General features: G+C 58.5%; 68 protein-coding genes (1 of these 68 cut by a window edge). 52 read left to right on the top strand and 16 right to left on the bottom strand.

Annotated elements, in window-relative coordinates; all coding sequences use genetic code 11:
* The 30 genes from ACW9UQ_RS03295 to ACW9UQ_RS03150 form a co-directional block, all read left to right on the top strand.
* Positions 1–102 carry the 3' end of a DUF2213 domain-containing protein gene (locus tag ACW9UQ_RS03295; RefSeq protein WP_458929571.1) on the top strand. Its footprint begins 1,038 nt before the window's first position, so 102 of the gene's 1,140 nt are visible here — the last part of the coding sequence; its start codon lies off the left edge, out of view; it ends in the stop codon at positions 100–102.
* 3 nt (positions 103–105) lie between these two features.
* Complete coding sequence (locus tag ACW9UQ_RS03290; RefSeq protein ID WP_458929570.1) at positions 106–537, top strand: structural cement protein Gp24; 432 nt, start codon at positions 106–108, stop codon at positions 535–537.
* Between the two features lie 14 nt (positions 538–551).
* Entirely contained in the window at positions 552–1,451 is a 900-nt protein-coding gene (locus tag ACW9UQ_RS03285; protein ID WP_458929569.1) for a DUF2184 domain-containing protein, read from the top strand.
* A complete protein-coding gene (locus ACW9UQ_RS03280) occupies positions 1,451–1,627 on the top strand; it encodes a hypothetical protein (protein ID WP_458929568.1) in 177 nt (58 codons plus the stop codon). Before ACW9UQ_RS03285 ends, ACW9UQ_RS03280 begins: the two co-directional genes overlap by 1 nt.
* 50 nt (positions 1,628–1,677) lie before the next feature.
* On the top strand, positions 1,678–2,082 hold the full coding sequence (locus tag ACW9UQ_RS03275; RefSeq protein ID WP_458929567.1) for a hypothetical protein: 405 nt from the start codon (positions 1,678–1,680) through the stop codon (positions 2,080–2,082).
* Positions 2,079–2,483: a hypothetical protein gene (locus ACW9UQ_RS03270; RefSeq protein WP_458929566.1), complete on the top strand. Its 405-nt coding sequence runs from the start codon at positions 2,079–2,081 to the stop codon at positions 2,481–2,483. Before ACW9UQ_RS03275 ends, ACW9UQ_RS03270 begins: the two co-directional genes overlap by 4 nt.
* Positions 2,473–2,631, top strand: coding sequence for a hypothetical protein (locus ACW9UQ_RS03265; protein ID WP_458929565.1), 159 nt, complete (start codon positions 2,473–2,475; stop codon positions 2,629–2,631). The genes ACW9UQ_RS03270 and ACW9UQ_RS03265 overlap by 11 nt, the downstream gene beginning before the upstream one ends.
* A gap of 3 nt (positions 2,632–2,634) precedes the next feature.
* Positions 2,635–3,627: a phage minor head protein gene (locus ACW9UQ_RS03260; RefSeq protein ID WP_458929564.1), complete on the top strand. Its 993-nt coding sequence runs from the start codon at positions 2,635–2,637 to the stop codon at positions 3,625–3,627.
* Positions 3,624–4,067, top strand: coding sequence for a hypothetical protein (locus tag ACW9UQ_RS03255; RefSeq protein ID WP_458929563.1), 444 nt, complete (start codon positions 3,624–3,626; stop codon positions 4,065–4,067). The genes ACW9UQ_RS03260 and ACW9UQ_RS03255 overlap by 4 nt, the downstream gene beginning before the upstream one ends.
* Positions 4,067–4,459 (top strand): phage tail terminator-like protein, encoded by a 393-nt coding sequence (locus tag ACW9UQ_RS03250; protein WP_458929562.1) that lies wholly within the window; start codon positions 4,067–4,069, stop codon positions 4,457–4,459. The genes ACW9UQ_RS03255 and ACW9UQ_RS03250 overlap by 1 nt, the downstream gene beginning before the upstream one ends.
* Positions 4,460–4,470: 11 nt before the next feature.
* On the top strand, positions 4,471–4,608 hold the full coding sequence (locus tag ACW9UQ_RS03245) for a hypothetical protein (protein WP_458929561.1): 138 nt from the start codon (positions 4,471–4,473) through the stop codon (positions 4,606–4,608).
* Positions 4,605–5,054, top strand: a complete 450-nt coding sequence (locus ACW9UQ_RS03240) for a hypothetical protein (RefSeq protein ID WP_458929560.1) — start codon at positions 4,605–4,607, stop codon at positions 5,052–5,054. Before ACW9UQ_RS03245 ends, ACW9UQ_RS03240 begins: the two co-directional genes overlap by 4 nt.
* A gap of 83 nt (positions 5,055–5,137) precedes the next feature.
* Complete coding sequence (locus ACW9UQ_RS03235) at positions 5,138–5,593, top strand: hypothetical protein (protein WP_458929559.1); 456 nt, start codon at positions 5,138–5,140, stop codon at positions 5,591–5,593.
* Positions 5,594–5,748: 155 nt separating this feature from the next.
* Entirely contained in the window at positions 5,749–5,952 is a 204-nt protein-coding gene (locus ACW9UQ_RS03230; protein ID WP_458929558.1) for a hypothetical protein, read from the top strand.
* The gene (locus tag ACW9UQ_RS03225) at positions 5,945–7,867 is read left to right on the top strand and encodes a hypothetical protein (RefSeq protein WP_458929557.1); all 1,923 of its coding nucleotides are present in this window, start codon (positions 5,945–5,947) and stop codon (positions 7,865–7,867) included. The genes ACW9UQ_RS03230 and ACW9UQ_RS03225 overlap by 8 nt, the downstream gene beginning before the upstream one ends.
* Entirely contained in the window at positions 7,867–9,009 is a 1,143-nt protein-coding gene (locus tag ACW9UQ_RS03220; RefSeq protein WP_458929556.1) for a hypothetical protein, read from the top strand. Before ACW9UQ_RS03225 ends, ACW9UQ_RS03220 begins: the two co-directional genes overlap by 1 nt.
* Complete coding sequence (locus tag ACW9UQ_RS03215) at positions 9,006–9,875, top strand: hypothetical protein (RefSeq protein WP_458929555.1); 870 nt, start codon at positions 9,006–9,008, stop codon at positions 9,873–9,875. Before ACW9UQ_RS03220 ends, ACW9UQ_RS03215 begins: the two co-directional genes overlap by 4 nt.
* Positions 9,875–10,114, top strand: a complete 240-nt coding sequence (locus ACW9UQ_RS03210) for a hypothetical protein (protein WP_458929554.1) — start codon at positions 9,875–9,877, stop codon at positions 10,112–10,114. Before ACW9UQ_RS03215 ends, ACW9UQ_RS03210 begins: the two co-directional genes overlap by 1 nt.
* The gene (locus ACW9UQ_RS03205) at positions 10,111–10,314 is read left to right on the top strand and encodes a thioredoxin domain-containing protein (protein ID WP_458929553.1); all 204 of its coding nucleotides are present in this window, start codon (positions 10,111–10,113) and stop codon (positions 10,312–10,314) included. Before ACW9UQ_RS03210 ends, ACW9UQ_RS03205 begins: the two co-directional genes overlap by 4 nt.
* Positions 10,301–13,258 carry a VWA domain-containing protein gene (locus ACW9UQ_RS03200; protein ID WP_458929552.1) on the top strand — a complete coding sequence of 986 codons (2,958 nt, stop codon included), beginning with the start codon at positions 10,301–10,303 and terminating at the stop codon, positions 13,256–13,258. The genes ACW9UQ_RS03205 and ACW9UQ_RS03200 overlap by 14 nt, the downstream gene beginning before the upstream one ends.
* Positions 13,258–13,809 (top strand): hypothetical protein, encoded by a 552-nt coding sequence (locus ACW9UQ_RS03195; RefSeq protein ID WP_458929551.1) that lies wholly within the window; start codon positions 13,258–13,260, stop codon positions 13,807–13,809. The genes ACW9UQ_RS03200 and ACW9UQ_RS03195 overlap by 1 nt, the downstream gene beginning before the upstream one ends.
* A gap of 98 nt (positions 13,810–13,907) precedes the next feature.
* Positions 13,908–14,654 (top strand): LamG-like jellyroll fold domain-containing protein, encoded by a 747-nt coding sequence (locus ACW9UQ_RS03190; RefSeq protein WP_458929550.1) that lies wholly within the window; start codon positions 13,908–13,910, stop codon positions 14,652–14,654.
* A gap of 44 nt (positions 14,655–14,698) precedes the next feature.
* On the top strand, positions 14,699–14,929 hold the full coding sequence (locus ACW9UQ_RS03185) for a hypothetical protein (protein ID WP_458929549.1): 231 nt from the start codon (positions 14,699–14,701) through the stop codon (positions 14,927–14,929).
* Positions 14,929–15,309, top strand: coding sequence for a hypothetical protein (locus ACW9UQ_RS03180; RefSeq protein ID WP_458929548.1), 381 nt, complete (start codon positions 14,929–14,931; stop codon positions 15,307–15,309). The genes ACW9UQ_RS03185 and ACW9UQ_RS03180 overlap by 1 nt, the downstream gene beginning before the upstream one ends.
* 65 nt (positions 15,310–15,374) lie before the next feature.
* Positions 15,375–15,920: a lysozyme gene (locus ACW9UQ_RS03175; RefSeq protein ID WP_458929547.1), complete on the top strand. Its 546-nt coding sequence runs from the start codon at positions 15,375–15,377 to the stop codon at positions 15,918–15,920.
* A 43-nt stretch (positions 15,921–15,963) separates the two neighbouring features.
* A complete protein-coding gene (locus ACW9UQ_RS03170; RefSeq protein ID WP_458929546.1) occupies positions 15,964–16,161 on the top strand; it encodes a hypothetical protein in 198 nt (65 codons plus the stop codon).
* Complete coding sequence (locus ACW9UQ_RS03165) at positions 16,158–16,433, top strand: hypothetical protein (protein ID WP_458929545.1); 276 nt, start codon at positions 16,158–16,160, stop codon at positions 16,431–16,433. Before ACW9UQ_RS03170 ends, ACW9UQ_RS03165 begins: the two co-directional genes overlap by 4 nt.
* 203 nt (positions 16,434–16,636) lie before the next feature.
* On the top strand, positions 16,637–16,891 hold the full coding sequence (locus tag ACW9UQ_RS03160) for a hypothetical protein (protein ID WP_458929544.1): 255 nt from the start codon (positions 16,637–16,639) through the stop codon (positions 16,889–16,891).
* A gap of 41 nt (positions 16,892–16,932) precedes the next feature.
* Positions 16,933–17,940, top strand: a complete 1,008-nt coding sequence (locus tag ACW9UQ_RS03155; protein WP_458929543.1) for a hypothetical protein — start codon at positions 16,933–16,935, stop codon at positions 17,938–17,940.
* Positions 17,941–17,957: 17 nt separating this feature from the next.
* Positions 17,958–18,206: a hypothetical protein gene (locus ACW9UQ_RS03150; protein ID WP_458929542.1), complete on the top strand. Its 249-nt coding sequence runs from the start codon at positions 17,958–17,960 to the stop codon at positions 18,204–18,206.
* A gap of 350 nt (positions 18,207–18,556) precedes the next feature.
* On the opposite strand, the gene ACW9UQ_RS03145 is transcribed toward ACW9UQ_RS03150, so the two are convergent.
* Entirely contained in the window at positions 18,557–18,739 is a 183-nt protein-coding gene (locus ACW9UQ_RS03145) for a hypothetical protein (protein ID WP_458929541.1), read from the bottom strand.
* Positions 18,740–18,952: 213 nt separating this feature from the next.
* On the opposite strand from ACW9UQ_RS03145, the gene ACW9UQ_RS03140 reads away from it, so the two are divergent.
* From ACW9UQ_RS03140 to ACW9UQ_RS03130, 3 genes are all read left to right on the top strand, one after another.
* A complete protein-coding gene (locus tag ACW9UQ_RS03140) occupies positions 18,953–19,129 on the top strand; it encodes a hypothetical protein (protein WP_458929540.1) in 177 nt (58 codons plus the stop codon).
* A 168-nt stretch (positions 19,130–19,297) separates the two neighbouring features.
* The gene (locus tag ACW9UQ_RS03135; RefSeq protein WP_458929539.1) at positions 19,298–19,807 is read left to right on the top strand and encodes a hypothetical protein; all 510 of its coding nucleotides are present in this window, start codon (positions 19,298–19,300) and stop codon (positions 19,805–19,807) included.
* Positions 19,808–19,867: 60 nt separating this feature from the next.
* Entirely contained in the window at positions 19,868–20,347 is a 480-nt protein-coding gene (locus ACW9UQ_RS03130; protein ID WP_458929538.1) for a hypothetical protein, read from the top strand.
* Between the two features lie 6 nt (positions 20,348–20,353).
* Here ACW9UQ_RS03130 and ACW9UQ_RS03125 read toward each other — a convergent pair whose 3' ends face one another.
* Positions 20,354–21,457, bottom strand: coding sequence for a tyrosine-type recombinase/integrase (locus ACW9UQ_RS03125; RefSeq protein WP_458929537.1), 1,104 nt, complete (start codon positions 21,455–21,457; stop codon positions 20,354–20,356).
* Positions 21,458–21,570: 113 nt separating this feature from the next.
* On the opposite strand from ACW9UQ_RS03125, the gene dusA reads away from it, so the two are divergent.
* Entirely contained in the window at positions 21,571–22,575 is a 1,005-nt protein-coding gene (gene dusA / locus ACW9UQ_RS03120; protein ID WP_458929536.1) for a tRNA dihydrouridine(20/20a) synthase DusA, read from the top strand.
* A gap of 74 nt (positions 22,576–22,649) precedes the next feature.
* Here dusA and ACW9UQ_RS03115 read toward each other — a convergent pair whose 3' ends face one another.
* Genes ACW9UQ_RS03115 through ccmI form a run of 3 tightly spaced genes read right to left on the bottom strand, consistent with a single transcriptional unit; the run spans position 22,650 to position 24,525 of the window.
* Entirely contained in the window at positions 22,650–22,865 is a 216-nt protein-coding gene (locus ACW9UQ_RS03115; protein ID WP_458929535.1) for a DUF1289 domain-containing protein, read from the bottom strand.
* On the bottom strand, positions 22,862–23,329 hold the full coding sequence (gene ruvX / locus ACW9UQ_RS03110) for a Holliday junction resolvase RuvX (protein WP_458929534.1): 468 nt from the start codon (positions 23,327–23,329) through the stop codon (positions 22,862–22,864). Before ruvX ends, ACW9UQ_RS03115 begins: the two co-directional genes overlap by 4 nt.
* Complete coding sequence (gene ccmI / locus ACW9UQ_RS03105) at positions 23,326–24,525, bottom strand: c-type cytochrome biogenesis protein CcmI (protein WP_458929533.1); 1,200 nt, start codon at positions 24,523–24,525, stop codon at positions 23,326–23,328. Before ccmI ends, ruvX begins: the two co-directional genes overlap by 4 nt.
* Before the next feature lie 164 nt (positions 24,526–24,689).
* Between ccmI and ACW9UQ_RS03100 the strand changes: the two genes are divergently transcribed.
* Positions 24,690–25,937: a sarcosine oxidase subunit beta family protein gene (locus ACW9UQ_RS03100; RefSeq protein ID WP_458929532.1), complete on the top strand. Its 1,248-nt coding sequence runs from the start codon at positions 24,690–24,692 to the stop codon at positions 25,935–25,937.
* Between the two features lie 214 nt (positions 25,938–26,151).
* Here ACW9UQ_RS03100 and ACW9UQ_RS03095 read toward each other — a convergent pair whose 3' ends face one another.
* A complete protein-coding gene (locus ACW9UQ_RS03095; RefSeq protein WP_458929531.1) occupies positions 26,152–26,388 on the bottom strand; it encodes a hypothetical protein in 237 nt (78 codons plus the stop codon).
* 383 nt (positions 26,389–26,771) lie between these two features.
* On the opposite strand from ACW9UQ_RS03095, the gene ACW9UQ_RS03090 reads away from it, so the two are divergent.
* From ACW9UQ_RS03090 to ACW9UQ_RS03050, 9 genes are all read left to right on the top strand, one after another.
* The gene (locus tag ACW9UQ_RS03090) at positions 26,772–27,089 is read left to right on the top strand and encodes a sarcosine oxidase subunit delta (protein ID WP_458929530.1); all 318 of its coding nucleotides are present in this window, start codon (positions 26,772–26,774) and stop codon (positions 27,087–27,089) included.
* A 2-nt stretch (positions 27,090–27,091) separates the two neighbouring features.
* Positions 27,092–30,082: a sarcosine oxidase subunit alpha family protein gene (locus tag ACW9UQ_RS03085; RefSeq protein ID WP_458929529.1), complete on the top strand. Its 2,991-nt coding sequence runs from the start codon at positions 27,092–27,094 to the stop codon at positions 30,080–30,082.
* Positions 30,075–30,641, top strand: a complete 567-nt coding sequence (locus ACW9UQ_RS03080) for a sarcosine oxidase subunit gamma (protein ID WP_458929528.1) — start codon at positions 30,075–30,077, stop codon at positions 30,639–30,641. Before ACW9UQ_RS03085 ends, ACW9UQ_RS03080 begins: the two co-directional genes overlap by 8 nt.
* Before the next feature lie 65 nt (positions 30,642–30,706).
* The gene (locus ACW9UQ_RS03075; protein ID WP_458929527.1) at positions 30,707–31,453 is read left to right on the top strand and encodes a transporter substrate-binding domain-containing protein; all 747 of its coding nucleotides are present in this window, start codon (positions 30,707–30,709) and stop codon (positions 31,451–31,453) included.
* A 48-nt stretch (positions 31,454–31,501) separates the two neighbouring features.
* Positions 31,502–32,188 (top strand): ABC transporter permease, encoded by a 687-nt coding sequence (locus ACW9UQ_RS03070; protein ID WP_458929526.1) that lies wholly within the window; start codon positions 31,502–31,504, stop codon positions 32,186–32,188.
* A complete protein-coding gene (locus ACW9UQ_RS03065) occupies positions 32,178–32,900 on the top strand; it encodes an ABC transporter permease (protein WP_458929525.1) in 723 nt (240 codons plus the stop codon). The genes ACW9UQ_RS03070 and ACW9UQ_RS03065 overlap by 11 nt, the downstream gene beginning before the upstream one ends.
* A 35-nt stretch (positions 32,901–32,935) precedes the next feature.
* Positions 32,936–33,211 carry an RSP_7527 family protein gene (locus ACW9UQ_RS03060; protein WP_458929524.1) on the top strand — a complete coding sequence of 92 codons (276 nt, stop codon included), beginning with the start codon at positions 32,936–32,938 and terminating at the stop codon, positions 33,209–33,211.
* A gap of 93 nt (positions 33,212–33,304) precedes the next feature.
* Positions 33,305–34,498: an RSP_2647 family RNA methyltransferase gene (locus ACW9UQ_RS03055; RefSeq protein ID WP_458929523.1), complete on the top strand. Its 1,194-nt coding sequence runs from the start codon at positions 33,305–33,307 to the stop codon at positions 34,496–34,498.
* Complete coding sequence (locus tag ACW9UQ_RS03050; protein ID WP_458929522.1) at positions 34,498–35,022, top strand: RSP_2648 family PIN domain-containing protein; 525 nt, start codon at positions 34,498–34,500, stop codon at positions 35,020–35,022. The genes ACW9UQ_RS03055 and ACW9UQ_RS03050 overlap by 1 nt, the downstream gene beginning before the upstream one ends.
* On the opposite strand, the gene yihA is transcribed toward ACW9UQ_RS03050, so the two are convergent.
* From yihA to ttcA, 6 genes are all read right to left on the bottom strand, one after another.
* Positions 35,023–35,667 carry a ribosome biogenesis GTP-binding protein YihA/YsxC gene (gene yihA, locus ACW9UQ_RS03045; protein WP_458929521.1) on the bottom strand — a complete coding sequence of 215 codons (645 nt, stop codon included), beginning with the start codon at positions 35,665–35,667 and terminating at the stop codon, positions 35,023–35,025.
* Positions 35,664–36,305 (bottom strand): CatB-related O-acetyltransferase, encoded by a 642-nt coding sequence (locus ACW9UQ_RS03040; protein WP_458929520.1) that lies wholly within the window; start codon positions 36,303–36,305, stop codon positions 35,664–35,666. The genes yihA and ACW9UQ_RS03040 overlap by 4 nt, the downstream gene beginning before the upstream one ends.
* Complete coding sequence (locus ACW9UQ_RS03035) at positions 36,302–37,048, bottom strand: MOSC domain-containing protein (protein WP_458929519.1); 747 nt, start codon at positions 37,046–37,048, stop codon at positions 36,302–36,304. Before ACW9UQ_RS03035 ends, ACW9UQ_RS03040 begins: the two co-directional genes overlap by 4 nt.
* Positions 37,049–38,884 (bottom strand): membrane protein insertase YidC, encoded by a 1,836-nt coding sequence (gene yidC, locus ACW9UQ_RS03030; RefSeq protein WP_458929518.1) that lies wholly within the window; start codon positions 38,882–38,884, stop codon positions 37,049–37,051. It abuts the gene before it with no gap.
* A gap of 367 nt (positions 38,885–39,251) precedes the next feature.
* Positions 39,252–41,189, bottom strand: a complete 1,938-nt coding sequence (locus ACW9UQ_RS03025) for a putative bifunctional diguanylate cyclase/phosphodiesterase (protein ID WP_458929517.1) — start codon at positions 41,187–41,189, stop codon at positions 39,252–39,254.
* A gap of 72 nt (positions 41,190–41,261) precedes the next feature.
* On the bottom strand, positions 41,262–42,089 hold the full coding sequence (ttcA, locus tag ACW9UQ_RS03020; RefSeq protein WP_458929516.1) for a tRNA 2-thiocytidine(32) synthetase TtcA: 828 nt from the start codon (positions 42,087–42,089) through the stop codon (positions 41,262–41,264).
* A gap of 112 nt (positions 42,090–42,201) precedes the next feature.
* On the opposite strand from ttcA, the gene ACW9UQ_RS03015 reads away from it, so the two are divergent.
* The gene (locus tag ACW9UQ_RS03015; RefSeq protein ID WP_458929515.1) at positions 42,202–42,810 is read left to right on the top strand and encodes a DUF1353 domain-containing protein; all 609 of its coding nucleotides are present in this window, start codon (positions 42,202–42,204) and stop codon (positions 42,808–42,810) included.
* A gap of 66 nt (positions 42,811–42,876) precedes the next feature.
* On the opposite strand, the gene ACW9UQ_RS03010 is transcribed toward ACW9UQ_RS03015, so the two are convergent.
* From ACW9UQ_RS03010 to rpmH, 4 genes are read right to left on the bottom strand one after another with little or no spacing between them, the layout of a single operon-like run.
* Entirely contained in the window at positions 42,877–43,800 is a 924-nt protein-coding gene (locus ACW9UQ_RS03010) for a DMT family transporter (RefSeq protein WP_458929514.1), read from the bottom strand.
* Complete coding sequence (yidD, locus tag ACW9UQ_RS03005) at positions 43,787–44,008, bottom strand: membrane protein insertion efficiency factor YidD (protein WP_458929513.1); 222 nt, start codon at positions 44,006–44,008, stop codon at positions 43,787–43,789. The genes ACW9UQ_RS03010 and yidD overlap by 14 nt, the downstream gene beginning before the upstream one ends.
* Positions 44,005–44,391, bottom strand: coding sequence for a ribonuclease P protein component (rnpA, locus tag ACW9UQ_RS03000; RefSeq protein WP_458929512.1), 387 nt, complete (start codon positions 44,389–44,391; stop codon positions 44,005–44,007). Before rnpA ends, yidD begins: the two co-directional genes overlap by 4 nt.
* A gap of 26 nt (positions 44,392–44,417) precedes the next feature.
* Positions 44,418–44,552: a 50S ribosomal protein L34 gene (rpmH, locus tag ACW9UQ_RS02995; protein WP_458929511.1), complete on the bottom strand. Its 135-nt coding sequence runs from the start codon at positions 44,550–44,552 to the stop codon at positions 44,418–44,420.
* A gap of 792 nt (positions 44,553–45,344) precedes the next feature.
* Here rpmH and mraZ point away from each other — a divergent pair.
* Genes mraZ through mraY form a run of 7 tightly spaced genes read left to right on the top strand, consistent with a single transcriptional unit; the run spans position 45,345 to position 53,011 of the window.
* Complete coding sequence (gene mraZ / locus ACW9UQ_RS02990; RefSeq protein WP_458929510.1) at positions 45,345–45,839, top strand: division/cell wall cluster transcriptional repressor MraZ; 495 nt, start codon at positions 45,345–45,347, stop codon at positions 45,837–45,839.
* Between the two features lie 3 nt (positions 45,840–45,842).
* Positions 45,843–46,838, top strand: coding sequence for a 16S rRNA (cytosine(1402)-N(4))-methyltransferase RsmH (gene rsmH, locus ACW9UQ_RS02985; RefSeq protein ID WP_458929509.1), 996 nt, complete (start codon positions 45,843–45,845; stop codon positions 46,836–46,838).
* A complete protein-coding gene (gene ftsL, locus ACW9UQ_RS02980; protein ID WP_458929508.1) occupies positions 46,835–47,200 on the top strand; it encodes a cell division protein FtsL in 366 nt (121 codons plus the stop codon). The genes rsmH and ftsL overlap by 4 nt, the downstream gene beginning before the upstream one ends.
* Positions 47,197–48,978 (top strand): peptidoglycan D,D-transpeptidase FtsI family protein, encoded by a 1,782-nt coding sequence (locus ACW9UQ_RS02975; RefSeq protein WP_458929507.1) that lies wholly within the window; start codon positions 47,197–47,199, stop codon positions 48,976–48,978. The genes ftsL and ACW9UQ_RS02975 overlap by 4 nt, the downstream gene beginning before the upstream one ends.
* A gap of 53 nt (positions 48,979–49,031) precedes the next feature.
* A complete protein-coding gene (locus ACW9UQ_RS02970) occupies positions 49,032–50,492 on the top strand; it encodes a UDP-N-acetylmuramoyl-L-alanyl-D-glutamate--2,6-diaminopimelate ligase (RefSeq protein WP_458929607.1) in 1,461 nt (486 codons plus the stop codon).
* Positions 50,489–51,925 carry a UDP-N-acetylmuramoyl-tripeptide--D-alanyl-D-alanine ligase gene (locus tag ACW9UQ_RS02965; RefSeq protein ID WP_458929506.1) on the top strand — a complete coding sequence of 479 codons (1,437 nt, stop codon included), beginning with the start codon at positions 50,489–50,491 and terminating at the stop codon, positions 51,923–51,925. Before ACW9UQ_RS02970 ends, ACW9UQ_RS02965 begins: the two co-directional genes overlap by 4 nt.
* A complete protein-coding gene (gene mraY / locus ACW9UQ_RS02960; protein ID WP_458929505.1) occupies positions 51,926–53,011 on the top strand; it encodes a phospho-N-acetylmuramoyl-pentapeptide-transferase in 1,086 nt (361 codons plus the stop codon). It abuts the gene before it with no gap.
* The last annotated feature ends 114 nt before the right edge of the window (positions 53,012–53,125 follow it).

The following is a 53,125-nucleotide window of genomic DNA, read 5'->3' as shown; positions in this document are numbered from 1 at the left end:
AAGGATCTGGGCGGCAGCAAGAAAGTTTCCTCGATGGACGAGCTCTATGCCGCCCGCGATGCGAAGCTGACCAACGCCTACAAAATGCAAAAGGAGGCCTGATCCATGGCTATCAACGACACACAGCTTGGCTACAGCACGAATGCTGCTGTCGGCTATGCAGGTATGCTGGCGGAAGGCCAGACTGCCCGTGACGTGGCGTCCAAGGCGGTTGAAGATGCAGCCGTAGCTTTCGGCCTTGCGGTCGGGGCAGGCGCTGCTGATGGTTCGGTTCGCCTTGGCGGCACCGGCTTCGAGGGCATCGCCCTGGCAGACAAAACACGCGATGCTGATCAGTATGACGTGGGCGAAATGGCCGGTGTGATCCGCAAGGGCACCGTCTGGGTTGAGGCATCGACCAATGTCGGCCCTGCTGATCCTGTCACGTTCACTGCTGCCACCGGCGTTATCGGCGCTGGACTGGCTGCGACAATTGACGGCGCAAAGTTCGAGACAACCGCAACTGCGGGCAATCTCGTGCGCGTCTACCTGGGCTGAGGAGGGCCTAAGACATGAATACTTCGGTTCTTACTGACGCACAGGCGGCGCTCAGCTTCGTCGTTTCCCAAGCGTCTCACATTGAGACAAAGGTGATCGAGAAGGATTACCCTGATCTTCTGTACCCGAAATTCATTCCCATCGATACTGATGCCAACCCGTTTGCCTCCAGCGTGACTTTCTTCTCGCAGGATCGTGCGGGCGAAGCGAAACTGATCAACGGGAATGGCGACGATATTCCGATGGTGGATATCTTGCGGAACAAGCATGAGGAGACGATCCGCCAAGGCGGTATCATGTACTCATTCTCTGTTGAGGAAATCGGTCAGGCGCAAATGCAGGGTAGAAGCCTTTCAAGTGAGAAGGCTATTGCTGCTCGTGATGCTTATGAGCAGATGCTCGACAATTTCGCGTTTGTCGGTGCTAACGGTGTTGAGGGTCTGACAAACCACTCTGGCATCACGTCGACGGCGGCAGCAGGGGCGTTCTCGGGCCTGTCTGCAGATGATGTTTTGGCCGCAATCAATGGGCAGCTCACTGATATTTGGGCTTCTTCAAGCGGTATTGAGCGGGCAAACACAATTCTGCTGCCAATCGCCGTTTTGGGGGATATCGCGACACGCCGGATCAACGCGACGAATGACACCACGATCTATGAGTTTGTACAGCGGAAGAATGTTTACACTCTGTCCACTGGTCAGCCTCTCATGATTGAAGGCTGCCATCACCTGACCGACCGCGCTGTCTTCTACAAGCGTGATCCTAGCGTGCTGAAAATGCACATCCCGATGGCGCTGCGCTTCCTGCCGCCTCAGCCTCGTGGTCTGCAGATTGACACATTCGGCATGTTCCGGTTCTCGGGTGTGAATATCCGGCGTCCGGGCGCAATGCGTTATCTGACCGGTGTGGCGTAATGGCGAAGTTCGTCAGCAACAGCGCGGGTGATCTGGTTCTGCCTAACGGCGAAACAATCAAGCCGGGTGCTGAGGTTGATCTCAAGGACGACGCCACCAAGAACCTGGGCGTTCAGGCTTGGATCAAAGACGGCTTGCTGGTCGCGCTCAAGAGCGAAGCCAAGAAGGTCAAATAACCAATCGGCCGGGGCTGTAATGGCCCCGCGCCACAACCGAGGATTTCACGATGTACGGCACAATCGCAGCATGGCGGACCTATGCGGCTGAGCGCGGCAATGACGCTCCGACCGCGGCCACAGACGAGTTGGCGACCGAGGCTCTTGTCCGTGCATCGGACTATATTCGCACACGCTATGTGTTGCGCCTGGCTGGTGCCTATGACGGCACTGAGCCAGAGGTGGAGGAGGCCACTTACATCGCGGCAGGCCAGGAGCTTTCCACTCCGGGGTTTTGGGCGGCGACATACACCCCGGCCCAGCAAAAAGTGCTGGTCGAGGTGAAAGGCATCAAGTGGCAGCGCATCGAGGCAAAAGGGAACGCCAGTGACGCAGCCCTGCCGGTCGACCCGGCCATTGAGGCGCTGCTGACCCCGCTGACCGCTTGGGGCGTGCCAGCGGTGATGACCGTATGAGCAACGGCACAGACATAGCGGCTGAGGTTGCAGCAGGCTTGGCAGAGGCAGGAGCCGACACCGGTAACGGCCCGCTGATCAGCACGTTGGAGCAACGGACAGGCGGGCCAGATACGCCATATGGTGCAGGTGTGGCGACTATCACATTCGCTGAATTGACCGGCGTGGACTTCGACGTCATGGTGCGAGACGCCAACGGCGAGCTTGTCAACGAGACAACCCGCATGTTGACAGTTGATGCCACCGGACCTGTTCCGCAGAAAGGGCAGAGGGTGGCCGTAGGGGTGCCGATGTCGAACGCCGACAGCAACAATGACGCGATGTGGTCGCGGATCATGGCGGTAAAGCCACTGGCTCCTGGCGGCGTGCCATTGCTCTACGAGCTGGCGCTTGAGCGTTAGTCAGGCGTTCATAGTCCTGCATCAAATGCAGATGGGCAACTTTGCCAATGCGCTGTATCTGGCGCAACTGCCGCCGGCGGTTTTCCGGTACTCGGACGAGGCAATGGCCTTGGCCTTCACGCTTGGATACCTGAACAACAAGGACTGATGTATGGCATTTCGGGCCGAGCAACGGCGTCTCGTTGAGGCGGCGCTCAAAAGATATTCGCCTGACGTTGCCCGCGCCTTTCGTGAGGCGATGCAGATCGCGGGCGCAGATGTTGACTATAAAGCGCTGGTCGCTGCTCTTGACGCTGGACAGGTTGAGCGAGCGGTTGAACTTCTGCGCATCCGGCAATCGACCATGTTCTCTATGACGGAGTCCATTCGGACTGCATATGTGGCTGGGGGCATTATGGCGGAGCTGCCAGCGGCGGCGCAGGGCGTGTTCCGGTTTGACGGACGTCACCCCCGGGCCGACGCTTGGGCGTCCGAGCATTCAGCCCAGCTTGTGCAGGGGCTAACAGAAGACGGAGTGCAGGCTGCGCGAGCGGTCATTTCTGATGGTATCGGTACGGTTCCGCCAAACCGGTTGGCGCTTGACCTTGTGGGTCGGCGCGTTGGGTCAAGGCGGGTCGGAGGCTTCATAGGCCTGAGTGCGGCGCAAACGGATAGCATCCTCGCCGCGCGGGCAAAATTGATGTCAGGCGACCCGTCCTTGATGCGTGAGTACTTGAGCCTCAAGCAGCGCGACCGGCGGCATGACCGGACAGTGTTGCAAGCGATCAAAGAAGGGCAGCCGGTCACTGGCCGCACGCTGGACCGGGTGATGGAAGCGCACAAGAGCAAGGCGCTGGCTTATCGTGGGCGCGTTATCTCGCGGACTGAAACCCACACAGCCTTGGCCGCGGGGCGCGAGGAGAGCTTTCGGCAGATGGCCGAGCGAGATGATATCGAGGCTGTGACCGCGAGGTGGCAGCACAACCTGTCGGAGGACCCGCGTTTGGATCACGTTGCCATGAACGGAACAGTGATCCAGCAGGGCCAGACATTCGACTTTCCTGATGGGGTCAGCATGGCACATCCACATGATCCGGCAGGAGGCGCAAAGCACTCGATCAACTGCCGGTGCATCGCCGTCTATCGGGTTGTGCCTAAGCGATGACTACCAAGTTTGAGGCGGACATTGCTCGCTTCGTCAAGCTGACGAAAGAGAAGATCAACTATGTGGCCGTGCAGTCGATCCAGGACGTTGTGGAGGCCGCACAGACGCCGCAGCCTGGCGTTAAACGCACCGGCGGATCGTTTGTAGAGGGCAAAATCCCGGTGGACACTGCGGCCCTGATTAACTCGCTCTCTGCGGGGATTGGTGGGGCGCTTGGGGCAAAGGGCGCGGACAGCTATGTCACTGCCCTCGCTGGCTTTGAAATTGGTGACACGATCACGTTTGCCTGGACCCAGCCCTATGCGCTCAGGATTGAGAAGGGCTTTACCGGCACAGACAAGCTGGGCCGCTCTTACAATGTCAGGGGCCGCCACTTCGTGATGAAAAATGCCGCAAGGTTCAGCACGTTCGTAGAGGCGCGAGCGAGGGAGGTTAGCTGATGTTGGAAAGCGAAATTGCTGACGTTCTTCAACGACGCCTCGGTGAGGCAGCGCTGCCATATTCGATTGTTTGGGAAAACCTGGATGGCCTTCCCGATAGACCATACCTGACCTTTGAGATTGTCAGGGTGAGCCGCAGAGATCAAACGCTCGACAACACGGGCGTCGTGTCCACCGGCTATGTGCAGGTTACGGCAGTATCAGCAACCGATGCGTTCGCAACGGACGGCATCGCAATCGGAGAGGAAGTGGCGACCCTGTTCCCGCGCGGTCTTCGGCTGCCGGTTTCAGGCGGTGAGGTGGTGATCACAGACCCGCCAAACGTCGAGCAGGGGTTCCGTGACGGCCCTGATTGGCGCACGCCGGTCAGGATCAACTACCGGGCAGACTAATCGGAGGCAGCATGGCCAAAGGCAAGACTCAAACCGTGCGGATGGTGAACGGCAAAGGCGCTGTCGCCAATCCGCTCAAAAAGGACGTCCCAAAATGGGAGGCGGCGGGGTGGACCCGCGAGGCTCAGGATAAGGAGAAATCAGAATGAGCGGATCATTTATCACCTCGACTATCGCTGTTGCGAACGCGGCCCCGGCCACGTTTGATCAGGCGGGCTATGAAGCACTTACGTGGGAAAACGCTGGGGGTGTTCAGACGCTTCCGGTGCCAGGTTGGGAAACCAACATGATCGATGTGCCCGACCTGACGAGCGGCATCACCAAAGCTGTTAAAGGCGCATCTGCTGGCCGGGTTAGCACCGTGGCGTTCCGCGAGATCATTACCGATACCGGGCAAACCAATATCAAGAGCTATGCTGCGCCTGGGTTCGTGGATGAGGTCAGCGTCCGTATCACATATCCGGGCGGTGCCGTCGAATACATGTCCGGTCTGATGCACAACTATCTGTTCAACGAAGGCACGGACTCGTCCTTCCGGGGCTTCACTGCCTCTTTCCGGCAGAACTATGACTCGGTGGTCGTTCCGGCCCCGTAAGAACCCTCGCTGAGCGAGGCAGGGGCGCGGCGGAGTGGTTCGTCGCTGCGCCCCGAACTAAATCCGAACCAAAGGACCTAACCATGGATTTTACACAGTTTGACCAGCGGGCCGCCGCAGATCGCGCGTGCCCGTTCGACCTTTTGCACCCTGAAACACGCGAGCCGATCGTTGACGGTGACGGCAAGACGGCCCGCGTGCTGATCTTGGGCGCTGCGTCTCGACGGGTGCAGGCGGCCATACGCGAGCAAGCACTGTCCGCGCTTGAGGCGACCGACAAGCCTGAGGCGCAGACTATGGAGGACGCGCACAACACGCTTGTCAGCGCAGCCGTGCCTTACATCGCTGGCTTTGAGAACGTTGATCGTGACGGCGTGCCTTTGACTGCCGAAAGAGATGATGTGCTGTGGTTCTTGGGGCTGAGCTTCCCTCGTGCAGGGCAGGACGAAGACGGCAAGATCACACTGGAAAACTACCCATTCGCCAATCAAGTTGTTGATTTTGCGGCGGAATACGGGAAGTCACTGGGAAACGGCTAAGGCTGCTCAAGCTCTACGCTGAGCAGCTTGGTTACCTGCACGCCCACCCCAAAGATCAAGAGGAAAGCCGTTTGGCGAGCCTGCGCAATCAAGGTGCAGTGCCTCAAATACCAGACGTATCACCTCTTGGATACCTCAGGGAAGCCTTTCAGAAAATGCGGTTTGCAACGCCTGCCCCGATGGGCGGGTTCCTGGCGCGCGAATGGTCAGAGATCGAGGCGTTTGCATCGGCTTCCGGCGTAATCAGCGAGCCGTGGGAAAAGCAGGCCCTGTTCGACATGTCCTGGGGCTACGTCGAAGAATACAACGCCGCAACTGACCCCCTGCGGATACCCCCAATGGAGCGCAACAATGGTTGAGATTGCCAAGCTGGTATTGACCGGCGACTCATCTGGGCTGCGGAAAGCCAACGCCGAGCTGGACAAGGTCCCGCCAAAGGCTGGCAAGGCCCAGGGCGCAGTTTCTAAGATGGCCCGCGAGGAGGCTAAAGCAGCGCGTGAGGCCATAAAGATGGCCAATGCTCAGCGTAAGGCCGCCCAATCGGCAAATGAGTTGGCGCGGGCGCAATCGGTAGCTGCCGGTCGAGCTGGCCGGTTGCGTGGCCAAGTCCAGAACGCCTCGTTCCAGATCGGGGATTTCGCAACGCAGGTTGGAGCCGGTACGGCCGCATCGGTAGCGCTTGGGCAGCAGTTGCCTCAGTTGCTGGGCGGCTTCGGCGCGCTCGGCGCGGCGCTGGGTGCATTGGTGGCTATCGGGGTGCCGTTGGCCTCGTCATTCCTCGACTTTGGCGATGCCGCCGAAAAGGCCGTGAAACAGATCGAGGACCTGGAGGACGCCGTTGGCCGAGCCAGTAAGGCGGCTGAAACGGCAGGCATTGAGGTTGCTAAAGCCTCCACTCGACTTTCCGAGGTGGCGACACCGGTTGAGTTGGCGCGTGCGGTTAAGGAGCTTGAGGAGTTCCAAGCCAACCTTGGCGAGGTCGCTATGCTTTCGCCGCTTTCTCTCGTGTACTTCTCAGATGCAACGGAGATGCTTGCGGATAAGTTCGATATCTCGGCGGAGTCTGCTGACCTTCTCTATACGTCTATTGCGCGGATCGAATTCGCGGAAGGGCCGCAGAAAGTTGCGGATGCGATTGATCAGCTGATCAGGGGATTGATTGAGTCAGAGGGAGGGGTGAATAACCTCAACAAAGAAACCCTTGAATTCATAAGCAGCTTGGTCACCGTCCAGGGTGAGGCAAAGGTGATTCAGAGTATCCTTGAGCAGTATGAGTCAACCCTGAACGGGGCCGCAGGTGGCATGGCTGCGCTGGGTGTTGAGGCTCAAAAGGCCGCGAAACATGCGGCGGCACTCGCAGCGACTATTAGCACATTGGGCGCACGCGGGTCTGGGAGAAGCGCTGGCCCCGGCGGGCCGTTGGCTAACTCAACAGATGCACAATTTCTCCGTCAGCTTGGCTTTGTGCCAAGCGATGAAGCGCCTAAAGCCCAAAAGCAGCCGAGACCTAGCAAGGCAAGGTCTGGCGCTCGTAGAGGTGGTGGCGGCGGAGGCGGCGGTCGATCCTCGGCCGCAAGCGAAGCGCAGCGAGAAGCCGAAGCCATCCAGAAGGTGATTGAAAAGCTGCAGGTCGAAATCGGCCTAATCGGAAAGAGCGACCAAGCCCGCATGCTTTCGCAGGAGCTGCGTCGGGCTGGCGTTGACCTCTATTCCGAGGAAGGTCAGCAGATATCTGATCTGGTCGAGAAACTGACAAACCTCACGTACCAGCATGAACTGATCAAAGAAGCGCTCCAAGGCGTTGAGAACGCAGCACAGGAGGCGTTTGTCGGCTTCCTGTCCGGCGCGCAATCGGCACAGGACGCCATTCGCAACCTATTGCAGCAACTCGGCAACCTAGCTCTCAACCAGGCATTCCAGATGATGTGGGGCGGCAAGGGCGGTGGCGGCGGCGGGATCGGCGGCATGCTTGCTGGTCTCTTTGGCGGTGCCCGAGCAATGGGCGGGCCTGTCATGGCAGGGGTTCCCTACCTAGTGAACGAGAACACGCCAAACAGCGAGATTTTTGTACCGTCACAGTCAGGCGCAGTCCTGAACGTTCCACAGGCACAAGCCGCAGTGCGTGACATGGGGCAAGTCAGCCAGCAAAACGTGACAGTGCAGGCACCGCAGCCTCAGGTTGTCGTGGTCGATAGTGTTGACCGGGTATTTGACGAGCTGAACGGCCAGCGCGGTCGCGTCACTTACGCCAAGCTCAAAAAGGAAAACGGCTGATGCCAGTTTGGCCCTATTGGCCTGCCTCGCTGACCGAGGTGCTGAGTTTCTCGACTGATGTGCGAATGACATCAGCGGGGGAGGTGCGGGACAGCTTGAAGGACGCAACGCAGGAATTTGACTTGGGTCATGTGCTGCCCCACCGGCAAGCTGAGACAGCAGTTGAGTTGTTCCGCTCCCAGCCGCTTGGGCAGTGGACGGTTCCGGTCTGGCCTGACCGATCAACGTTTTTGGGCGTGATTGCTGCTGGCACGACGATACTTACGGCTGACACGAATGCAGACTACCGCGTCGGCAGCATGGTCTTCATCGGCACGGATCATGCAACATGGGAGATCGCCACGGTTGCTGCAATCGGACCCGGGACGGTCGAGATCACATCTGGAACGACGCAGGAATACACAGGGACTCCGCAAAAGCCGGTTGTAATTGCGCCAGCGGTCAATTGCTTGTTTCCAAACGGCCTTGCTGACCAAAGGAACGTGTCAGTGACATGGTTGTCGCTCACTGCGTTGAGTGTTGAGCCAAACGATGTTGGATTAAACGGCTACCCGCTGCACCAAGGGCTTCCGGTCCTGACTGACAAAAGCCCATTGATCACTGATCTGCCCGGGGGCGCATACCAGGCAAATCAGTTCATGGATAGCGGTATGGGTGCGTTCTCTCTGGAGAGCCAGGAGGAATACTCGCGCCGGATGGCATCGATCAGCTTTCTAAAGCGTGATCCAGCGGAACGCTGGGCGTGGAAGCAATGGCTGCACTTCCTGAGGGGCAGGGACGGCGCGTTCTGGCTGCCTACGTGGAAGAACGAACTGCCGCTGACCGTGGCTGCACCGGCTGCCGCAACGTTCCTGACGGCGCAAAGGCTAGTCGAAGACGCCAGCCAGCTCGAGGGCCGCAGCATATTGATTGAGGCGCAGACCGGTGAGTTGATCCCGCGGCAAATCACCTCCGCCGCAGATGTGGCCGATACGCACGTTTTGACCATCGCGGCCCCGGGTGTCGCGCTGTCCACCGAGTCCCGCATCCATCTGATGGCGCGCAGCCGCTTGGATGCGGATGAGCTTGTGATTGCATATCAGCCCTCGGGTCTGGGTTTGGCGGCTTCCTTCGAAAGCCCGATAGTTGAGGCTTTGGCATGACGTTTGCTGCGACAATCTCAAAGGTGTTTGGGAAGCGACCGATCTGGCTCTATCGTTTTGACATTGGGCCGGTTGCCTATGAGGTCACGTCCAACGGGGCGGGTCATACAACAGCCGCTGGCGCACCGGATGCGACATACGCATCAACTGAGTTCTGGACGCCGCAACCTGGCATCACGCACAGCCGGATCACGCAAACCACGCAATCAAACCGGGCCGAGATCACAATTGGCCTCCCCACCTCAAGCCCTATCGCGCAGGCAGTCATGCAGTTCAATGACGTCAGCGAAATCGGGGTCACCATCTGGCAGACATTCACGGATGATGCAGACCAGGATTATGTGGTTCGGTTTCGCGGCAGGGTCATCGCCCCGCGCTTTGGCTATGTCGCGACAACGCTGGCATGTGAGGCTGGGTTTACGAGAGGACGGCGCACTCTGCTGGCCCCGATCATGCAGCGCCCGTGCCGCCATGTGCATTACTTCCCGCGTGAAACGGACACGCCCCAGGTTGGGTGTAACCTGCGCTTGGAGGATCACCAGATCGCAGCTGACGTAACTGCGGCGAGTGGAGCATCCCTCACCGTCCCAGTGGCAGCACTGCAACCGGATGGGCGCTATCTTGCGGGCATCTTGGAATATGATGGTGTCGAGTACGACATTATCGGCCACATTGGGTCAACGCTTCTGATTGAGCGCAGGATCCCGGCCCTCGAAGACGCTTTGGTCGGTGGCGATGTGCCGGTGCTGATTGCTCCCGGTTGCAACCTGTCTCCGACCGATTGCGAGTTCTTCAACAACATAGAGAACTTTGGCGGGTTCCCGGAGATGCTGGATACGCCCTTCGACGGCCGGAGTATCGTCTAATGTGGGGTATTCTTGTCCGTGTCGTCATCGGTGTCGCGCTGAATTTTGTTGCGTCGCTGTTCTACAAGCCGCCACCGGGTCCGCCTTCCGCGAAGCTCAAGGACTTCGACCTCCCCCGAGCCTCCGAGGGAGAGGGTGTTCTCGACTTCTTGGGCACGCACTGGATCCCGGACTCACAGGTTGCCAACTACGGCGACTTCGATAGCCGCGCCATCAAGAAGAAGGCTGGAAAGAAATGACGAGGATTACGGTCAAGGACTTCCGCGCCTGCGGCGTCTGCCCGGATGCCGCGAACTGGTTTCGTGCGGTCGGGCTGGATTGGCGAGACTTTGTGCGCAACGGCATCGAGGCGGAAGAATTGAGGGCGACCGGTGACCATCTTGATCTGATCAACCGCCTGGAAGCGGCAGCCAGAGAGCGTGAAAATGGCGGGCGGTAAAAAGCAAAAGGTCGGGAACCGATACTACCTAGGCATCCACTTCGTGCTGGCCCAGGCGCTTGATGCGATCATAGAAATCCGCATGGCCCAAAAGAGCCTTTGGAAGGGCTATTGGGGCACCGGACGTCTATCTATCCACAAGCCAAAGCACATGGGCGGCGACGAGCGGGAGGGTGGCTTCTCCGGGTCTATGGACTTGATGAAGGGCGAGGCCGACCAGCCCGCCAACGACTATCTGCTAAGCCTCTACAAAGGTTTGGGTATTGCATTCCGAGGGGTCGTGTCCGTTGTCTTTCGACGTCCGTATATCGGGGCGAACACTGCACGCTTGTCACCGACGGCGTTCAAGGCGGTCCGGGTTAGTGAGCTTCTGGATTGGGAGCCGGAGACAGCCATTGTCAGCGTAGAGCAAGAGGTCGAAGGCGCAGCCATCTACATCGCTATGGACGCATCGGCGTCCATGGCTGGGTTCCGGTTTGAAAACCAAAAGATTGCAATGGCCAGCTTTGTGCGGTCACTGCGTGGCACGCGAAACGACATAAAGATTGTGACATGGGCGTGGAATGTGATCGACGTGATCGAGCGCTTTGGGTGCCGGGACGACGACTACGAAGAGATCGCACTTTGGATCGAGGCCCTCAATACGACAGCCAACCTGACAAACTTTGATGCCGGTGTAAGCTTGGCGGCCGACTTCTTTGTGGACGCAGATAATTCACTAACTGAGCCGGGTGATTTCAAAAACCTGATCTCAAACCTTTTTGGCGGCACTCGTGATGCAAAAGCCAGCAAGCGAAGGGTGATCATCTTTACAACTGATGGAGCGCCTGATGCTTCGTCAGAGTTCACCGCAGCAGAAACGGTCGCAGCAATCGGCGGGGTTGAGGTCTTTGCCTTCAACATCGACTTGGCAGATACATCTGCAACGGCGGTATTGGATAACACACCAATTGATGGTGTGCCCGTTATCAATGGCGGTGATGCTGGGGCAATCAGTCGCGCGTTGGCCGGGGCTTTCCCGGTATGGATGGATATCAACGGCATTCACGCGATCCGGTATATTCTTACCCAAAAAGGGCAGTATTCCGCAGACGATATCGGGGGCAGTTTTGCCATTGCTGCACAGAAGGTCTTTGACGAGGGGTTTGGCATAAGCGAGTTCAGCCGGACGACTGGATCGCAGGAGGATCGCAGATACGAGATCGAGCGCCACCTTGATGCCACAACCTACCTCAGCACTGAGACTGGCAAGTGGGAGGTAGAGCTGATCCGGGATGGTTTCGATGTTGGGGCTTTACCGGTCTACGACTCGTCAATCGTTACCGAGTGGTCGGGCCTTGAACGCCCATTGCCTTCGGAAATGCCCAACCAGATGACAACCCGGTACACCAACCGAAAAACTGGTGAGGCTGCCAGTGTAACCAGGGCCAGCGTGGCCGGGGTGCGCAGGGCAGGAACTGTGATCCCGTCAGAGCCTCGGGACTACTTTTTCGTCAGTGATCCGGCGCTCGCGGTTCGGCTTTGTCTGCGTGATCTAGCGGTCGTCTCGACCCCGCTTTTGTCTGGTAATTTGCCGTTGAGCTATCTACCTGCGGACGCACATCCTGGCCAGGTCATTGTTCTTCATGAGCCGCGTGTAGGCCTGGATAATGTGGTTGTTCGCATCACGGAGACAGATGGCGGGAATGGCCGGGAAAACGCCGGGTCAATCAATGTGGTTCAGCACAGTTTCACATTGGGGCAAGAGGTCATTGACACCGGGGGCGACGACCCGAACGGGCAGGACTATGCAGAGCCAGCAACCCCCAGGTTTGTTGAGGAAGCCCCATATTATACCCTTGTCACCTCAGAGGGGCAGGCAGTTGTTGATCAATCCCTGGACAACGAGCCGGATGGCGGCCGGTTGCTGGTGGTGGCAGGTTCTCCGGGCAGCAATCACATCGACGCAACGAAGGCAGTTGACGCAGGGAGTGGCTTTGAAGACTTCGGCGTATTGGAGTTCTCGCCACACGTTCGGATCGTAAACGGGCTGAGCGGTGATGCAGACGACACGACCCTGCTGGTTGAAGATTCCAGCACCCTAACAGGGCTCGAAGTGGGTGATCTGGCCAGCATCGGGTCGGAGATTGTGCGCATTGATGCCGCTACCGAGCAGCCAGATTTGTTCACAATCGGTGACTTCTTCTCGGTCGAAAATGTGTTCGGCCAGATGTCGGCTCTGACAATTGGCCGTGGGTGTTTGGATACGGTCCCTGCGGTGCATGGGGCTGGACAAGATTTGTTGATCATGGAGGGCGAGGAGCCGGAGTCAACGACATACCTGGCCGGGGAAAGCGTAGATGTAAAACTGCTGACGCAAACAGATTTGGATGTGCTGCCCATTTCAGCAGCCCCCACCGATGAGGTTGAGTTCGGCTCACGCGCCGTCCGGCCATATCCGCCGGGCAGATTTCAGCTGGATGGGCAATACTCGCTGACTGATATTGTCAGCGGTAGCCTCATCGGAACGTGGGCGCATCGCAATCGCCTCACGCAAACAACCGCAACGGTAGAGGACTATACAGTCGGCGATATTGGCCCCGAGTTGGGTGTCACTTATATTCCGATGCTGCGCTCTGTCGATGCTTCGGGTGACATGTTCTCCGCCGCAGACTTTTTCTCAGCTTCTGACCTGTTTGCTGGTGAAGGCTCGGATAACCTGCATGAGTTTGCTGCCCTGTCTGCAACGAGCTTCCCCTTCCCCGCGGACGGCATTCGGTTCTTCGATGCGCCGGATTTCTTTAGCCAGGCTGACGTATTTGCGGGCGGGGTGACGGAGCAGACGGTCGCCTTGGAGTTTGGCGTCAAATCAATCCGGGACGGATATGAAAACTGGCAGACAAAGTGGGTCCGAGCGATCCCATTGCTGCCCCCAATCAACCTGTCAATTAGCGAGGTAACGTGATGGCACAGGCAACAGTTTGGAATGTTCAGCGCAGCTCTGACGGGGCAACAACCCCTGACGCATTTGCGGAGCGCATCGAGGATATGCTGGAAACAGCAGCGATTTCGTCGCACTCGGGAACGGCACGGCCCTCTTATGCGGTCGCCGGTACGCTTTGGTGGAAATCTGACACCTTGGAGCTGATGCTTTATGATGGCGCGGTGGACATTGCCATTCGACCGGGCGGGCCGAGCGCACAAACTCGTGGTGAGGTGACCATTTCTGCTGGTGAGATCACATCTCCGAGGCTTGGCTTGTATCAGGTTGACACCGAGGGCGATGCGGCTACCGACGATCTCGAAACGATCACGATGGCCGGGGCTGTCGATGGTGACATGCTTGTCCTGCGAGCAGAGAACGACGCCAGAACGGTCGTTGTTCGGAATGGCGTGGGCAATATCGCCTGCGGCGCGGATCGCACCCTAGACAACACCCTCGACCGACTGGTTTTGCAGTGGCACGCAGCGGCAAGCACCTGGGTCCAGATCGCTTTCAATGACAACGGTGCCTAATGGCAAACCTGTTGAGATGGCGCAATCGGGTCAATGGGGATGCAATCCGCATTTACCGGAGTGCAATGCCCTTTGAGCCGAACAACCTACCTGCGGTTTTGGACGAGATTTCGCCAAACGCAGAAAGCTTCTCGGATGAGGATGCTACGCCAGGCGACCGATATTACTATGCCGTTGCGGTCGTTAAGGACGGCAATGTAGGGGTCTCAAAGGTCGAAACCATTGGGCAGGTTGAGGTTATTCCACCACCCGCTCAACCGGCTGGCACAGTCTTTGCGTTCAACTTCATGCAGGGCTTGAGCGACATAATGGGCAACCACACTGCTACCTTGCGGGGAGGCGCTTCGATAGGTCCCGGCGGTCTCGTCGGGGTTAACACCTTTGGTGGAGTTGGCATCTCCGATAGCCCAAGCTTCATAATTAGCGGCGACTTCACTGTCGAGTGGTGGGGTGAATTTACTGGGACGCAATCTGCGCAATTCTTGGGCCAATACGGCAATAGCGACCGGTCGTTCAACCTAGAAACCTACGATAACATCGATTTGAACTTCCTGTTGTCAACGAATGCAGCTTACCAAGGATCAAATTCGCTCAGATCAGCACCTGGCTTGACCACTCTAAAGACCGCCGGTCAGACGCACTTTGCTGGGGTTAGGCACGGCAATGAGATGCGGATGTATCTTGGCGGCGTCAATATCGGAACGCGCTTCTGTTCCGTTGGCCCGCTGCATGACAGCTCACGCGATTTGGTTATCGGTGCGCACCAGGGTGTTTGCACGGGCGCACGTTTTGTCAATGGGACAGCGCTTTATAGTGCAGACTTTACCCCGCCCGCCGGGCCGTAGCCATTCCACCTCCTTCGTTTATTCAGCCGACCAGAAAGCCCCCCATGAGTGAACAAACCCGCGAGAAGATGATTGAAGATTTACACAAATTCTTCATGAGCAAACCGCTTGGCGGCGGGAAAAGCCGCGCCGAAAAAATCGACCAACTATTACTAGAGACAGACCGAGGGAAATTCCTTTTGCGTGTGGCCATGTGGAGCCTGGGGGCGCTGGTCGCCATCCTGGCGGGCGTTGGGACTCTGCTGGACTTCCTCAAGAAAATCTGGGGGCCGTGATGCGCATCATCGACCGGTTTTCTTTCGTCATGGTTCTGCTGGGCGTTATCTGGCTGGCAATTCCATCTTCGCTGTTTCTTAGACTACAGGCCTACATCATCGAAGACGGCATGATCACCATCGTGCGGGAAACGCCATACGGCAATGTGCTTGCCGAGGTGAGTGACGAAATCATATCAGCTACCGGGCTAACATGCGTCAGCGGTGGTGCGCACGAGGCTATCTTCGAGGTGGCACCGAACAATACCGTGAGACTGAGGGCGCATGAATGGATGGTACCCTGCCTTAAAAAGCCGATGATCTACACCTCGGAAATCAAGGTGTTTCTGTTTGGGCTGATCCCGCTACGCCCGGTCAGGTTCACAACTGCAATCGAATAATCCCAAAAACAATGCACACTTCGGCCTCATGTCGGGGCCGATAGCCTGTGCGTGGAGGTAATCGCATGGTTTCTCAAACAGCAGTCAATCTGGTCAAGAAGTGGGAAGGCAAGCGCCTGACCGCTTACAAGGATCAAGCTGGGATATGGACAATCGGCTACGGGACCACGGCGGCGGCCGGGGTAGGGGTCAAACCCAAGCGTGGCATGACCATCACTGAGGCAGAGGCTGAGTGGTATTTACAGAAGGCGCTAGAAAAGTTCTCCCAAAAGCTGGACGAGATGCTGCACCGGCAGGCGAACTCAAACCAATATGCGGCTCTGCTGTCTCTGGCCTACAACATCGGGCCTGGCGCATTCCGAAAGTCATCTGCCCTGCGTCATTTCAACAATGGTGACCTTGAGCGAGTGCCTGCATCGATCCGGCTTTGGAACAAGATCACTGATCCCCGGACAGGCAAGAAGCGCGTCAGCAATGGGTTGGTGAACCGGCGCAACGAGGAAGCGGCTCTCTTCGCAACACCGGTGCCCGCCGCTGAGCCGGAGGCACCAGCCCCCGCAACATGGTGGCAGTCGCTGCTGACAGCGATCCTACGATTGTTCAGGCCTTAACCCGCAAATCTTCCATCGAACAGCAAGATTGCAAGGAAAATCTATGAAACAACTGGCTCTTGATCTGACCCCATGGGTTCGCGTGGCCCTCTACCTGATCTCCGGCTGGCTGGCCGGGCAGGGGGCGAACCAAGGCCTGGTGACCTATATCGGCACCGACCCCGAGTTCATTGCCGCTGCGGCTGGTCTGGTCGCGTTGATGTGGTGGCGTATCGCCAAGCGCAAGGGCGCGCCGACATGATCCAGATGTTTCTCGGCTTAAAGCTGTTTCGCTGGCTGGCAGCCGCACTGGCTGCCATTCTGGCTGTCGCAGGGGTTCACTGGCAAGGCAGGCGTGCCGGGCGCAAGGAGCAAGCCCGGGACGCCCATGTCGAGGACTTGGAGTACGCCCGGGATATCAGCCGCCGGGTGCAAATCATCGAAAGGAACCGTGATGAAGTTTCTAAGCTTTCTGACGCTGATCTTGATGACCGGCTGCACGAACTTCGGGACGAAGCCAAGCGCGACGATTGATGAGATCTGCGCGGCTTGGGGCGACTCCATTGTTGTGACGCAGCCGACCGACCGGCGGGCTTTGCGTGAGGCCGAGTTGATCGAACGCGAGAAGCACAAGGCGGTCTGCCGCTAACGTGATCGGGCTTCACCGCTACCCGTAAAACAGCGGTATTCCAGAAAAAAAAGAGGCCCTAATGAAGGCCATTCTTTGCGCAGCCCTGATGGCTGCCACTCCCGCTATTGCGCAACAGCATTGCGGGGAGCGCTCGGCGATTGTCGAGCATCTGAGCACCAAGTACGGCGAACAGCTCATTGGTGTTGGGTTAGAGCGCCGTAACGCCATGGTAGAGCTTTATGTGTCAGAGACCGGCACATACACCGTTCTGGTGAGCTTCCCGAATGGGCGGGCTTGCCTGGTGGTTAGTGGAGAGCATTGGCAGATCAGGCCTCTACAGCCAGCGGGGGAAGCGCTTTAATGCCAAATCCTACTGGAAAGTGCGTCGTAACAGACGATGAGTTGCTGCCGTTGGTCTTGGAGTACAAGGCCAGCGGCATGAATGTTAGCGCGACCGCTCGGGCCTTAGGTATGCCCAGGCAGACAGTGCAGGATCGGATAAAAATGGCGGTCAGGCGTGAACTATTGGGTGATGAGTATTTGAAGGACCCAAACGCCCCAAGCCGGTCCGAATACCTATCGGCCAAAACTCGAAAAATCGAGAGGTATCAGAAGAAGAAGGCGAAGGGCGACTGGCGTAAGCCGGTGATGGCCGGGGCGCTGCCTCTCAAGCCTTTCCGGCTGAAAGTCTTCGGCGATCCGCACCTTGACGCGGATGGCTGTAACTTCGACCTCTTTGAAAGACATTGGCTTGATCTGGGGGTAGAGAAGTCGACCTACGGAATTTGCGTTGGTGACTTCTTTAACAACTGGTTGCGTGTCTTGGCGCATTTATGGAAGCACGAGGGTGACCCCGACGATGCTTGGCTTCTCCTGGAGGGCCTGATGGCCGAGCGGGGCGAAGCGCTGATAGGGGCGTGCTCCGGCAACCATGATGATTGGACGCACGGCCCGGCTGATCCTGTTGATCTTCTGATGAAGAAATATGGGGTCCGCTACCGCAAGGGCGCGATCCGGCTGCTGTTCACGTTTACAGACGCTCCGGAGGCATCTTTCACCATTGCGCTGCGACACAAGTGGCGCGGTGGGGCAATCTATTCGGCGGCTCACGGGATCCGGCGTGCGGGCGAAAAGGGCTGGCGTGATCTGATCGCGATCGGGGGGCACATTCACCAGGACGAACCGCGCCTCTATACCTGCCCAGAAACAGGTGAGCATTCTCATGTTTGCCAGATATCGTCCTTCAAGGAATTTGACGATCATGTTGATGTGCAGGGCTTTCAGGGCCCCCGGATTTCACCGGTTTGGGACTTGGTGATCGACCCACGCCGGGCCGCGACTGACCCTGATAAAGTCAAGGTGTTCTGGGATGAAGGTGCTGCCGCAGCTTATCTTGAGGCAATCCAATGATATTCCCGGAGGGCGACTTGATATCCGAAGAAGCCGACGCAGCAATCGACCGGGTGAAAGCCCGCCTTGAGGCGGGTGTAACCCCGGGCCGGGAGGTATCAGCGGCAGATACGCGGCTGGTGCTGTCTGCCTCTGTGCGGCTGCGTGACGCGCTTGTGACGGTCACTGAGCAGGCCCTGCGCCTGGCCAATGAGCATGAGCGGCTTGTGGCTGAGTTAGAGGCCAAGCGGGCGGCAGAGGACGAGGCTATGCGTTTGCATCGGTAGAGCCTTGTAGGAGCCTGGAAACAACCCCGGGGTGTAGCAACCCTTGCAAAACGCCCAGATGCTCCTTTGAGATCGGCTCTTTTCGCGATAGCGCTCCTGGGTAGTCTGGACTCTCCAGTACTGATTTGACACGAGCCTCAATCCGCCGGATTTGAGCCATCACAAGCCGGTGTTCGATCCAAGCTTGCCATGCGACCAAGCCACGAATGCTTAGCCATAAATCGGCGGCGATCACCTTAAGTTCGGGCATTTCTTCGTCAGTGATGGCACGCATTTTGGATCGCACACCATTTCGTTCGACGCAAACGTGCTGGGGTCCGATAAGTATCCTGTAGCGCGTTGGGACCACCTTAGGCTTCCGTTCCGGTCTGATCTTGGAACTTGTTGAGCTCATCAAAGAGGCTTTTGGGTATTTCCTCCCATTCCTCTACGTCATCATTCTCAATGAACCAAAAAAACTTGCCTGCCTCCTCTTTCACCGAGGGGCCGCCGTAGTAGTTTCCAATCTCGCCAATCTGGCGCTCATTTTTCATCACATTCTCCGGGCGTTAGTTGGAATTGAGCGGGAGGGGCCAACCGGGTTTCCTAGTCCTTATCTCCCATTATCAGCAGCCGATTGTGCCCAACCGTCTTACAAGCCCATTCCTTCTGTCAAAATGTATGCTATATTTTAGCATACAGTATGTCAACAATTGACATACATTTTATTTATTGTAAGTATGTCATTTATGAGCATACAAAAACCCATGGCATGGCAAGATCACCTAACCGATGACGAACGGGCGGAGCTTAAGGCAGCAATGGACGCCTATGCGTCTGCGAAGGCGGCACTGGTCCCGGCCAAGGCTGATCGAGACGCGGTAATCCGGCGGCTGAAAATCCGGTGTGATGCCAGGATGCGGAGAGCGAGGGGTGAGGAATGAGTGACCGGGGTTATGTATTTGGGCGACAAGCCAGCCTCCTGCTAGCTCAACAATCCGGCGCGTCTATTTGCGCTGTGCTGCTGGCGGACTTTCATTGGATCAATGCAGTGTTGGCTTGTGTCCTCTACGCCATAGTATCAATCCCAGTGTCCAACAAAGGTGCGGGCGATGAGTGACGCTGATAAGACGCAAGAAATTCTTGATGCGCTCATAGCCAGATCGGACAAACTGATTTGGGCAACCGAGCCGCAGCTGGGTACAAAGCTGCGTCGCTTGGACTTTTGGACGCTGCATCCGCACGAGGGAAAGGGCCATTGCTCTACAGCATATGAAATCAAGGTCAGTCGCGCTGACTTCAAGCGTGATAGTGCGTTGAAGCAGCGAGAGGCGCGCTTGTATGCCGATCAATTCTATTACGTTACGCCACCGAATTTGGTGTCCCCCGATGAGATCCCCGATTGGGCAGGGTTGCAGGAGTGGAACGGCCAGCGTTTCAAGACCGTCCTTCACGCCCCAAAGCTTTCGAAGTCGGTTCCATCGTGGGACTTCGTCTCATCTATTTTCAGGAGTGCAGGGCGTATCCGGCGCGACACTTCTATTGAAATGAGCCAGCTTCGGTCCAAATTGATGATGACCGAGATGAAGCTCAAGCATCGTGAGCAAGCTTCTTCCAAGTGAGGTGCCAGCGAGTAGCCCATTGTCGCGCGCCAATGTTCCACATATGTTCTGGCGATGCACATGCACCAGCCAGACGGCGAACACTGGATCAGCCTGCAATGTGAATGCGGCCATGAATCGCAATCCATGGTCGGCGAATGGCCCGCGTCATGCTTCCTTGACTGGTCAATCCATAACTGGGTGCTGGACCGCCTGACATGCTCCCAATGCAGCCGCCGTGGTCGTCCTGCTGAAATTCGGTTAGGCTGGACGCATCTTGAACGGACCACGGACACATGCGTCATGTGCAACCTCTATACCCCGGCCAGCAGTGCAGACCTCATCGCCCAGGCCTTCCCATCAGATCTGATCAACCTGACCGGCAACGAGCCGTGGGCAGAGAACACCTATCCCAATCAGATTGCGCCGATCCACCCCAAGGCTATGCCGGTCATTCTGGCCGATCCGGGCGACCTTGAGGCGTGGCTTGGCGGTGCGCCAGCGGTGGATATGCAGAAGCCGTTTCCGGCTGAGCGGATGGCATTGACGGTAACCGAATAACAGAAATCAGAATGTCCTGCGGAGTTCAGAAAGCGGCTTTGTTAGTCGATCTAACCATGGCCAGTCCTGATATTTGTCTCCTGACTGCCTGATGTGAGTGTATCTCTGCAATGATGCCCATGATCGATGTCCAGAAACTGCAGCAACCTGAGGGATTGAAAGTCCGATTTCAAAGAGACGAGAAATACCGTCATGGCGCAGATCATGGAAGCGCAGGTCCTCAATCTCCAGAAACTGACATGCACGCGTAAATGCTGCGCTGATTGTGGTGCGCTTGTATGGAAAAACTGCGTCCTGGCTACGTGGCATCGAAAGAGCAATTTTGAGGGCTGGCTCTGGCAGGTCGCACCAAACGTTGTTGCCGACCTTGTCACCCGGATGCTTCATGTCTGTCACAAGCGCGCGGCTATGATCGGAGTCGAGGCCGCCCCAGCTTATCCGTGTGATCTCTTCTTGTCGCCTCGTCGAGAACAGAGCAAACCCAATGATCTTGTGCATTGGCAAGGTTTTGGGTCTGCAGGTGTATCGGTATTCGAAGTGTTTTAGTAAAGCGTCTAGCTCGTCCATCGTAGGGCGACGGTCGCGCTCACTCGACTTTCCGGTGATGCCAAGTCGATTGCAAACGACAAATGCGTCCTTCATCGCCTGCCGGTCCAACTCCATGCCCCAAGCGGGCCTAGCCAGCGCAAAGACCGCGCCCAGGTGCGACAGATAGTTTCCAACGGTCGACGGTGCTCGGCTCGCACAAAGTTCCTTTGCGAATGCCACTATATCGTGACTTTGAATTTCGCTGCAGGCCATATCGGCAATGTCAAATTCCAAAATTGAACGTAGAACCTGTGACTTTGTCCGCCCAACACTGTTCGTGCTTTCTGCAGTGTATCTTCTTATGGCGTCTGAAAGAGTCCGGCCCTTGTTTCGGATTGACGATAGATCGTCGCCAGCATCCTTGATTTCCTTCATTCGTTTTTTCAGCCAGGCGGTAGCAGCGGACTTCTGGTCAAAGCTTCGGGCTTCCCGGTGCGCCCATTTCCCTTTTCTTTTGATGGCTATCTGTGCGAGATAGGCGACGGAACCGTCTTTTCGCTTGCGTTCGATGATGTGGGCCATAGCGGAACAACTTTTCGAGAATCGGGACAACTTTTGTTGTCCCAATAGCACGAAATGGGCAAAAACAAGCAAAAATAAGGAACAAATAGGCGCAGCAAAGTCTAGCACTTGTTATGATATGTGAGGAAAAATCAAGCACTTACAAGCCTGAACGGCTAAGCGTTGCGCCGATGATGGATTGGACCGACCGGCATTGCCGGTATTTTCACCGTCGGTTCAGCCGCAATGCGTTGCTTTATACCGAGATGGTCACGTCTGCGGCTTTGGTGCGCGGCGGTGCAGAGTACTTGCTAGAGCATGACATAGATGAGCATCCGCTGGCGCTGCAACTGGGCGGGTCGGATCCGGCGGAATTGGCGGCGGCTGTGCGGATCGCGCAGCCTTTTGGGTTTTCGGAGATCAATCTTAATATCGGATGTCCGTCGGACCGGGTGCAATCCGGATGTTTTGGTGCCGTGCTGATGACCCGGCCCGAACTGGTCGCGGAGTGCTGTGCGGCTATGATCGCAGAGATGGATCTGCCTGTGACAGTCAAATGCCGTATCGGGGTGGACGATCAGATCCCGGCAGAGGTGTTGCCCGCATTCATCGAAACTGTCGCGCGCGCTGGGGTGAGACGATTTACCGTGCATGCGCGCATGGCCTGGTTGAAGGGGTTAAGCCCGAAGGAAAACCGCGATGTGCCGCCGCTGGATTACGATCTGGTGCATGCGATGAAAGCGCGCTTTCCCGAGCTTTGGATTGGTATCAATGGTGGCATCACCACATTGGATGCGGCAGAGGCGCATCTGGCCCGTGGCATTGACGGCGTGATGATCGGGCGTGCCGCCTATCATAAGCCTGCGGCGATCTTGGGCGCGGCAGATCGGCGGATATTTGGCCAGGATGGTGAGGTTGCAGCGGAGACGGCGGTGCGCGCGATGCTGCCTTATATCGAGGCGCAGATGTCCCAAGGTGTGCGTTTGAACCAGATCACCCGGCATATGCTGGGCGTGTTTGCCGGACGTCCTGGCGCGCGCCGTTGGCGGCGGATGCTGTCGGAGGGTGCGCATCTGGCTGGGGCTGGTCCGAAGCTGGTCGAGGCGGCATTGGCGGACGTGGTGGCGTTGGTGGGCTGAGCTCTGCGTTGGCCCAGATGGCGGGTGCCTCCGGCGGGGATATTTGGGGAACAATGAAGGATAAGGTTGCGGCTTTAGGAGCGGCGGCGGCGTTTGGGTTTGATCTGATCGGCGCGGGCGGGCAGGGCGTCAAGTAGGTGTTGGCGGGTTTCGGGGGGCATGCTGGGCCAGGCGGCGATTTCCTCGGCACTACGCAGACAGCCAAGGCAAAGACCGGACGCTGGGTGAATGACGCAGACCTTGACGCAGGGGCTGTCAGGCTCTTTGCGTGTCCAGATATCATCGGTCATGTCAGGTGGCTCAGCCGGTCAAGCGCGCCCTGCAGGATGTACGCAGCAGCCACGTGGTCGATGACTTCTGCCCGGCGGCGGCGGGAGGTATCGGCTTCCAGCAGGGCACGTTCGGCGGCGACGGTGGACAGGCGTTCGTCCCAGAAGGCGATTGGTTTGCCCCAGAGTGGAGCGAGGTTGCGGGCGAAGGCGCGGGTTGACTGAACGCGCGGCCCTTCGCTGCCATCCATGTTCAGCGGAAGACCCAGGATCAGGGCAGTAATGTCACGGCTTTTGAGGGTGTCGATAAGGGCTGCGGCATCCTTGGTGAATTTGGTGCGTTTGAGCGTTGTCAGAGGTGTTGCCACGTCCCGAAACGTGTCAGAGACGGCGATGCCGATTGTCCGTGTGCCAAGGTCCAGTCCGGCCAGCGCGCCATGGTCTGGCAAGGTTGCGGCCAGATCCGTCATGTCTTCAAAGATCATTCGGCGAGCCCCGCCGCTTCAGCGGTCTGATTGATCAGCGCCAGGCCGTCAGGGTTGTCAGCAAAGGTGCTTTGGGCCTCCTGCCATATGGCGTTGGCTTGCTCGGTTCGGCCCTGCACGGCGCGGGCGCGGATCAGTCGGGCCCAGTCTTCGGGTGGGCCACCTTCCTGAGACAGGCGCTCTGCCAGGCCATCGACCATGGCTTCGATCATCGCGGCACGATCTTGCTGGGGCATGTCGCTTGCCGCTTCGATATCTTCGGCAGACGGGCCGGATGCGTTCAGGCCGAGGGTCTCGGCGATCTCGGGCAACTGGCCGCGAATGGCCTGGTTCCAGGGGGCATCTGCCGGGCCTTCCTGCAGCAGCCGGGTCCACAGGTTCCAAGTCAGATCCGGCCGTCCGGACTGTGCGGCGAGAAGGCCCGAGTAATAGCGACTGCGGGGATCTTGCGGGCTGATCTTCAGGCTTTGGCGCAGTGCGGCCTCGGCCTCAGGGGACACATATCCATTGGCGGCCAGGATCATGTATTCGGCCAAATCGACATGATCTTTCGCGGTTGCCGCCTCACCGGCCAGTTCAAGGGCGTCTTGCTGGGCCTCGCGCGCCTCGGAGAATTTTTGCAGCATGGCAAGGTTTCTGGCCAGCATGCGTTGTCCGGTCAGGTTGGGCTTTTGCGCCAGTATGGTGCGCAGGTCAGACAGCAGTTTTACGTGCTGTTCATCGACCTCAACCGGCGGGAGATTCTGGGCGTTCTGGGCGATGAAGGCTTCGGCCTCGGCCTGGCTGGGACGATTGGCGCGGGCGGCTTCTGCTTCGGCGATGCGCAGGGCGAGTGGCCGGTCGGGCCTGGCCGGTTCGCCAACAAAGGCATAGGCGACAAGCCCACCTGTTAGTGCTATCCCGGTCACAAGAACGGCGGGCCAGACGGCTCCGCGACCGGTGACGGTGCGCGATGTGTCAGCCGCCGCTAAAAGGCGACGCTTAACCTCGGTTCGCAAGGCTTCGGCCTCGGCCTCTGTGATGACGCCGCGCGCCAGATCGCTGTCTACCTCGGCCAGCTGATCGCGGTAGACATCTATATCGGGCCTTGCAGCGGGGGCATCATTGCCGCGCAAGACAGGACGCAATAGCAGACCTGCGCTGAACAGCGATGCGGTGATGGCGATTGCCCAAAATAGGATGCTTTGATCAGTCATGATTGCCGCGCACCCTATCTCTATGAGGCCCCTTTGGACAATCGTCAATTCGGGGATAACCGGATGTCGCGAATGCGGCGCAAGATGACGTTTCGCTGCGACAGGCCGGATTGCAGATCAGGCAGAAGAAAGGTACGCCTAGGAGGACAGCAGTCAGGAGCCACATGAAACGCTATTCCGCCTTTAATCTGATCCGCGAAGCCGCCCGCTATCACAGTGGTTGGGAACGCGCCTGGCGCTCGCCTGCGCCAAAGCCGCGATATTCGGTTATTATTGTCGGTGCCGGGGGGCATGGGTTGGCCACGGCCTATTATCTGGCGAAGAATCACGGCGTGACAGATGTCGCCGTGGTCGAGAAAGCCTGGCTTGGCGGCGGTAATACCGGGCGCAATACGACGATCATCCGGTCGAATTATCTGCAGGATGAAAGCGCAGCGGTCTATGAAAAATCCCGCAGCCTTTATGAGACGTTGAGCCAGGACCTGAACTATAATGTCATGTTCAGCCCGCGCGGAGTGATGACCCTGTGCCTGACAGAGCATGAGGTGCGCGCCATGCAGCGGACCGAAAGCGCAAATCGGCTGCAGGGCATTAAGTCGCAGTTTGTGACCCCGGGCGGTGTGAAGCAGCGCGTGCCGCAGATCGCTATTGATGGTCCGCGCTTTCCGGTTCTGGGCGGGTTGTGGCATCCGCGGGGCGGTACGGCGCGCCATGATGCTGTGGCCTGGGGCTATGCCCGGGCGGCCTCAGACCTTGGTGTGGATATCATCCAGCAATGCGAAGTGACTGGGATCGACCGGGACGCAAATGGTGTCACCGGTATTCAGACCACCAAGGGTGCGATCGCCTGTGACAAGCTGTGTCTGGTGGTCGCGGGGTCCTCGGGCGTGCTGGCGGAAAAGGCAGGGTTTCGTCTGCCGGTAGAATCCGTGGCGCTGCAGGCATTGGTGTCTGAACCAGTAAAGCCATGGCTGGACACGGTGATTATGGCGAATGCGGTTCATGGCTATATCAGCCAGTCCGATAAGGGCGAGATGGTGATCGGCGGCGGTGCGGATGGCTATAACAACTACACCCAACGCGGCTCTTTCCATCATATCGAGGAAACCGTGCGGGCGCTGATCGAACTATTTCCGCCGCTGTCGAGGCTGAAAATGCTGCGCCAATGGGGCGGCATTGTCGATATGACCGGGGATCGTTCGCCCATCATAGGGCCTGCGCCGGTGCCCGGCATGTTCCTTAATTGCGGATGGGGCACTGGCGGGTTCAAGGCGATCCCGGGCTCGGGATGGGCGACGGCTGAGATGCTGGCCGATGGCGCGCCGCGTGCCTTGGCCGCGCCGTTTGGTCTGGATCGCTTTACCGAAGGGCGGATGATTGATGAAAGCGTCGCCGCAGCGGTGGCGCATTGAGCGCGTTTCTTGTCCCTGCGATTCCGCGTGTCCCCAGGCATTTGAGGGCGTTAGATGGCGTGGGGATGCTGCAACCGGATAGTGGCAACCACCTGCGCCGCCGGATCAGGGGCCATGATCGGATGGCCTGCGCATGATCCAATACCCTGCATATGAAAAGGGCGCCCGGTTTTTCCGCACACCCCATTGTGCTCAGCTTTGGTGCAAAGCTTGCTCAGACGTTACGCCCATAGTGATAGCCAGAATTGTTCCGATAACGCGGCTGGCGCATCGGCTTCGACAGGCGATAGAGCGCCATGCCGGCAATCCCAAGCAGAAGGTAAAGCGTAAACGCGTTGAGCGTGGCCGAGCTTTCGATGCCAAGGGGCTCATAAATGAACACCCCTACAAATTCTTTGGCGGCTTCCGAAGCTACGACCAGATCTTCCTTGATAGTTTCAAAGTTACTCATGATTTCGCCCCCACGAAATATAATAGTTACAAGGGTTGTATATGGAGCCGTCCTGTCGCTGACAAGCTGGGGGAAGGGCCGGAACTGTCGCGTATCTCACACTTCCATTCAATGATGGGTTGTGCGTTGGGTGACGTCACCCAGCCCTATAAGCGTTCGAAAATTGTGAAACATTTGAAGCAAATGAAAAAACTGTTGAGATTGGGCTCTCGTTTTGCGGGTTTTAAGGAAAATTCGCTCTGTTTGGTGCAAAAGTATAGCTCCATGTCAATTTGGACAGGGCGCGCGCGCAAAAGTGCGGGTTTCATCTGGCGGTCGCAGTGTCTGCACGTTTTGCGTGTGCTGCGTTGCGGCTTGATTCGGTTAAATCAGGAGGGAAAGACATGCTGATCCTGCGCTGTCCCTATTGCGGAGTTGACGGGGAAGAGACTGAATTTGTTGCGGGAGGCGAAGCGCATATCAAGCGTGTCGGCCCTGAGGGATCGGACGACGCGTTCAACGGCTATCTGTTCGCCCGCAAAAACCCGCGCGGTGTGCATTTTGAGCGTTGGCGCCATGCGTTTGGCTGCGGCAAGTGGTTTCACGTCGCCCGCTGCACCCAGACGAATGAAGTCTTTGGCAGCTATCCCGCGCAAGTCTTCGAGCCACCGGAGGAGATTCTTGAGCGCATCCGCGACCGCCGGCCAGACTGGAAGGAATAGGCATGAGCACACGTCTTACCACCGGAGGGTGCCTGATTGACCGGTCGCAGCCGGTGGAGTTCACCTTCAACGGCACCCGGTTGAAAGGCTACAAGGGGGATACGCTTGCCTCGGCGCTTTTGGCGAATGGCCAGATGCTGATGGGGCGGTCTTTTAAGTATCATCGCAAACGCGGCCCTGTTGGTGCCGGTCCGGAAGAGCCGAATGCGCTGGTTGCGCTGGGTGGGGGCGCACGGCTGGAGCCGAACCAGCGGGCCACGACAACCCAGATATTTGATGGTTTGACCGCGCGGTCGCAGAACCATTGGCCCAGCCTTGGTTTTGATGTCGGCGCGGTGAACGCCCGCCTGCCGCGTCTGTTTCCCGCCGGGTTCTATTACAAAACCTTCATGTGGCCGCGTGCGGCCTGGAAGCATCTGTTTGAACCGGTGATCCGCCGCTCTGCCGGGTTGGGGCCTGCGACGACCGAACCGGATGCGGATCGCTATGAGTATTTTTATGTCTATTTCGATGTCGTGATCATTGGCGGCGGCATTGCCGGGCTGCAGGCCGCGATGCGCGCGGCGGCTTCGGGCGTGAAGGTGCTGGTGTGCGAACAATCGCCCGAATTCGGCGGGCGCGCACTCACTGACCCGCTGCAGATCGACGGACAAGCGGCATCGGATTGGGTGGCAACGCAGGTTGCGGCCCTCAAGGCCATGCCGAATGTGACGCTGAAGACAGGTATGATGGGGGCAGGGGTTTATGACCATGGCTATGTGCTGGGTTATGAACGCGTTGCCGACACGACACCCGGCGATGGCCGTCCGCGTCACCGTCTGTGGCGCATCCGCGCAAAACAGGTGATCACGGCCACTGGCGCGATTGAGCGTCCCCTCTCGTTTGCTGGGAACGATGTGCCGGGCGTCATGCTGGCCTCGGCCATGCGGGACTATCTTGCGCTTTATGGTGTCTCGCCGGGGGATCGGACGGTTTTGGTCACCAATAATGACGATGCCTACCGCACAGCGATTGCGCTGGTGGAGGCGGGGCTTGTCGTGGCTGCGATTGTTGATGCACGGCCCAAGGCGGACGGCGCGTTGCCCATGATGGCGCGTGATCTGGGTATCCGGGTAGAAACCGGGCGCGGCATTGCCCGGGTTTATGGCGCCGCCAAGGTCAAAGCTTTGGGCATCTGCGCGCAAGCCGGGGAAGGGGCCGAACTGGAGCGGATCGACTGTGACGCTGTGGCCATGTCTGGCGGCTGGTCCCCGGTGGTGCATTTGTGGTCGCATTGTGGTGGCAAACTGATCTGGGATGCGGCGGCTGCGATGTTCCGCCCCGATCCAGAGCGCGCGCCGACAAGTGCGGATGGTCAGCCCTTTGTCATTGCTGCCGGTGCGGCCAACGGACATATGATTGCAGATGCCGTGTTGGGTGATGCCAGCAAGGCAGGGGAAGAGGGCGCGAAGCGTCTGGGTCATGACCTTGCACCTGCGGCCCCGCTGTCAACCGACGCTGTGGAAGAGGCACCGCTGGCCCCGGTCTGGATGATGCCCCAGGGCGCTTCGCAGGCGCTACGGGCCAAGGCGTTTCTGGACTTTCAGAACGACGTTAAGGTGTCGGATGTGCAACTGGCGGCGCAAGAAGGCTTTGAAAGCGTCGAACATGCCAAACGCTATACCACGCTTGGCATGGCAACCGATCAGGGTAAGTTGAGCAACATCAACGGGCTGGCGATCCTTTCCGGTGCGTTGGACGCATCAATCCCGCAGGTGGGAACGACGACATTCCGCCCGCCTTATACGCCGATCTCGCTGGGCTCTGTCGCCGGGGAAGCGCGCGGCGACTTGTTCAAACCTCTGCGCAAGACGGCGATGTATGACTGGCACGCGGAAAACGGTGCGAAATGGGAACCGGTTGGCGACTGGCGCAGGCCGTTTGCCTATCTGCAGGGCGGTGACCGCACCGCCGATGCCATAACGCGCGAGGTTCTGGCCGTGCGCAAAGACGTCGGCCTGCTGGATGCCTCGACCCTTGGCAAGATCCTTGTGCAGGGGCCTGATGCAGGCGCATTTCTGGACCGCATCTACACCAACATGATGTCGACCCTGCAACCGGGCCGCTGCCGTTATGGTCTGATGTGCAACGAAAACGGGTTTCTGTTCGATGACGGCGTGGTCGCACGCCTGTCCGATGACGCATTTCTGCTGCATACCACCACCGGCAATGCCGACACGGTTCACGGCTGGCTGGAGGAATGGCTGCAGACCGAGTGGTGGGACATGAACGTTTACACCGCCAACCTGACCGAACAATACGCGCAAGTCGCCATTGCTGGCCCCAAGGCGCGGCATGTGCTTGAGGCGCTGGGCGGCATGGATGTGTCTGCTGAGGCGCTGCCGCATATGCGCTGGGCGGAAGGGACGCTCGGCGGCATTCCTGCGCGGGTCTATCGCATCTCGTTCTCTGGTGAACTCAGCTACGAGGTGGCGATTCCGGCCTCCCAAGGGTTGGCCTTCTGGCAAGCCTGTCTTGAGGCAGGGGCAGAGCATGGCATCATGCCATACGGGACCGAGGCACTGCATGTCCTGCGGGCCGAAAAGGGCTTCATCATGATCGGCGACGAAACCGATGGCACTGTAACACCGCAGGATCTGGGGCTTGGCTGGGCGATCTCGAAGAAAAAGGACGACTTCATCGGCAAGCGCGCGCAACAGCGCCCCGCCCTGATCGACCCGGATCGCAAACAACTGGTCGGCTTGATGACCGAGGACCCGGCGAAGATGCTGCCGATCGGCTGTCATGCGGTGGAGGGGGGCAGGGCGATTGGCCATGTCACCTCTTCCTACCAGTCGCCAACCCTTGGTCATTCCATCGCCATGGCGCTGATCGAACGCGGGGCCGCGCGCATGGGAAAGGTGCTGGACTTCCCACTGGAAAGTGGCAGCCTGCGCGCCAAGGTGGTTGATCCGGTGTTTTATGACAAGGAAGGGGAGCGTCAGAATGTCTGATCTGGAACCTGGCCTGACGATTACATATGCCGATCCGCGCGACATGATCACACTGCGTGGGGATTTCACCGGCGCGGCCTTTGGCAAAGCCGTCAAAGATGTGACCGGGGCAGCCCTGCCAGACGAACGGTGCGTGACCACCGGCGACGCTGGCGCTGTGATCTGGATGTCCCCGGATGAGTTTTTGTTGCTGCTTGAGCCCGGTAAGGCGTCTGTTGCCGCGAATAAATTGCAAACCGCGCTGTCTGGCACACATCATCTTGTTGCTGACGTCACAGATGCTCGCGTGACCTTTGCCCTGACTGGTCCGGGTGTGCGCGAGGTACTGGCCAAGGGCGCACCGGTTGATCTGTCCCCTGACGCCTTTACGCAAGGCATGGTGCGCCGCACCCGTTTGGGCCAGATTGCCGCCGCTTTCTGGATGACGGGCGAAGACGCGTTTGAACTGGTTGCGTCCCGGTCCGTGGCAGATTTTGCTGAAACCTGGCTGATGACCGCCGCCCGCGCGGGCAGCCTGCCAGGTCATTTTCCTGACCCTCAGGCGGCGGGTTCACCTTGACGCTTTCCCCCCTTCGTCTAATCTCTGGCCCCAGTTAAAAAAACCAACAGGAAGCGAGTCCCGAGATGAAGCGTCTATTTTTGGTTGCCGCGCTGGCAGGTGTTGCTGCACAGGCATCTGCCGCCGATCTGACCATTTGTGTGGAGGGGGCCTATCCTCCGTTCTCATACACCACCGATAGCGGAGCCATTGAAGGGTTCGATATCGATATCGCCAATGCCCTGTGTGACGAGATGGGCAAAAGCTGCGAGATGGTAAAGACCGACTGGGACGGCATCATCCCCGCCCTGCTGGAGCGGAAATGCGACGCCATCATCGCCTCTATGTCGATCACCGAAGATCGCAAACAGGTCATCGACTTCTCTAACAAGTACTACAACACGCCTGCCCGTTTTGCCGCCAAGGAAGGCATGACGATGGAAGACCTGGAGGGCAAGATTGTCGGCGTGCAGCGCGGCGCGATCCACCAGCAGTTCATGGAAGGTGAGTTTGCGGACACAGAGATGAAGCTCTATGGCACGCAGGACGAGGCGTATCTCGATCTGCAGGCGGGTCGTGTGGATGCGATCATGGCTGACAGCATCGCCATTCTGGACGGGTTCCTGAACACGGATGCCGGTAAAGGCTTTGCCTTCTTCGGGCCGTCCTATTCGATCCCGAAATACCATGGTGTCGGCGCCGGTGTCGGCGTGCGCCAAGGCGAGGAAGAGCTGCGCAACGCATTCTCGCATGCGATTGGTCAGATTCGCGGCAGCGGTAAGTATCAGGAAATCAACGCCAAGTACTTTGATTTCGACATCTACGGCGGCTGACCTGCAGTGTATTAAGGCCCGCGCCCCTCACCGGGGCGCGGCGCATATATGTCCGATCTGATTCCATATATTCCGCTTTTGCTCAAAGGGCTGGCTGTGACCGTCGCCCTTGGTGTGCTTGGCCTGGTTCTGGCTACGGCGCTGGGCGGGTTGGCGGCAAGCGCGAAAATCGGTGGCGGGCCGGTGGGGCGTACCGTGGTTTTGGCCTATACCTCGATCATTCGCGGGGTGCCCGATCTGGTGCTGATCCTGTTGATCTATTTTGGTGGCCAGAGGCTGATTAATACCTTCGGTGATTGGCTGGAGCTGGACTATATTAACCTGTCGAAATTTTGGGCAGGCGTGTTTGCCATCGGCTTCATTTACGGCGCCTATCTGACCGAGACATTTCGCGGTGCCTATATGACCGTCCCGCGCGGACAGACAGAGGCAGCACAAGCCCTCGGCCTACGCGGCTGGCCGGTGCTTTGGAAAGTAACGATGCCGCAGCTGATCCGCTTTGCCCTGCCGGGCTATGCCAATGTCTGGCAGGTTTTGGTGAAATCCACCGCCGTCGTGTCGATTATCGGGCTGAATGATCTGGTGGGGCTGGCCAGCGATGCGGGCAAATCTGTACGCCAGCCATTTATCTTCTTTTCCTTTGTCTTACTGATGTATCTGGGGATCACCTGGATCTCGACCATGATCTTCAATCATCTGGAGCGGCGCTACGCGCTGAGGTCCAATGAAGACTGAGCTGATCCTGAAACACTGGCTTGATTTCGCCGAGGGTGTCTTGATGACACTCCAGCTGACCGGGCTGTCGCTGGCGATCGGGTTTTGCATTGCGTTGCCGTTTGGCCTGGCCAGGGCGCGCCGCGTGCCAATCGCCTCTCCGTTGATCAATGCCTATGTCTACCTGTTTCGCGGCACGCCGCTGCTGGTGCAGCTTTATCTGATCTATTACGGCCTCTCGCAGTTCGAGTTTGTCCGCGACAGCTTCGCCTGGCCGATCCTGCGCGACGCCTGGTGGTGCGCGCTGATTGCGTTTTCGCTTAATACGGCGGCGTATTCGACCGAAATCATAAGGGGTGCCGTTGAGACCACCGACAAAGGGGAAATCGAAGGCGCAACCTCGTTGGGTCTGACACCCAGACAGGTGCGGTGGCTGATTGTCGTCCCGTCTGCGCTCAGGCGCGCATTGCCGCAATATGGCAATGAGGTGGTTTTCATGCTGCATGGCTCTGCTGTTGTCAGTGTTATTACGATCCAGGACATCCTCGGCGTCGGCAAGACTGTGAATGCGCGATACTATATTGTTTATGAAGGCTTTCTGACGGCGGCCGCACTTTATCTGGCGATCACCTTCACCATCATCTTCATCTTTCGCCTTCTTGAGCGACGCTATCTGCGCCATCTTCGTATCGAGCGAAGCGAAACACCGCAGGTCAAGGTTCCCGCGCGCTAGAGTAGGGTGGGTTTAAACCCACCCTACCCGCAGCTATGCGTTTATCGCATATCGGGTTTGGCAACCTATGCGATGTGCGAGCGGTTCTTTCCGATTACACACCCCTCAGTCGATTCAACTGGCAACGCGCCGACGCTCAAGGAACCAGAAAGATGAACACCCGTTACCTCAGCTTTGAAGATCACAGACAGATTGAAATGAAAGCCCGCGCCCTGCGTGCACAAGCGATGCGCGATTGTATGCGCTTCGTTGGCCGCAAAATTGCCGGTGCCTTCGACTTTGTCGCTCATGGGTTTCACCGGACCGCCTGACCCCAAATCCCCTTCCCCCTGCGGGTCAGGTATCAAGGGCCGTCAGCTTCTGACGGCCCTTTTGTTTGCCGTCACGGCAGGATAACAGAGGCCATGACAGACACTTTGCCCATTCTTCGCTTACGTCCCAAGGTCAATCTGCAACCCCTGCGCTTTGGCGCGCCGTGGGCCTATGCCGATCAGCTGGTGCTGGACCGGCGCAGCCGTGCAATCACGCCGGGCAGTTTCGTTCAGTTGCAGGATGCGGAGCGGCGTCCCCTTGGCGTCGGCACCCTAAACCCCGCCTCAAAGATCGCCTTTCGCATGATGGATCGCGATCCCGAGGTCCGGATAAACGCGGACTGGATTCGCACCAAACTGTCCCGCGCGCTTTCTCTACGGGACCGGCTTTATGATGCGCCATTCTATCGCCTGATCCATGCCGAAGCTGACGGGCTGCCCGGCCTGATCATAGATCGCTTTGCGGATGCTATTGTCCTGCAACCCAATGCCGCCTGGGCTGAGGCACAGCTGGATCTGATCGTGGAGGCATTGGTGACCCTGACCGATGCCAAAACGGTGATCAAGAACGCCTCTGGCCGCGCGCGGCAGTTAGAGGGGTTGGATGACGCCTCGGCCGTGTTACAGGGCGAGGTGAACGGCCCGGTCGATGTGCTGATGAATGGTGCGATCTATAAGGCCGATATTCTGGGCGGGCAAAAAACCGGCCTGTTTTATGATCAGCGGCCAAATCACGCATTCGCGGCGTCATTGTGCAAAGACGCCCATGTGCTGGATGTTTTTTCCCATGTCGGAGGCTTCGCGCTGGCTGCTCTTGCGGCGGGTGCGGCCACAGCGCTATCGGTTGATGGGTCTGCCCCTGCGCTTGATCTGGCCCGGCAAGGCGCTGAAAGCGCTGGGTTTTCAGACCGGTTTGAGACCCGGCAGGGGGATGCGTTTGATGTGATGACAGCCCTGGTCGAAGAGGGCGCGCGGTTCGATGCCGTGATCTGCGATCCGCCCGCCTTTGCCCCGGCCAAACCAGCGCTTGAGGCAGGTTTGCGCGCCTATGAACGGGTGGCGCGGCTGGCTGCAAGCCTTGTGCAACCGGGCGGCTTTCTGGTGCTGTGTTCCTGCTCCCACGCAGCAGGCCTGGACAAATTTCGCACCGCATCGCTGCGCGGGGTGGGCCGCGCCGGGCGGTCTGCGCAAATCTTGCAGACTGGGGCGGCGGGGCCGGATCACCCGACGCATCCCTATCTGGCAGAAAGCGCCTATCTGAAAGCGATATTCCTAAGGCTTGATTGATGCGCCTGTGTCTGGATGCCTGCGTTCTTTACCCCACGATCCTGCGCGAAATCCTGACAGGTTGCGCAAATGCAGGCCTGCTGGCACCGGTCTGGTCCCCGCGCATCCTTGAGGAATGGGCCCGCGCCGCCGCCCGTCTTGGCCCAGAGGGTGAGGCGGTTGCGCGCGGTGAGATCGCGATGCTGCGCGCCACCTATCCGGCGGCCGAGGTCACGCCGACCGATATAGACACTTTGTGGCTGCCTGATGAAAACGACCGCCATGTGCTAGCCGCCGCCATTACTGGCCGGGCAGGGGGGATTGTGACCCTGAATATCCGCGACTTTCCGCTGCGGGTGTTGGCCGAACACAATATCGACCGCTGGCATCCTGATGAGTTGTTTTTGCGTCTGGCGGGGCCAGAGCTAACCGATGTGGTCGAAGCCGTCCGTAGGCGCACCGAGGATATCTCTGGGCGTCCGCAACCCCTGCGCCCGCTGTTGAAACGTGCGAAATTGCCAAGGCTGGGCAAGCTGCTGGGGTGATCAGGGCTCCATCGCGGCGATCTCGGCCCGCAGAATGTCGATGCCAGAACTTTTCTCGGAGGAGGTCAGGATCAACTCCGGATAGGCCGCAGGGTGCTTTTCCAGAACCTTCATCGTTGCGTCGATCACCTTTGTCAGATCATTGCCCTTGGGCTTGTCTGTCTTGGTCATCACCACCTGAAACGTGACCGCTGCACTGTCCAGCAGGGCCATGATCTCTTCATCCACCGCTTTCGCGCCGTGGCGACCGTCGATCAGCAGGAACACACGGCGCAGGGTCACGCGGCCCGCAAGATAGGCTTTCAGCAGGCGCTGCCATTTCTCCACCACCGGCACGGGAGCTTTGGCAAAACCATAGCCTGGCAGGTCCACAAGGTAGAGGTGACCAAGCGTGAAATAGTTGATCTCTTGCGTTCGTCCCGGCGTGTTCGAGGCGCGCGCCAGCCCCTTGCGCCCGGTTAGGGCATTGATCAGCGAGGATTTTCCGACATTGGAGCGGCCAGCGAAACATACCTCCAGCCGATCAGCAGGCGGCATGCCGTCCATCGCGACCACGCCTTTCAGGAAATCCGACTGCCCCGCGAACAGAACGCGCCCGGCTTCCAGCGCATCGGCATCCGGTTTTTCAGCGATCTCAAATCTCATGACGCGGCCTCAAGCGCGGTGATATCGGCACCGCGAATTGCATTCAGGTTCCGGCTGATCTTGTCGGCCTCCCAATCCCACCAGGCGACGTCCTGCAAACGGGCAATCGTCGCCTCATCATAGCGCATCTTTTTCACCGTCGCGGGATTGCCGCCGACCATAGCATATGCCGGCACGTCACGCGTCACCACGCTGCGCGCAGCGACAATCGCGCCGGGGCCAATGGTAACGCCGGGCATGATCATCGCCTCGGTTCCGATCCAGACATCGGCACCGATCACCGTGTCGCCCTTGTGCTCTGCTATCCAGGTCGCGGGGTCAAACCCCTCTTCCCAGCCATGGCCAAAGATGTTGAAGGGGAAGGTCGAAAAACCGCCCATCGCATGGGTGGCACCGTTCATGATGATCTGCACTCCGTAGGCAATGGCGCAGAACGGGCCGATGACCAATTTGTCGCCAAAGCTCTCGTAATGATAGCGGACATTGCGATCAAAGAAGTCCTTGGTCAGGTCGCGATCATCGTAATAGCTGTAGGCCCCGATCTGCAGATTGCTGCGATCCTTGGCCAAGGGCCGCAGAAAGGTGGTGCCTTCGTAATTCGGCATCGGATGCAGCGTGTCGGGGTCAGGCCCGCTCATAGCAAGCTGGCCCCGTCACCTATGCGAATGTCGCCACCCTCGATCACCATGGCCTGCACACCAAAATTCTGATGTCCCTGGCTGCTTTGAAGCGCGCCCAGGGTGTCAGCATCGGATACGCCGGTCAGCGGATTTACCGTTGTCGCCTTGCAGCGTTCGATGGGTTTGGTGATCTCAAGCATGGTCTCGCCGATCTGCAGGCGGCGTCTGATCCAGGTGAATTCCTCCCACGGGTCTGCGCCTTCCAGCCAAAGGTTGCCGCGAAACCGCTCCCGCGCCAAAGACGTGCCGGTGGTTTCGGACAGCGCAGCCAATGAGGACAGGCTTAGCACCGAAACTGTCGGGTGGCTGCTGTCTGTCATGCCTTGCTTGGTAGCACGGACCAGCCGGATAGGTTGAGACCGATCCGGGTTGCACAGCGGACGGACCCAATCAATCAGATCATCCGGGTCCGCATCCGGCTTTACCAGCAAATCCGGCCGGTCAGGGTGGGTCAGGCGATAGCTGGCCCCGTCGCCAAGCGCCTCGATCCGCACGGCCATCAATTGCGGTGAACTGGCCCCGCGGATGAAGTTCATGCAGCGGCCCCAGCCCTCTGCCGGATCGTATTTCGACGCTTCGTGTTCGATCGCCCATAGCCGATCGCCGGGCAGGGTTTTGCCCGGCACCAGACTGGCCGCATCCCGTTCTTCCAGCCCGACCGCCTTGATCGGATGGGCATAGATATGGGCCAGTCGCATCATCTATTCCGTGCTCTTGTTGCGTTTGAACGACGACATGATGTTGCCGAACACGTCCGGTTTCACGCCCTGACTGCGCATGATGGTATACTGCTGGATAAAGGTGATGATGTTGTTTGCAGTCCAGTACAGAACCAGCCCGCTGGCGAAGCTGCCCAGCATGAACATGAAGATCCAGGGCATCCAGGCAAAGATCATGGCCTGCGTCTTGTCTGTCGGGGCCGGGTTCAGCTTTTGCTGCATCCACATGGTAATCCCCATCAGGATCGGCAGAACACCGATAGACAGGATGAACAGCAAGCTGCCGGGTTCCGGCGTGTCCCAGGGCAGAAGGCCAAACAGGTTTAGGATTGAGGATGGGTCAGGTGCCGACAGATCGCGGATCCAGCCGATGAAAGGCGCGTGGCGCAAATCCAGCGTTACGAAAATCACCTTATAAAGCGAGAAAAAGATCGGGATCTGCACAAGGATAGGCAGACAGCCTGCTGCCGGGTTGACCTTCTTTTCGCGATAGAGCTTCATCATCTCCTGCTGAAGCTTCTGGCGGTCGTCGCCTGCGCGCTCCTTGATTTTCTCCATCTCGGGCTGCAATTCCTTCATCTTCGCCATCGAGACATAGGATTTGTAGGCCAGCGGGAAGAGCAGGATCTTGATAATCAGGGTCAGGGCCAGGATCGCCCAGCCCATATTGCCGATCATGCCGTTCAGCTTGTGCAGCGCCCAGAAGATGGGTCGCGTCAGGATCGAGAACCAGCCCCAGTCAATGCTATTGACGAAGTTCGGGACACCAGTCTGATCCTGATAGCGGGTGATGATGTCGTAGTTCTTTGCGCCCGCGAACAGACGCGTTTGCACCGTTTGTGTGGCACCGGCGGCTATGGTCATGGTCGGCAGACGGGTCTCGGTCTGGTAGGTGCCGCCATTGCTGTTGAAGTATTTCACGACCGCGGTGAAGGGTTGTTTCGCGTCCGGGATCAGCGTTGCCATCCAGAAATGGTCGGTAAAGCCAATCCAGCCGGTGGTTTCAACTTTGAATTTCTCAACCGCATCCCCAGCTTCGCCCTGAACGGCGTCAAAGTCGGTAATGCTGTCATAGCTTTCTTCGTAAAGCGTGTCATCGATCTGAGCGATTAGACCCTCATGGATAACGAAAAAGCCTGTCAGGTCAGGAAGCGACGTTCGGGCAATGATCCCATAGGGAAACAGACTGACATCAGCGTCGGAGGTGTTCTCAACGCTTTGGCTGATGGTAAACAGATAGTCTGGGTCAACGCTGATGGTTTTGCGGAAAATCAGACCGGCCCCATTGTCCCAGACCAGCGTGACGGGTTTATCAACGCCAAGGGTGTCGCCACTTTCAACTTGCCATTCGGTGGAGAAGCTTGGGACCTGATCTGCGCTCAGCCCAGCGGACGGGGCCCAGCCATGCAGGGCATAATAGGGTTGTGGGCCGCCTGCAGGGGAGAACAGGGTGATGATCTCGGATTCCTTGTCGACCGAGACACGGTGACGCCGCAGCTTCAGATCATCAATGCGTCCGCCAGCCAGATTGATCGATCCAACAAGGCTTGGTGTGTCAATCGTTACACGCTTGGTCTTGGCTAAGGCGACATCGCGGGTTTCAGCGATTGTAGCAGCAGGGGCGGGTGTCGCCTGAGGTGTGGTTCCGCCACTTGTCGAAGCAGTGGGGGGGACAGCGCCTGTCGAGTCTATCTGGGCGGTTCTTGCGGGGGCCTCGCCCGGTTGCTGGGCCGGTGGCGCAAACATGATCGACCAGATCAGAACCACCACAAAGCTCAGCGCGATGGCCAAAATCAAATTCTTCTTCTGCTCGTCCATCTCGTGGGCTCCGGGCGTTTCTTGTTACCTGCGCCGGTTCAACAGCTCCCAAACCAAAAGGTCAAGGCCCCGGCGGCGCGAAGGGGTTTGGTTCAAGCTGTGTATTGAACGCTCTCCGGACAAGGGGCAGGCCCTATTGGCTGTGTCTGTTCAAAAGAACCTGCCAGCCGTGTTTATGGTTTCGAGCCTTCAGGCAGGTATGGAATTGCCAAATTCCCATGCTTGGGTGGAGCGACCTTGGGGTATATTAACGCGCTGAACTCAGAGCGCTCTTGACCGTCTTGGATTCTGATAGGGATCGTTCACACGCTACTATCAAAAGCCTTCTGCCTCAGCTGCGCTGGCCCGCCATTCCAAGTCGTTGATTTCAGCCCGCCGCGCCCAGTTTGCCGCCCTGCATTGAATTATGCGCTTTCAGCCAAGTGAGGGTTTCGGCGAAGGGCATCGGTTTGGCGATAAGATAACCTTGCACTGTCTGACACCCCAAAGACCGTAGGAATGCCATCTCATCCTCGGTTTCGACGCCTTCGGCCAGTGCCTCGATCCCCATGGTCCGGGCCATATTGATCATGGTCGCAACCAGCTTCTGGTTGTCATGATTGCTGTCCAACCCTGAAATATAGGAGCGGTCGATCTTTATCCGGTTGGCGCAAAACCGGCGCAGTCCGGTGATGGAGGCTGTTCCGGTGCCAAAGTCGTCCAGATCGATTTTCAGACCCAAACTCGATAGCGCCCTGATATTGATGGCGATCCGGTCCTCATCGTTCTCGACATAGATATTTTCAAGTACCTCAACCGAAAGACGGTCAGCAGCCATGTCGAACCGGTCAAGTTCCCAACGCAGGGTTTCCACCAGGCGCGGATCGCGCAATTGCGCCTGAGAGAAATTTACCCCCAAATGCTGGATATCAAAGCCTGCAGCCTCCCAGTCCTTAAGGGCCTGTAAGCCCTGATTGAGCATGACTTCGCCAAGCGCATCATCCAGGCCCATTTCATCGATCAGCGGCAGAAACAGCCCCGGCGGCAATGTGCCACGGACCGGATGTTGCCAACGCACCAATGCCTCGAACCCGGTCACCTTCCCGGTCAAAAGGTTGATCTGCGGCTGGTAATGCGCCTTTAGTTGGTCCTGCCCCAAAGCCATTGTCAGTTCCGCGCCCAACTCGGTAGACGCGGTCATTTTGGAGCGGATGTCGTCGGTATAGCGCACCCGGTTCTCCGCCCGTGTTGACAGCGCGATGCCAAGGGCGGTGTCAGCCTCTTCATAGATATTGCTCATATCTTCGCCCGGCAAAATGGCGCGGTATCCGGCCATCAGGTCCACCGCTACGCGGCTGCCATGAATGACGACCGGTTCGAACAGCAACTGCTCCATCCGGCCCACGAGGCGCGGTTCCTGCTCTACCGGGCCGCTATAGTCTGATAAAAGAAAGAAATGGCCATGGCCGCAATGGGCCAGAAACGTGATGTCAGATCGTAGTTTTTGCAGCCGGTCAGCAAACTCTCTCGCGATTTCCTGTGTGAAACGGTCGCTCAGCACCCGCTGATTGCGGGCAACCGGCTCCAATTTGACGACCAGTGCAGCCTGCGGCGCTGCATCTGCCGGCAGGGTGGTCTTCCCCTCAAGAAATCGCTGCAGCCCCCGGCGGCTTGGCAGGTTGGTCAGATCATCGCAAAATTCCAGCGCCTCAAGATCATCCTGGGCCTGGGTCAGCATCTCGCTGTTCTTGAGGGCAGCCCGCGCTACCGGGCGGAAAATGTAGCGGATCATGATGGTCATCGCGACAACCGTCAGCGACATAAGAAGTGCTGTCGACCAGAAGATCAGCGTCATCAGCTCTGCACGCTGCACCCTCTCATCCGCGATGATTGTGTCAAGTGAGGGGATCAAGTCTTGCAGAATGTGGTTGAGTAGCTCCGAACTATGCTCAAGGACCGCTTCGGTGCGCATGCTGCCCGAGACCTCCATCGCCAAACCGGTCAAGCTGTCGGCTTCACTTGGGGTGGGGCTGAAATCGAAACTAGGCGCTTTGTGTTCCAGGCGATAGGTTTCCAGCAACCCCTTAAGCTCCTGCATCAGTTCTGCGCGTTGCATAAGATCGCGTTCGACCGCAGTCGCTATGGACAGCGTAGCAATGCGTTCCATCTGCTGGCGTTCGATCACCGCCGCGTCATAGTGCTGGCTAAGCGTGGCCTGTTTGGAGATCAGCGACAGAACGCCGACAAACAGCACTGTCATCGCTGCGATCATGCAGACCAGCAGCCACAAAAATAAACGGATTTTTGTCAGCGGAATATTCGACACCGGGCGGGACCCTCCTTCACCGGGGCACACCCTACGCCGCAGATCGCTAATGTTCCGTAAAAGTTCCGCCCGTTAATCGTCGCCGCGTGTCAATCCCGCAAAGTCGAACAGGCGCGAGTCAAGCATGTGGCTGGGATTAATATTGGTCAGGGCGCCGAAGATCAGATCGCGGCGACCGGGGCGGTTTGCCTCCCATTCATCCAGCATGCGCTTGACCTGCTGGCGCTGCAGACCGTCCTGACTGCCGCAAAGATCGCAGGGAATGATCGGATAGGCCATGGCACGCGCGAATTTCTCGCAATCCACCTCAGCGACATGCGCCAGCGGACGACAGACGAACAGATCGCCTTCATCATTCAGCAGACGTGGGGGCATGGTGGCCATTTTTGAGCCGTGAAACAGGTTCAGGAAGAACGTTTCAAGAATATCATCGCGATGATGGCCAAGAATGATGGAGGTGCAGCCTTCCTCGCGCGCAACACGATACAGATGGCCGCGGCGTAAACGGGAACAAAGCGCGCAATAGGTCCGGCCCTCGGGCACCTTGTCTGTAACGACGGAGTAGGTGTCGCGATATTCAATCCGGTGCGGCACACCGCGTTCTTCCAGAAACTTGGGCAGGACGGTTGCGGGAAAGCCAGGTTGCCCCTGATCCAGGTTGCAGGCCAGCAACTCTACAGGCAGCAGACCGCGCCACTTTAGTTCATAGAGAATGGCCAGCAGGGTATAACTGTCCTTGCCGCCGGACATGCAAACCAGCCATTTGGCATTCGGTTCGATCATACCATAGGATTCAATCGCCTCGCGGGCCTGGCGAACCAGACGTTTGCGCAGCTTTTTGAACCCGGTGGTTTGCGGTGCGCCTGCAAACAGGGGATGGATATCGTTATCGTCCAGCATGCGCGACGGGTAGCGCCAGCGGCCCGCCAATGCAAGCGGGGTGTGGAGATCGGCACTGCAAACGCGCTCTGGTTGTGCTATGGTGGTTCGGTCAGGTCTTGGGGGGAATCCGATGCACCGTATGTCCAAAGCGCCAGCCACACAGGGTCCGGCCGATCCCTATCCGGAACACCCCGGTCGTGTGTCCGATTTTTCCTATGAGGACGGGCTGATGCTGCTTCGGCTGAAAGATGCGGTGTCAGCGCGCAAGGGCCGGGATGCGGACTATATCGTCGGGGCCGACTACACGATAACCTATCATCTGGACGGAACCGGGCCGCACAAGATCACTGTGCCGCGCGGTATGATGACGGATCTGGTCTCGGTCCCGCCGTTGTTTCGCACTTGGGTGGGGCGGGTTGGGCCATATCTGGAGGCCGCGATCGTGCATGACTACCTCTATATCGCCTGGCAGGATGAGGACGGCGGCGTGCCGCGCAAACAGGATCGCAGGTTTGCCGATCAACTGTTCCTTGTGGGGATGCGGGCCGCCAAGGTGCGCAGTTATTCGGCTTGGCCGATCTATGTGGCGGTGCGTTTGATGGGTGGATTTGCCTATTGGCGGCGCGAGAAAGAAAGATATGTCGACCTGAGCGACCCAACCATCGTAGCGCAATTTCCTCGACCGATTGGCGAGGCATTGGCGCGATCCTGCGGTCTGGATGGACAGGCTGAACTGTAGATTCCGAGGATAGGGTGAGGTTTGTCGCGCGAAACTGAATGATCTGCGGTAAGTCGGGCGGTTACATCAGGTTTTTGAAGTTTTCGTCTGCTTGGTCCGCGTCACGGCGTGTTCGCGGAGCATGATATAAAGCCCCGCGCCCATCGTCACAGCGATACCAAGGCTGGCAAGACCGTTGGGCAGGTCCCGGAAAATCAGCCATCCAATGACCGTTGCGAAAGGGATCTCGAGATATTGCAACGGGGCAAGGGTTGTTGACGGTGCAAACTTCAGCGACCAGCTCAGCAACAGATGTGAAAGAGTGCCGATCACGCCAATGGCCAGCAGAAGAGCACCATTGGTGGCGTCAGGCCAGACAAAACCTGATGCTTGAGGCAAAGCCTCGGCCACCAGAAGGGCCGCCAGCAGGATGGGCGTTGCAATCAGTCCGCTGACGGCCTGCAGGGCAATCGGGTCGATCTTTTTGGCAATCAGGCGGGTTATCAGGATGAACACGGAAAAGATGACGGCGACCAGCAGGGGCAAAAAGGCAGGTGCGCCCACTTCGACAAAGCTGGGCTGGATGACCATTAGGGTTCCGGTAAAGCCAACGGCACAGGCCAGCAGGCGGCGCAGGCCCACCTCTTCGTTTAGAATGAAATGACCCAGAAGAAGCTGGATGAAGGGCAGCACGAAGGCAATTGCAATGGCGTCGGCCAGCGGTAGGAAGCGCAGGGCCACGAACATAGCGCCTATGCCAAGAACATGCAGCACTGTGCGCAACAGGATCAGCCGCATGGTCGCTGCATCGGCGATCAGCGGCATGCGGGCCCACCAGACCAAAGGCATTAACAACGCGGCTTGAACAGCGAAGCGCACCAGCAGCAGTTGCAGCAGGGGCAAGCTGCCGCCCAGTATCTTTGCGATCGCATCCGCCAGGGGTGCCATCACGCAAAAGCCCAGCATCAGCAAAAGGCCCAGCAGGGGTTTGTCGCCCTCAGTCCGGGACATTGTCGATGCCCGAGCCGCCCCATGGGTGGCAGCGTGAAATCCTGCGGATGGTCAGCAAACTTCCCTTGATGCCGCCGTGTTTTTCCAAGGCCTCAAGCGCATAGGCGGAACATGTCGGGTGAAATCTGCACCCGCGCCCGACCCATGGGCTGCCAATCAGGCGGTAGGCCTTGATGGGTTGGGAAAGCATCCAGGCCAGCGGGCTCATGAATGCGGCCTGTGAATGCGGGCCAGTGCCGTTTCAAGATCGCGCACCAACTGATCGAAGGCGCGCGAGGCGGTCACAGTCTGACGCCCGATCAGAACATAGTCCCACCCATCGCGGCCTGCATGGGGCAGGATGGCCCGGGCAACCTCGCGCAGGCGGCGCTTGGCCCGGTTGCGAGCGACGGCATTGCCAACTTTCTTGGAGCAGGTATAGCCGACTCGGATCCCTGAGGACGGTGTGCGGCGGTCACGTGCCTGAAGGATAAAGCCGGGCATGACCTGTTTACGGGCCCGTGCAGCATACAGAAAATCGGACCGCTTTGTCAGCGTCGTAACAGGCGGGCAGGGCAAAACCGCCGACGCCTTTGCAGGCGCCGGCGGCACGATCTTGTCAGAGGATGACTCGCAGGTCAGGCGGACAGGCGCTTGCGGCCCTGCGCCCGGCGGCGGTTGATGATCTTGCGGCCAGCTTTGGTGGCCATGCGGGCCCGAAAGCCGTGGCGGTTCTTGCGCACCCGGTTTGAGGGCTGGAATGTGCGTTTCATATCACGTGTCTCCTTGGCGTGGTCGGGTGTTCCGACCTCTGTTCCGAGCCCGGAGCCCGAAACGGCAGAAATTCGAAGCCCGGTATCTAAGCGGCCTTTGAGGGCAAGTCAATTGGCAGGTGCTGGAAAAATGCCGCGCCTTGCGGCGCGAAGAGATGCTTGCGCTTGCGCGCGCTGCCTCTCTCTGACGCCCAGTGGGGGAATGACGTGGCGGTTTTGTCGTTTGGACAGTGTGGGATGTCGTGGTGCCACTTTGGAAAACCTGCCGGAAACCGGGTGATTCGCAGGGACTTCTGTGGATAACCCGGTTGAAAACTGTCTGGCCGCCCGCTGTTTTTCGACTAGGAGGGAAGAATTATGGGTTTTTATGGATATTGATGCCACTTCTCTTATTCCACTAGATATTGTGTTCAAATTTTGTCTGACGGCAATATTTCGAAGATTCAGTGTCGATTAGGTGCTTTCTTTTGCATCGGCTTTGCGCTATTCCCAAGTAATTCCCATTGATGTGCATAAATTCCCATTGATTTCCATGAATTCCCGTGGGATACCTTTCTCCACGGAAGGTTGTGACATCGAAATGGGCATCAAGACCCACCCTCCAATAGAATCGGCAGGTTCATACAGGCACACACTCTTCCGTTAAAAGCAGACGACCCGAGCGGGGCAGAGCAGACTTGGTACAAGAGTAACCCGCAAACGGGCTGGCCTAACGGCACTTAGGGGCGGGTCGCGCTAGAGGCAGCGCGATCCGCTTTTTGCTAACCGGGCCAGGACAGGAGCAGACGGAGCGTGGCAAGACGTTTCAGAAGTGAGTCGGTCCACAAAGTGGACAGCAAGGGGCGTGTATCGATCCCGGCTGCCTTTCGTCGTGTGCTTGAAGAAGGTGATCCCGATTTTGTATCCGGCGGGCAGGCAACCCTGATCCTGATGTATGGCCGGAAAGCGGGCGTGTGTCTGGAAGGGTATTCTGTCACCGGGATCGAAAAGATTGACGACATGATTGACGATCTGCCGCCATTTTCACCTGAACGCGAGGCGTTGGAGAGGATGCTGAATTCGCAGTCCATTCAGACGCAGGTGGATGAAAGCGGGCGGATCGTACTGCCAGCCAAACTGCGCGACATGATTGGCGTGAAAGGTGAGGCGATGTTTGCCGGGATGGGCGACAAGTTCCAGATCTGGGAACCGGATGCTTATGCCGAAGATATGGCCCGGCTTAAGGACGGTCTGAGCGGCGAGCGGGATCCGTTTGCCCTTCTGGGCCGATCGTGGCAGGAGGGCTGAGGGATGGCGGCGCTTGAAAGGATCAGCGCGCATATCCCGGTGATGCTCGACCCCATTATGAAGGCGATAGAGCCGGTGCGCGGCACCTGGCTGGATGGCACCTTCGGGGCCGGTGGGTATACGCGTGCTTTGCTGGAGGCAGGCGCGGACCGGGTCATTGCGATAGATCGTGATCCATCCGTGTTTGATGTGGCAGAGACATGGGCGGGCGAATATGGTGACCGGCTGGCGATGATCGGAGGCACGTTTTCCAACCTTGATACCCTGGCGGATATGCCGCTGGACGGGGTGGTGCTGGATATCGGCGTCAGCTCCATGCAGATCGACCAGCCCGAGCGCGGGTTTTCGTTTCAGAAAGATGGCCCTCTGGACATGCGGATGGGGGCTGATGGGCCGAGTGCGGAAGCCATTGTGAATGATGCCTCTGAGGCGATGCTGGCGGATATTCTGTATCAATATGGGGAAGAGCGGGCCTCGCGCAGGATTGCACGGCGCATTGTTGCTGCCCGCGCGGACACCCCGATCACCCACACACGTCAATTGGCCAAGATCATCGAAGATGCCTTGCCAGCCGTGCGCCCGGGCCAGCCGCATCCCGCGACCCGCAGCTTTCAGGCGTTGCGTATCGCGGTGAATGACGAACTTGGCCAACTGGCGCAGGGGTTGATGGCGGCAGAGCGGGCGCTGGCCCCCGGCGGGTTGCTGGCCGTCGTGACCTTTCATTCGCTGGAGGATCGCATCGTCAAACGCTTTCTGCAGTTACGATCCGGTAAGGTTGCAAATGCCAACCGCTACGCGCCGGAACAAACCGGCGAGGCACCGCGCTTTGCCTTGGTATCGCGCAAGGCGATTGCGCCGGGCGAGGATGAGGTTCTGGCCAATCCGCGGGCCCGGTCCGCCAAGTTGCGTGTTGCCCGGCGGCTGGATGTGCCAGCAGGGCCGGTCGATTTGAAAAAGCTGGGCATGTCACCGCTCGATCTGACAGGGGAAAAGGGATGAGAACGGTACTGTATTTTTCGGCCTCGCTGATCCTCGTGATCTTCGCGTATTGGGCCTATAACGTGAATTATGAAACGCAACAGGCGGTGCGACGGGTGGATAACCTGCGGGTTGATATTGCCAAAGAGCGCGAGGCTATCGCGGTGCTGCGCGCCGAATGGGCTTATCTGAACCGCCCCGATCGTCTGCGCGAACTGGCCGAGACGCATTTCGTTGCGCTGGGGCTGATGCCGATGAACTCGGAGCATTTCGGCGACCCTGATCTGGTCGCCTTCCCCCGGACCGAGCCGCAATACAATCTGCAGGATGAAATCGACCGCCTGATCTCTGAGGCGCTTGTGGTGGAGGTCAGCAGCCAATGATCCGCACGCCCCTGCGTCCGCTGGCCCGGGTTCTGAGCGCACGGGCCAATGGCGAAAACCCGGACCAGATTGAGGCCGAGGCCCGCGCCGAACGGATGCGTGCCCGCCAACGCGCGGAGCGCGCCCGGGCTGAGCATCGGTTGTTGTTGCTGGCGGCCGTTTTCCTGCTGGCCTTCGGGACGGTGGCGGTGCGCATGGGCGCGCTGGCTGCAAGTGAACCGGTAGAGCCAACGCGGTCTGCCAGTCATTTGGCAATTGCCCAGCAGCGTGCTGATATCGTGGATCGCGAAGGGCGCATTCTGGCAACCAACCTGCTGACCGCGTCGCTTTATGCGCAGCCGCATATCATGGTGGACAAACCAGCGGCGGCCAAAGGGCTGGCGCAGATTTTCCCGGAAATGGACGAAGCGACCCTGCTGCGCCGGTTCTCGGGCAGCCGCAAATTCATCTGGCTGCGCCGCTCGCTTTCGCCGGAACAGCAGCAGGCGGTGCATGATCTTGGTGAACCGGGCCTGCAATTTGGGCCGCGTGAATTGCGGCTTTACCCCAATGGCCGGATCGCGGCCCATATCCTGGGCGGCTACCGCTTTGGTCAGGAAGGTGTGCATGCGGCCGAGGTGATCGGCACGGCGGGTGTCGAACTGACCTATGACCAGTTTCTGCGCGACCCGGCCAATGCGGGCGCACCGCTGGAACTGTCGATTGACCTGTCGGTGCAGGCGGCTGTGGAAAAAGTACTGGCCGGTGGCATGGAGTTGATGGGGGCCAAAGGGGCGGCTGCCGTGTTGATGGAGGCTGAGACCGGCCAGATCATTGCCATGGTGTCCTTGCCGGATTTCGATCCGAACCAACGCCCGCGCCCGCCTGTGTCGGGCGACCCGGCGGACAGCCCGATTTTCAATCGCGCCGCACAGGGCGTTTATGAGATGGGTTCGACCTTCAAGATATTTACCGCCGGGATGGGCATGGAATACGGGTTTGCGGCACCATCGACCATGATCGAGACCAAGGGGCCGATGAAATGGGGCCGGTTCACGATCCGGGACTTTCATGATTACGGGCCAAAGCTGAGCCTGACAGATGTGATTGTGAAATCCTCGAATATCGGGACAGCCAAAATCGCGGTTGAGGTTGGGGCAGAGCGGCAGAAGGCATTCCTGGGGCGCCTGGGTTTTCTGGAACCATCGCCTGTGGAATTGCCCGCCGCGCGCAAAACCAAGCCGTTGCTGCCGCCCAAGTGGTCCGAAATTTCAACCATTACAATATCGTATGGCCATGGTCTTGCAGCGACACCACTGCATCTGGCTGCGGCTTATGCAACGATTGCCAATGGCGGCAAGCAGGTCACGCCAAGCCTTGTAAAGTCCGATGCCAGGCCGAAGGAAGATGACCGGGTCATGTCCGAAAGCGTGGCGCGCGAGTTGCGCTCCATGCTGCGGCAGGTGGTGACGCGGGGAACGGCCTCCATGGGTGAGGTACCGGGGTATGAGGTGGCGGGCAAAACCGGCACGGCGGATAAGCCCAAGCGCAATGGCGGCTACTATGACGATAAGGTCATTGCGACCTTTGCCTCGATGTTTCCGGTCAGCGATCCCAAATACGTGCTGATCGTGACGCTTGATGAGCCCGAAATTACCACATTGGGCGAGGATCGCCGCACCGCAGGTTGGACCGCGGTTCCCGTCGCGGCAGAGATCATCCGGCGCATTGGCCCGTTGATGAACCTGCGTCCCACGCCTAAAGAGAGCGCGGACAGCTTCGCGCTGGCCGGAGAGTGACAGAGATTGAGCGGAGGGCCGACGTGACGGTCACGCTGGAAGAACTTGGATTGATGGTCGGCGCAAAGCGCGCCGGTGACTGGTCAGGCGGCATCGGGGCCGTCACCGGGCTGGCGGTGGACAGCCGCGAGGTGAAGCCGGGCTATCTGTTTTTTGCAGTACCTGGCACAACCATTCACGGTGGAGAGTTTGTAACCTATGCGCAGCGCATGGGGGCTGTAGCCGTGATCACCGATGCCGAGGGGCTGGCATTCGCAGAAAAGGACGGCGCGACCAGTTTGCCAATCCTGGTGCATGCCAACCCGCGTCTTGCATTGGCCCAGGCAGCAGCCCGCTGGTTTGGGGCCCAGCCAGAGGTGATGACGGCGGTTACCGGCACCAATGGCAAAACCTCTGTCGCCAGTTTCACCCGGCAGATATGGGAGGAACTGGGCGCGTGCGCGGTGAATTTCGGCACCACGGGGGTGGAGGGCGCCCTTTCCGCGCCGCTGTCACATACGACCCCCGAACCGATCAAACTGCACCGCTTGTTGGCCGACTTGGCGAAGGAAAAGGTCAGCCATGCGGCGATGGAAGCCTCCTCCCACGGATTGGCGCAATGTCGTTTGGATGGCGTGCGGCTACGGGCGGCGGCCTTTACCAATATCAGCCGCGATCATTTGGATTATCACGCCGATTTCGAAGACTACTTTCAGGCCAAGGCGGGTTTGTTCACCCGGGTTCTTGGCAAAGACGGGATCGCGGTTCTGAACCTCGACGACCAATATGGCCAGAAACTCCGCGATATCTGTCTGGAACGCGGTCAGGAGGTCATCGGTGTGGGCCATGACGATGGCGCGCTGCGTATCCTGAATAGCCGGTTCGACACCACCGGGCAGGATTTACGGTTTTCCTGGAACGACCAGGTGCATATGGCCCGGTTGGATTTGATTGGTGGCTTTCAGGCGCAAAACGCACTGGTCGCCGCTGGGTTGGCGATTGCCACAGGGTTTGAGCCGCAGGATGTGTTCCGCGCGCTTGGGACCCTGACCACGGTTCGCGGCCGGATGCAGCGCGCGGCGGTGCGGGCCAATGGGGCTGCGATTTATGTTGACTATTCTCACACGCCCGACGCACTGGCCACCGCACTGCAATCGCTGCGCCCCCATGTGATGGGCCGTCTGCTGGTGGTGTTCGGCGCAGGCGGTGACCGGGACAAGGGCAAACGCCCGCTGATGGGGCAGGCTGCAAAGGCTCATGCCGATGTGGTCTATGTCACCGATGACAATCCCCGTTCCGAAGACCCCGCCACGATACGTACCGAAATCATGGCTGCGGCACCCGGTGCGAATGAAATCGGTGACCGGGCCGAAGCGATCCTTGCCGCAACAGACGCCTTGCAACCTGGCGACACGTTGCTGATCGCGGGCAAGGGGCATGAGACCGGCCAGATCATCGGCGATGACATTTTGCCTTTTGATGACGCCGAGGCCGCAAGCGTTGCGGTGGCCGCTTTGGAAGGGTTGGGCTCGTGATCTGGACAGCCGCAGAGGCCGGAGCTGCGACGGGAGGGCATAATACCGACGACTGGCAGGCCTCGGGCGTGTCCATCGACACCCGTACTTTACAGCAAGGCGATCTGTTTGTGGCGTTGAAGGATATTCGTGACGGTCACGATTTTGTGGCGCAGGCCTTCGAAAAAGGCGCGGCTGCGGCCCTTGTCAGCCATATTCCCGAAGGTGTCACTGGTCCATGTCTGGTGGTGGATGATGTGCTGGAGGGGCTTTGCGATCTGGCGCGCGCTGCGCGCCGCCGCTGCAAAGCCCGTGTGATTGCGGTTACCGGCTCGGTTGGCAAGACCGGAACCAAGGATATGTTGCGCACGGCATTGGCCGGGCAGGGCCGCGTCCATGCGGCCGAGAAAAGCTACAACAACCACTGGGGCGTGCCGCTGACACTTGCGCGGATGCCTGTGGATACCGAGTATGCCGTGATCGAGATAGGCATGAACGCACCGGACGAGATTGCCCCGCTTGCCAAGCTGACACAGCCGCATGTCGCGATGATCACAACTGTTGCCGCTGTCCATCTAGCGGCGTTCGACAGCGTCGATGATATTGCCCGTGAAAAGGCCTCAATCTTCGAAGGTCTTGGCGATGGTGGGGTGGCGGTGATCAACTGTGATCTGGATACCTTTCCTATTTTGCGTGACGCGGCGGCGCAGGCAGGCGCAACCCTCCGCCTGTTCGGGGCAGGCCAGATGGCCGATTATCGGTCGCAAGACATCAATGTAGGGCTTGATATGACCACCGCGACAGCGACGGCCAATGGACAGCCGTTCATATTCAAGCTGTCTGTGCCGGGCCGACACCTGATTGCAAACGCGATGGGTGTGCTGGCCTGCGTGGATGCGGTCGGCGGCGATTTGGCGCGTGCTGTTCTGGCGTTGGCGGACTGGACCCCGCCCGAAGGGCGCGGACAGCGCTGGCACGTGGTGCTTGGCCCGGGGGGTATCGACGGGGCAGTGGAACTGATCGACGAAAGCTATAACGCCAATCCGGCGGCAATGGCCGCCACGCTGGAGGTTTTTGCCCAGACCCGGCCACAGGACGGTATCGGGCGCGTCTCTCGTGGGCGGCGTATCGCGTTTCTGGGGGATATGCTGGAACTGGGCGAACAGTCCGAGGCCCTACATGTGGCGCTGGCGGATCTTGAGCCTATGCAAAAGGTCGATCTGGTGCATTGCTGCGGCCCCCTTATGCGCGCGCTGCACAGCGCCCTGCCACAGAACAAACAAGGCCAATGGTTTGAAACCAGTGAGGATATGGCGCGTGCCGTGCCAAAGCTGGTGGATGCCGGGGATGTGGTGATGGCCAAAGGCTCGCTGGGATCGAAACTTTCCGTCGTGATCGACGCCGTCAAAAAACTGGGCGAGGCCCGCCCAATCAACAATAATGAGGTTGAGTAGATGTTGTATTTCCTAAGCGGGCTGTCCGATGGCGGCGATGTCTTTAACCTGTTTCGGTATATCACCTTCCGCGCAGGCGGCGCCTTTCTGACTGCTCTGATTTTTGGTTTTATCTTTGGGCGGCCATTAATCAACCTTTTGAAAAAGAAACAGAAAAAAGGTCAGCCGATCCGCGAAGACGGACCGGAAAGCCACATTTTGGCCAAGGCAGGCACGCCAACAATGGGCGGTTTGCTGATCTTGTCCGCATTGCTGTTTTCCACGCTGCTATGGGGACGGCTGGATAATGGTTATGTCTGGATGGTGATGTTCGTGACCTTCGGCTTTGGCATGATCGGGTTTGCCGATGATTATGCCAAGGTGTCCAAGGGCAACCACAAAGGGGTTTCGGGTAAGGTTCGCCTGGCTATCGGCTTTGGCCTGGCCGCAGTGGCGGCCTATTGGACGATGCAGTTGCAGGACCCCAGCCTTGCTGGGCGCTTGGCGTTCCCGGTGTTCAAGGATGCGCTGCCGAACTTTGGTTTGCTGTTCATCCCCTTTGCCATGATTGTCATCGTTGGGGCCGCAAATGCAGTCAACATGACCGATGGGCTTGACGGGTTGGCGATCATGCCGGTGATGATCGCAGCCGGGTCGTTCGGCATTATCGCCTATGTTGTCGACCGTACCGACTTTACCCAATATCTCGACGTCCACTACGTGCAGGGTACCGGTGAGATCACCATCTTCGTTGCGGCGCTGATCGGAGGGGGCTTGGGCTTTTTGTGGTACAATGCTCCACCAGCTGCTGTGTTCATGGGCGACACCGGATCGTTGGCGCTGGGCGGCGCACTGGGCGCAATTGCGGTGGCCACCAAGCACGAGATCGTGCTGGCCATTATCGGCGGTCTGTTCGTTGTCGAGGCCCTGTCGGTGATCATTCAGGTTGCCTATTACAAGCGCACCAAGAAACGCATTTTCCTGATGGCCCCGATCCATCACCACTTTGAAAAGAAGGGATGGACCGAACCGCAGATCGTAATCCGGTTCTGGATCATCTCGGTCATTCTGGCGATTGTCGGGCTTGCCACGCTGAAATTGCGCTAGAGCGCCGTCCTTGAAATCTGAATCGGTGGGATTCCCACGATGCGGATTTTGTGATTCACTATATTTGGAGGTGGAACATGGGCAAATCGCTATCACTGGATATTCGGGAGCGTG

It is taken from the genome of Halovulum sp. GXIMD14793 (assembly GCF_054457435.1).
The sequence above is the reverse complement of the archived record's forward strand: the minus strand, read 5'-3'. Positions and strand labels throughout refer to the sequence as shown.

Excerpts from the sequence above, each read along its gene's own strand:
- ACW9UQ_RS03290 (WP_458929570.1), top strand. The coding sequence starts at position 106 with ATGGCTATCAACGACACACAGCTTGGCTACAGCACGAATGCTGCTGTC.
- ACW9UQ_RS03285 (WP_458929569.1), top strand. The coding sequence starts at position 552 with ATGAATACTTCGGTTCTTACTGACGCACAGGCGGCGCTCAGCTTCGTC.
- ACW9UQ_RS03280 (WP_458929568.1), top strand. The coding sequence starts at position 1,451 with ATGGCGAAGTTCGTCAGCAACAGCGCGGGTGATCTGGTTCTGCCTAAC.
- ACW9UQ_RS03275 (WP_458929567.1), top strand. The coding sequence starts at position 1,678 with ATGTACGGCACAATCGCAGCATGGCGGACCTATGCGGCTGAGCGCGGC.
- ACW9UQ_RS03270 (WP_458929566.1), top strand. The coding sequence starts at position 2,079 with ATGAGCAACGGCACAGACATAGCGGCTGAGGTTGCAGCAGGCTTGGCA.
- ACW9UQ_RS03260 (WP_458929564.1), top strand. The coding sequence starts at position 2,635 with ATGGCATTTCGGGCCGAGCAACGGCGTCTCGTTGAGGCGGCGCTCAAA.
- ACW9UQ_RS03255 (WP_458929563.1), top strand. The coding sequence starts at position 3,624 with ATGACTACCAAGTTTGAGGCGGACATTGCTCGCTTCGTCAAGCTGACG.
- ACW9UQ_RS03250 (WP_458929562.1), top strand. The coding sequence starts at position 4,067 with ATGTTGGAAAGCGAAATTGCTGACGTTCTTCAACGACGCCTCGGTGAG.
- ACW9UQ_RS03245 (WP_458929561.1), top strand. The coding sequence starts at position 4,471 with ATGGCCAAAGGCAAGACTCAAACCGTGCGGATGGTGAACGGCAAAGGC.
- ACW9UQ_RS03240 (WP_458929560.1), top strand. The coding sequence starts at position 4,605 with ATGAGCGGATCATTTATCACCTCGACTATCGCTGTTGCGAACGCGGCC.
- ACW9UQ_RS03235 (WP_458929559.1), top strand. The coding sequence starts at position 5,138 with ATGGATTTTACACAGTTTGACCAGCGGGCCGCCGCAGATCGCGCGTGC.
- ACW9UQ_RS03230 (WP_458929558.1), top strand. The coding sequence starts at position 5,749 with ATGCGGTTTGCAACGCCTGCCCCGATGGGCGGGTTCCTGGCGCGCGAA.
- ACW9UQ_RS03225 (WP_458929557.1), top strand. The coding sequence starts at position 5,945 with ATGGTTGAGATTGCCAAGCTGGTATTGACCGGCGACTCATCTGGGCTG.
- ACW9UQ_RS03220 (WP_458929556.1), top strand. The coding sequence starts at position 7,867 with ATGCCAGTTTGGCCCTATTGGCCTGCCTCGCTGACCGAGGTGCTGAGT.
- ACW9UQ_RS03215 (WP_458929555.1), top strand. The coding sequence starts at position 9,006 with ATGACGTTTGCTGCGACAATCTCAAAGGTGTTTGGGAAGCGACCGATC.
- ACW9UQ_RS03210 (WP_458929554.1), top strand. The coding sequence starts at position 9,875 with ATGTGGGGTATTCTTGTCCGTGTCGTCATCGGTGTCGCGCTGAATTTT.
- ACW9UQ_RS03205 (WP_458929553.1), top strand. The coding sequence starts at position 10,111 with ATGACGAGGATTACGGTCAAGGACTTCCGCGCCTGCGGCGTCTGCCCG.
- ACW9UQ_RS03200 (WP_458929552.1), top strand. The coding sequence starts at position 10,301 with ATGGCGGGCGGTAAAAAGCAAAAGGTCGGGAACCGATACTACCTAGGC.
- ACW9UQ_RS03195 (WP_458929551.1), top strand. The coding sequence starts at position 13,258 with ATGGCACAGGCAACAGTTTGGAATGTTCAGCGCAGCTCTGACGGGGCA.
- ACW9UQ_RS03185 (WP_458929549.1), top strand. The coding sequence starts at position 14,699 with ATGAGTGAACAAACCCGCGAGAAGATGATTGAAGATTTACACAAATTC.
- ACW9UQ_RS03180 (WP_458929548.1), top strand. The coding sequence starts at position 14,929 with ATGCGCATCATCGACCGGTTTTCTTTCGTCATGGTTCTGCTGGGCGTT.
- ACW9UQ_RS03175 (WP_458929547.1), top strand. The coding sequence starts at position 15,375 with ATGGTTTCTCAAACAGCAGTCAATCTGGTCAAGAAGTGGGAAGGCAAG.
- ACW9UQ_RS03170 (WP_458929546.1), top strand. The coding sequence starts at position 15,964 with ATGAAACAACTGGCTCTTGATCTGACCCCATGGGTTCGCGTGGCCCTC.
- ACW9UQ_RS03165 (WP_458929545.1), top strand. The coding sequence starts at position 16,158 with ATGATCCAGATGTTTCTCGGCTTAAAGCTGTTTCGCTGGCTGGCAGCC.
- ACW9UQ_RS03160 (WP_458929544.1), top strand. The coding sequence starts at position 16,637 with ATGGCTGCCACTCCCGCTATTGCGCAACAGCATTGCGGGGAGCGCTCG.
- ACW9UQ_RS03145 (WP_458929541.1), bottom strand. The coding sequence starts at position 18,739 with ATGAAAAATGAGCGCCAGATTGGCGAGATTGGAAACTACTACGGCGGC.
- ACW9UQ_RS03140 (WP_458929540.1), top strand. The coding sequence starts at position 18,953 with ATGGCATGGCAAGATCACCTAACCGATGACGAACGGGCGGAGCTTAAG.
- ACW9UQ_RS03135 (WP_458929539.1), top strand. The coding sequence starts at position 19,298 with ATGAGTGACGCTGATAAGACGCAAGAAATTCTTGATGCGCTCATAGCC.
- ACW9UQ_RS03130 (WP_458929538.1), top strand. The coding sequence starts at position 19,868 with ATGCACCAGCCAGACGGCGAACACTGGATCAGCCTGCAATGTGAATGC.
- ACW9UQ_RS03125 (WP_458929537.1), bottom strand. The coding sequence starts at position 21,457 with ATGGCCCACATCATCGAACGCAAGCGAAAAGACGGTTCCGTCGCCTAT.
- dusA (WP_458929536.1), top strand. The coding sequence starts at position 21,571 with ATGATATGTGAGGAAAAATCAAGCACTTACAAGCCTGAACGGCTAAGC.
- ACW9UQ_RS03115 (WP_458929535.1), bottom strand. The coding sequence starts at position 22,865 with ATGACCGATGATATCTGGACACGCAAAGAGCCTGACAGCCCCTGCGTC.
- ruvX (WP_458929534.1), bottom strand. The coding sequence starts at position 23,329 with ATGATCTTTGAAGACATGACGGATCTGGCCGCAACCTTGCCAGACCAT.
- ccmI (WP_458929533.1), bottom strand. The coding sequence starts at position 24,525 with ATGACTGATCAAAGCATCCTATTTTGGGCAATCGCCATCACCGCATCG.
- ACW9UQ_RS03100 (WP_458929532.1), top strand. The coding sequence starts at position 24,690 with ATGAAACGCTATTCCGCCTTTAATCTGATCCGCGAAGCCGCCCGCTAT.
- ACW9UQ_RS03095 (WP_458929531.1), bottom strand. The coding sequence starts at position 26,388 with ATGAGTAACTTTGAAACTATCAAGGAAGATCTGGTCGTAGCTTCGGAA.
- ACW9UQ_RS03090 (WP_458929530.1), top strand. The coding sequence starts at position 26,772 with ATGCTGATCCTGCGCTGTCCCTATTGCGGAGTTGACGGGGAAGAGACT.
- ACW9UQ_RS03085 (WP_458929529.1), top strand. The coding sequence starts at position 27,092 with ATGAGCACACGTCTTACCACCGGAGGGTGCCTGATTGACCGGTCGCAG.
- ACW9UQ_RS03080 (WP_458929528.1), top strand. The coding sequence starts at position 30,075 with ATGTCTGATCTGGAACCTGGCCTGACGATTACATATGCCGATCCGCGC.
- ACW9UQ_RS03075 (WP_458929527.1), top strand. The coding sequence starts at position 30,707 with ATGAAGCGTCTATTTTTGGTTGCCGCGCTGGCAGGTGTTGCTGCACAG.
- ACW9UQ_RS03070 (WP_458929526.1), top strand. The coding sequence starts at position 31,502 with ATGTCCGATCTGATTCCATATATTCCGCTTTTGCTCAAAGGGCTGGCT.
- ACW9UQ_RS03065 (WP_458929525.1), top strand. The coding sequence starts at position 32,178 with ATGAAGACTGAGCTGATCCTGAAACACTGGCTTGATTTCGCCGAGGGT.
- ACW9UQ_RS03060 (WP_458929524.1), top strand. The coding sequence starts at position 32,936 with ATGCGTTTATCGCATATCGGGTTTGGCAACCTATGCGATGTGCGAGCG.
- ACW9UQ_RS03055 (WP_458929523.1), top strand. The coding sequence starts at position 33,305 with ATGACAGACACTTTGCCCATTCTTCGCTTACGTCCCAAGGTCAATCTG.
- ACW9UQ_RS03050 (WP_458929522.1), top strand. The coding sequence starts at position 34,498 with ATGCGCCTGTGTCTGGATGCCTGCGTTCTTTACCCCACGATCCTGCGC.
- yihA (WP_458929521.1), bottom strand. The coding sequence starts at position 35,667 with ATGAGATTTGAGATCGCTGAAAAACCGGATGCCGATGCGCTGGAAGCC.
- ACW9UQ_RS03040 (WP_458929520.1), bottom strand. The coding sequence starts at position 36,305 with ATGAGCGGGCCTGACCCCGACACGCTGCATCCGATGCCGAATTACGAA.
- ACW9UQ_RS03035 (WP_458929519.1), bottom strand. The coding sequence starts at position 37,048 with ATGATGCGACTGGCCCATATCTATGCCCATCCGATCAAGGCGGTCGGG.
- yidC (WP_458929518.1), bottom strand. The coding sequence starts at position 38,884 with ATGGACGAGCAGAAGAAGAATTTGATTTTGGCCATCGCGCTGAGCTTT.
- ttcA (WP_458929516.1), bottom strand. The coding sequence starts at position 42,089 with ATGCTGGACGATAACGATATCCATCCCCTGTTTGCAGGCGCACCGCAA.
- ACW9UQ_RS03015 (WP_458929515.1), top strand. The coding sequence starts at position 42,202 with ATGCACCGTATGTCCAAAGCGCCAGCCACACAGGGTCCGGCCGATCCC.
- ACW9UQ_RS03010 (WP_458929514.1), bottom strand. The coding sequence starts at position 43,800 with ATGTCCCGGACTGAGGGCGACAAACCCCTGCTGGGCCTTTTGCTGATG.
- yidD (WP_458929513.1), bottom strand. The coding sequence starts at position 44,008 with ATGAGCCCGCTGGCCTGGATGCTTTCCCAACCCATCAAGGCCTACCGC.
- rpmH (WP_458929511.1), bottom strand. The coding sequence starts at position 44,552 with ATGAAACGCACATTCCAGCCCTCAAACCGGGTGCGCAAGAACCGCCAC.
- rsmH (WP_458929509.1), top strand. The coding sequence starts at position 45,843 with ATGGCGGCGCTTGAAAGGATCAGCGCGCATATCCCGGTGATGCTCGAC.
- ftsL (WP_458929508.1), top strand. The coding sequence starts at position 46,835 with ATGAGAACGGTACTGTATTTTTCGGCCTCGCTGATCCTCGTGATCTTC.
- ACW9UQ_RS02975 (WP_458929507.1), top strand. The coding sequence starts at position 47,197 with ATGATCCGCACGCCCCTGCGTCCGCTGGCCCGGGTTCTGAGCGCACGG.
- ACW9UQ_RS02970 (WP_458929607.1), top strand. The coding sequence starts at position 49,032 with ATGGTCGGCGCAAAGCGCGCCGGTGACTGGTCAGGCGGCATCGGGGCC.
- mraY (WP_458929505.1), top strand. The coding sequence starts at position 51,926 with ATGTTGTATTTCCTAAGCGGGCTGTCCGATGGCGGCGATGTCTTTAAC.